General features: G+C 55.3%; 48 protein-coding genes, 2 riboswitches and 1 other annotated feature (1 of these 51 cut by a window edge). Of the genes, 33 read left to right on the top strand and 15 right to left on the bottom strand.

The genetic code is table 11. The features are described from left to right. Positions 1 to 734, bottom strand: partial view of an ABC transporter substrate-binding protein gene (locus JRC49_04145; GenBank protein ID QTE72023.1) — the 5' portion only. The gene continues 178 nt to the left of window position 1, outside the view; 734 of the gene's 912 nt are visible here — the first part of the coding sequence; the start codon lies at positions 732 to 734; its stop codon lies beyond the left edge, outside the window. Positions 735 to 871: 137 nt separating this feature from the next. Next, positions 872 to 1,081, bottom strand: a riboswitch (cobalamin riboswitch). Positions 1,082 to 1,328: 247 nt separating this feature from the next. Between JRC49_04145 and JRC49_04140 the strand changes: the two genes are divergently transcribed. Continuing rightward, positions 1,329 to 1,628: a hypothetical protein gene (locus JRC49_04140; GenBank protein QTE72787.1), complete on the top strand. Its 300-nt coding sequence runs from the start codon at positions 1,329 to 1,331 to the stop codon at positions 1,626 to 1,628. 48 nt (positions 1,629 to 1,676) lie between these two features. Here the strand turns inward: JRC49_04140 and JRC49_04135 are convergent, their stop codons facing one another. Then, positions 1,677 to 2,747, bottom strand: a complete 1,071-nt coding sequence (locus JRC49_04135) for a PLP-dependent aminotransferase family protein (protein ID QTE72022.1) — start codon at positions 2,745 to 2,747, stop codon at positions 1,677 to 1,679. A 102-nt stretch (positions 2,748 to 2,849) separates the two neighbouring features. Between JRC49_04135 and JRC49_04130 the strand changes: the two genes are divergently transcribed. Next, positions 2,850 to 3,455, top strand: coding sequence for an ECF transporter S component (locus JRC49_04130; protein QTE72021.1), 606 nt, complete (start codon positions 2,850 to 2,852; stop codon positions 3,453 to 3,455). A gap of 2 nt (positions 3,456 to 3,457) precedes the next feature. On the opposite strand, the gene JRC49_04125 is transcribed toward JRC49_04130, so the two are convergent. The 6 genes from JRC49_04125 to aroB form a co-directional block, all read right to left on the bottom strand. Then, a complete protein-coding gene (locus JRC49_04125; GenBank protein QTE72020.1) occupies positions 3,458 to 3,856 on the bottom strand; it encodes a PaaI family thioesterase in 399 nt (132 codons plus the stop codon). 53 nt (positions 3,857 to 3,909) lie between these two features. Then, positions 3,910 to 5,118, bottom strand: a complete 1,209-nt coding sequence (locus tag JRC49_04120; GenBank protein QTE72019.1) for a 3-phosphoshikimate 1-carboxyvinyltransferase — start codon at positions 5,116 to 5,118, stop codon at positions 3,910 to 3,912. Continuing rightward, positions 5,115 to 5,546 (bottom strand): type II 3-dehydroquinate dehydratase, encoded by a 432-nt coding sequence (aroQ, locus tag JRC49_04115; GenBank protein ID QTE72018.1) that lies wholly within the window; start codon positions 5,544 to 5,546, stop codon positions 5,115 to 5,117. The genes JRC49_04120 and aroQ overlap by 4 nt, the downstream gene beginning before the upstream one ends. A 62-nt stretch (positions 5,547 to 5,608) precedes the next feature. Continuing rightward, a complete protein-coding gene (locus JRC49_04110) occupies positions 5,609 to 6,850 on the bottom strand; it encodes a hypothetical protein (protein ID QTE72017.1) in 1,242 nt (413 codons plus the stop codon). 81 nt (positions 6,851 to 6,931) lie between these two features. Beyond that, the gene (gene aroC / locus JRC49_04105) at positions 6,932 to 8,026 is read right to left on the bottom strand and encodes a chorismate synthase (protein QTE72016.1); all 1,095 of its coding nucleotides are present in this window, start codon (positions 8,024 to 8,026) and stop codon (positions 6,932 to 6,934) included. Between the two features lie 52 nt (positions 8,027 to 8,078). Further along, positions 8,079 to 9,137 (bottom strand): 3-dehydroquinate synthase, encoded by a 1,059-nt coding sequence (aroB, locus tag JRC49_04100; GenBank protein QTE72015.1) that lies wholly within the window; start codon positions 9,135 to 9,137, stop codon positions 8,079 to 8,081. Between the two features lie 181 nt (positions 9,138 to 9,318). On the opposite strand from aroB, the gene JRC49_04095 reads away from it, so the two are divergent. Further along, positions 9,319 to 10,506: a glycosyltransferase gene (locus tag JRC49_04095; GenBank protein QTE72014.1), complete on the top strand. Its 1,188-nt coding sequence runs from the start codon at positions 9,319 to 9,321 to the stop codon at positions 10,504 to 10,506. A gap of 66 nt (positions 10,507 to 10,572) precedes the next feature. On the opposite strand, the gene JRC49_04090 is transcribed toward JRC49_04095, so the two are convergent. Beyond that, positions 10,573 to 11,655, bottom strand: a complete 1,083-nt coding sequence (locus JRC49_04090; protein QTE72013.1) for a VanZ family protein — start codon at positions 11,653 to 11,655, stop codon at positions 10,573 to 10,575. Continuing rightward, a complete protein-coding gene (locus JRC49_04085) occupies positions 11,655 to 12,602 on the bottom strand; it encodes a zinc dependent phospholipase C family protein (GenBank protein QTE72012.1) in 948 nt (315 codons plus the stop codon). The genes JRC49_04090 and JRC49_04085 overlap by 1 nt, the downstream gene beginning before the upstream one ends. Positions 12,603 to 12,758: 156 nt before the next feature. Here JRC49_04085 and JRC49_04080 point away from each other — a divergent pair, with 156 nt between their 5' ends. The 8 genes from JRC49_04080 to JRC49_04045 all read left to right on the top strand — a co-directional run bounded on the left by JRC49_04080 (position 12,759) and on the right by JRC49_04045 (position 22,955). Next, entirely contained in the window at positions 12,759 to 13,907 is a 1,149-nt protein-coding gene (locus JRC49_04080; GenBank protein QTE72011.1) for a D-alanyl-D-alanine carboxypeptidase family protein, read from the top strand. Between the two features lie 24 nt (positions 13,908 to 13,931). After that, positions 13,932 to 14,909 (top strand): ABC transporter substrate-binding protein, encoded by a 978-nt coding sequence (locus tag JRC49_04075; GenBank protein ID QTE72010.1) that lies wholly within the window; start codon positions 13,932 to 13,934, stop codon positions 14,907 to 14,909. Between the two features lies 1 nt (position 14,910). After that, entirely contained in the window at positions 14,911 to 16,389 is a 1,479-nt protein-coding gene (locus JRC49_04070; GenBank protein ID QTE72009.1) for a histidine kinase, read from the top strand. Further along, positions 16,364 to 17,932, top strand: a complete 1,569-nt coding sequence (locus tag JRC49_04065) for a response regulator (protein QTE72008.1) — start codon at positions 16,364 to 16,366, stop codon at positions 17,930 to 17,932. Before JRC49_04070 ends, JRC49_04065 begins: the two co-directional genes overlap by 26 nt. A 131-nt stretch (positions 17,933 to 18,063) precedes the next feature. Then, positions 18,064 to 19,074 carry a substrate-binding domain-containing protein gene (locus JRC49_04060; protein QTE72007.1) on the top strand — a complete coding sequence of 337 codons (1,011 nt, stop codon included), beginning with the start codon at positions 18,064 to 18,066 and terminating at the stop codon, positions 19,072 to 19,074. A gap of 211 nt (positions 19,075 to 19,285) precedes the next feature. Beyond that, on the top strand, positions 19,286 to 20,800 hold the full coding sequence (locus tag JRC49_04055; GenBank protein ID QTE72786.1) for a sugar ABC transporter ATP-binding protein: 1,515 nt from the start codon (positions 19,286 to 19,288) through the stop codon (positions 20,798 to 20,800). Positions 20,801 to 20,808: 8 nt separating this feature from the next. Then, positions 20,809 to 21,888 (top strand): ABC transporter permease, encoded by a 1,080-nt coding sequence (locus JRC49_04050; GenBank protein ID QTE72785.1) that lies wholly within the window; start codon positions 20,809 to 20,811, stop codon positions 21,886 to 21,888. 20 nt (positions 21,889 to 21,908) lie between these two features. Beyond that, a complete protein-coding gene (locus JRC49_04045; protein ID QTE72784.1) occupies positions 21,909 to 22,955 on the top strand; it encodes a sugar ABC transporter permease YjfF in 1,047 nt (348 codons plus the stop codon). Between the two features lie 67 nt (positions 22,956 to 23,022). On the opposite strand, the gene JRC49_04040 is transcribed toward JRC49_04045, so the two are convergent. The 3 genes from JRC49_04040 to JRC49_04030 form a co-directional block, all read right to left on the bottom strand. Beyond that, complete coding sequence (locus JRC49_04040; GenBank protein ID QTE72006.1) at positions 23,023 to 23,832, bottom strand: hypothetical protein; 810 nt, start codon at positions 23,830 to 23,832, stop codon at positions 23,023 to 23,025. After that, the gene (locus JRC49_04035) at positions 23,832 to 24,815 is read right to left on the bottom strand and encodes a LacI family DNA-binding transcriptional regulator (protein ID QTE72005.1); all 984 of its coding nucleotides are present in this window, start codon (positions 24,813 to 24,815) and stop codon (positions 23,832 to 23,834) included. Before JRC49_04035 ends, JRC49_04040 begins: the two co-directional genes overlap by 1 nt. A 172-nt stretch (positions 24,816 to 24,987) precedes the next feature. Beyond that, positions 24,988 to 25,572 carry an energy-coupled thiamine transporter ThiT gene (locus JRC49_04030; protein ID QTE72004.1) on the bottom strand — a complete coding sequence of 195 codons (585 nt, stop codon included), beginning with the start codon at positions 25,570 to 25,572 and terminating at the stop codon, positions 24,988 to 24,990. 71 nt (positions 25,573 to 25,643) lie between these two features. Then, positions 25,644 to 25,743, bottom strand: a riboswitch (TPP riboswitch). Between the two features lie 243 nt (positions 25,744 to 25,986). Here JRC49_04030 and JRC49_04025 point away from each other — a divergent pair. From JRC49_04025 to JRC49_03990, 8 genes are all read left to right on the top strand, one after another. Further along, positions 25,987 to 26,616: a thiamine diphosphokinase gene (locus JRC49_04025; protein QTE72003.1), complete on the top strand. Its 630-nt coding sequence runs from the start codon at positions 25,987 to 25,989 to the stop codon at positions 26,614 to 26,616. A gap of 62 nt (positions 26,617 to 26,678) precedes the next feature. After that, positions 26,679 to 26,921: a binding site (T-box leader), on the top strand. A 73-nt stretch (positions 26,922 to 26,994) separates the two neighbouring features. Beyond that, a complete protein-coding gene (locus tag JRC49_04020; protein ID QTE72783.1) occupies positions 26,995 to 28,584 on the top strand; it encodes a sodium:solute symporter in 1,590 nt (529 codons plus the stop codon). A 239-nt stretch (positions 28,585 to 28,823) separates the two neighbouring features. Further along, positions 28,824 to 30,083, top strand: coding sequence for a DUF3048 C-terminal domain-containing protein (locus tag JRC49_04015; protein QTE72002.1), 1,260 nt, complete (start codon positions 28,824 to 28,826; stop codon positions 30,081 to 30,083). 136 nt (positions 30,084 to 30,219) lie between these two features. Continuing rightward, entirely contained in the window at positions 30,220 to 31,485 is a 1,266-nt protein-coding gene (locus JRC49_04010; protein ID QTE72001.1) for a DUF3048 C-terminal domain-containing protein, read from the top strand. 167 nt (positions 31,486 to 31,652) lie between these two features. Further along, positions 31,653 to 32,345: a response regulator transcription factor gene (locus tag JRC49_04005; GenBank protein ID QTE72000.1), complete on the top strand. Its 693-nt coding sequence runs from the start codon at positions 31,653 to 31,655 to the stop codon at positions 32,343 to 32,345. A 55-nt stretch (positions 32,346 to 32,400) separates the two neighbouring features. Continuing rightward, the gene (locus JRC49_04000) at positions 32,401 to 33,789 is read left to right on the top strand and encodes a HAMP domain-containing protein (protein QTE71999.1); all 1,389 of its coding nucleotides are present in this window, start codon (positions 32,401 to 32,403) and stop codon (positions 33,787 to 33,789) included. After that, the gene (locus JRC49_03995) at positions 33,789 to 35,339 is read left to right on the top strand and encodes a GerMN domain-containing protein (GenBank protein QTE71998.1); all 1,551 of its coding nucleotides are present in this window, start codon (positions 33,789 to 33,791) and stop codon (positions 35,337 to 35,339) included. Before JRC49_04000 ends, JRC49_03995 begins: the two co-directional genes overlap by 1 nt. Before the next feature lie 222 nt (positions 35,340 to 35,561). Then, complete coding sequence (locus JRC49_03990) at positions 35,562 to 36,857, top strand: trypsin-like peptidase domain-containing protein (GenBank protein QTE71997.1); 1,296 nt, start codon at positions 35,562 to 35,564, stop codon at positions 36,855 to 36,857. Between the two features lie 63 nt (positions 36,858 to 36,920). On the opposite strand, the gene JRC49_03985 is transcribed toward JRC49_03990, so the two are convergent. Then, the gene (locus tag JRC49_03985) at positions 36,921 to 38,138 is read right to left on the bottom strand and encodes a ribose-phosphate pyrophosphokinase (GenBank protein ID QTE71996.1); all 1,218 of its coding nucleotides are present in this window, start codon (positions 38,136 to 38,138) and stop codon (positions 36,921 to 36,923) included. Positions 38,139 to 38,329: 191 nt separating this feature from the next. Between JRC49_03985 and JRC49_03980 the strand changes: the two genes are divergently transcribed. Together JRC49_03980 and JRC49_03975 are read left to right on the top strand one after the other, a co-directional pair. Further along, a complete protein-coding gene (locus JRC49_03980) occupies positions 38,330 to 39,295 on the top strand; it encodes a hypothetical protein (GenBank protein QTE71995.1) in 966 nt (321 codons plus the stop codon). 39 nt (positions 39,296 to 39,334) lie between these two features. Next, positions 39,335 to 40,678: a polysaccharide deacetylase family protein gene (locus tag JRC49_03975; protein QTE71994.1), complete on the top strand. Its 1,344-nt coding sequence runs from the start codon at positions 39,335 to 39,337 to the stop codon at positions 40,676 to 40,678. Between the two features lie 15 nt (positions 40,679 to 40,693). On the opposite strand, the gene JRC49_03970 is transcribed toward JRC49_03975, so the two are convergent. Beyond that, positions 40,694 to 42,601, bottom strand: coding sequence for a GGDEF domain-containing protein (locus tag JRC49_03970; GenBank protein ID QTE71993.1), 1,908 nt, complete (start codon positions 42,599 to 42,601; stop codon positions 40,694 to 40,696). A gap of 222 nt (positions 42,602 to 42,823) precedes the next feature. Between JRC49_03970 and JRC49_03965 the strand changes: the two genes are divergently transcribed. The 12 genes from JRC49_03965 to JRC49_03910 all read left to right on the top strand — a co-directional run bounded on the left by JRC49_03965 (position 42,824) and on the right by JRC49_03910 (position 57,608). Continuing rightward, complete coding sequence (locus tag JRC49_03965; GenBank protein QTE71992.1) at positions 42,824 to 43,708, top strand: hypothetical protein; 885 nt, start codon at positions 42,824 to 42,826, stop codon at positions 43,706 to 43,708. Positions 43,709 to 43,720: 12 nt separating this feature from the next. Next, positions 43,721 to 44,719 (top strand): phosphodiester glycosidase family protein, encoded by a 999-nt coding sequence (locus tag JRC49_03960; GenBank protein QTE71991.1) that lies wholly within the window; start codon positions 43,721 to 43,723, stop codon positions 44,717 to 44,719. 3 nt (positions 44,720 to 44,722) lie between these two features. Beyond that, positions 44,723 to 45,784 (top strand): prolipoprotein diacylglyceryl transferase, encoded by a 1,062-nt coding sequence (locus JRC49_03955; GenBank protein ID QTE71990.1) that lies wholly within the window; start codon positions 44,723 to 44,725, stop codon positions 45,782 to 45,784. 97 nt (positions 45,785 to 45,881) lie between these two features. Then, positions 45,882 to 47,252, top strand: coding sequence for an electron transport complex subunit RsxC (gene rsxC / locus JRC49_03950; protein ID QTE71989.1), 1,371 nt, complete (start codon positions 45,882 to 45,884; stop codon positions 47,250 to 47,252). Beyond that, positions 47,249 to 48,802, top strand: coding sequence for an RnfABCDGE type electron transport complex subunit D (locus JRC49_03945; GenBank protein QTE71988.1), 1,554 nt, complete (start codon positions 47,249 to 47,251; stop codon positions 48,800 to 48,802). Before rsxC ends, JRC49_03945 begins: the two co-directional genes overlap by 4 nt. Before the next feature lies 1 nt (position 48,803). Then, positions 48,804 to 49,514, top strand: a complete 711-nt coding sequence (locus JRC49_03940) for an electron transport complex subunit E (GenBank protein QTE71987.1) — start codon at positions 48,804 to 48,806, stop codon at positions 49,512 to 49,514. Next, complete coding sequence (locus tag JRC49_03935) at positions 49,511 to 50,095, top strand: RnfABCDGE type electron transport complex subunit A (GenBank protein QTE71986.1); 585 nt, start codon at positions 49,511 to 49,513, stop codon at positions 50,093 to 50,095. Before JRC49_03940 ends, JRC49_03935 begins: the two co-directional genes overlap by 4 nt. A 16-nt stretch (positions 50,096 to 50,111) precedes the next feature. Continuing rightward, the gene (locus tag JRC49_03930) at positions 50,112 to 50,906 is read left to right on the top strand and encodes an RnfABCDGE type electron transport complex subunit B (protein QTE71985.1); all 795 of its coding nucleotides are present in this window, start codon (positions 50,112 to 50,114) and stop codon (positions 50,904 to 50,906) included. A gap of 13 nt (positions 50,907 to 50,919) precedes the next feature. Next, positions 50,920 to 54,354: an ammonia-forming cytochrome c nitrite reductase subunit c552 gene (locus JRC49_03925; protein ID QTE71984.1), complete on the top strand. Its 3,435-nt coding sequence runs from the start codon at positions 50,920 to 50,922 to the stop codon at positions 54,352 to 54,354. A 78-nt stretch (positions 54,355 to 54,432) separates the two neighbouring features. Next, positions 54,433 to 55,725, top strand: coding sequence for a cytochrome c biogenesis protein ResB (locus JRC49_03920; GenBank protein ID QTE71983.1), 1,293 nt, complete (start codon positions 54,433 to 54,435; stop codon positions 55,723 to 55,725). Continuing rightward, on the top strand, positions 55,725 to 56,540 hold the full coding sequence (ccsB, locus tag JRC49_03915; GenBank protein ID QTE72782.1) for a c-type cytochrome biogenesis protein CcsB: 816 nt from the start codon (positions 55,725 to 55,727) through the stop codon (positions 56,538 to 56,540). Before JRC49_03920 ends, ccsB begins: the two co-directional genes overlap by 1 nt. Before the next feature lie 15 nt (positions 56,541 to 56,555). Further along, positions 56,556 to 57,608 carry a hypothetical protein gene (locus JRC49_03910; protein ID QTE71982.1) on the top strand — a complete coding sequence of 351 codons (1,053 nt, stop codon included), beginning with the start codon at positions 56,556 to 56,558 and terminating at the stop codon, positions 57,606 to 57,608. Positions 57,609 to 57,671 lie beyond the last annotated feature (63 nt).

The raw sequence follows: 57,671 nt of genomic DNA, 5'->3' as shown, positions 1-57,671 counted from the left end.
CCTTCGGCACCCATACCGTTCATCAGGATGATATAGTCCGGGTTGCGCTCGATGACCTGCTCATCACTGATCATCAGCCAGGGATCCGCCTGGTCGCCGAAGATGTTTTTCAGGCCGCAGATTTCAGCCAGTTCATGAGTGAAGCTGGTGCTGCCGCAGGAGTACAGATACGGAGGCGGAGAGATCTCAAAATAGACGCTCTTTTCATTGCCTTCGGTCTTAGCCCTGATTTCATCGCAGGTGGCCTGGATGTCAGCAATCAGCGCTTCCGCATTTTCATCCTTGCCCATCAGGGTACCGATCATGCGGATGGCAGTGTAGATGCTGGCGATGTCGGAGGTGGTGCTGATGACGACCTTCACGCCGTTATCTTCCAGCTGCTTCACCTGATCCTCGGACTGGCTCATGTCGTTCATCAGGACGACCTGGGGATTCAGGTTCAGGATTTCCTCAATATTGGTTTCCTTGCCGGACTGAACCTTGGGCAGATCCGTGATGGAAGCGGGGTAATCGCAGTACTGTCCGATGCCCACCAGGGCTTCCTCACAGCCGATCGCGCACAGGATTTCACAGTCGGAAGGCTGCAGGGCCACAATCCGGGTGGCAGGCTCCGCCAGGGTGATTTCACGGCCGTACATATCCGTAACTGTGACCGCGGCATCATCAGCCAGAACGGATGTCATGCTGAAAACCATCAGCATGGCAAGGAAAAGGGAAACAAGTTTTTTGGACATTTTCAGTTCCTCCTCAACATTGATCAAATGAATCAGCGGGAGGAAGCAAAAGAAAAGCGTCCCTCCCCGAGGCACGCCAACAAAACCCGCAGACGGATTGTCCGCAAGTTTTATAGCATATCCCACCCCCAGGGGAATGATTTTTTCACGGTGTAAACAAGTCTCCCGGCTTGGCTTCATTCTACTTGCACACCTTCCCGCGGCCTGGGGCCGCAGTGGCTTCATAACGTGCTTTCGTCAGCTTCACGGTTACTGGGATAGCCCGGAACTCTCATCCGTGTTCCTATGACGCGCTTCCTGAGAAGCGGCGCCGCGCATCGCTGCGCAGATACACCGGCTATTCATTTGTCGCATCCATTATATAGTTCCGAAAACCCATCGTCAATTTAATCCTTGCGTTCTTTTCAAAAGAAAAATACAATAAAACAAGAGAGAAAAACATTTGAACGACCCCCACGACACTCTTTTTTGCGTATCAATAGATGAGACCGGAAAAACGGCCGAAAGGAAGGAAACAAGATCATGAAAAAGCTTTTTGCTGTGCTGGCTGCCCTGCTGATGCTGATGAGTATCGCTGCCGCGGAGGACGGCCCTCTGTCCGGCGGCTGGACTCCCTCCGCGGATCCTGCTGTAACGGAGGAACTGCAGGCGGTGTTTGACAAGGGACTTGAAGGACTGGTGGGCGTCAGATATACACCGGTCGCTTATCTGGGATCCCAGGTGGTGGCGGGAACCAACCATGCTTTCCTGTGCCAGGCCACGGTTGTGTATCCGGGTGCGGAACCGTATTATACGATCGTGTACCTGTATGAAGACCTGCAGGGAAATGTGACGATCCTGAATATTGCGGAGCTGGACGTGGGCGCCCTGTGTACCTACGGCGCGGAAGAGTGAAAACGGTTGAAAAGAAAGCGGGAACGGAGTGAAATCCGTTCCCGCTTTTCAGTTTCCGGCGGCTTTGCGCTCGCCGCGGCGAATCCGGTTGATATGCCGTTCAAAGTCTCCGCCGCTGATCAGCTCCGCCAGTACATACTGCTCATAAGTGGGGACAGTGCAGCTGTAAAAGCCGACACGGAGTTCAAAGACCGGGAGCAAGGCTCGGGGGAGTACCATGTATCCCACACGGAAAGACGGAGATACAGTGCGGGAGAAGGTGTTCAGATAGATGACATTCTGGCGGGTGGTGCCTGCAAAAAGCGTCTCCTCCGGCTTGCGAAGCAGGGAAAACTCTGATTCATAGTCATCCTCCACGATGTACCGATCCGGTTCCGACGCCCAGCGCAGGTATTCCCGGCGCTTGGAAGCGGTCGCGGTAACGCCGCTGGGGAAACTCCGGAAGGGAGTGATATGAAGCACGGAGGCTTTTGTGGACTGAAGCGCTTCAGAGAGAATACCGTCTTTTCCCAGCGGGCAGAAGTCTACCTGCACATTCCGGGAGCGGTAAACCTGTTCGATCTTCTGATAGGACGGTGCTTCGATACCAAAGATCCTGTCGCTGCCCAGCAGTTCCACCGCAAGACCGTAAAGGTATTCCGCTCCGGCACCGATGATAATCTGGTCCGGCTGTACGCGGATTCCCCGGTTTCGGGCAAGATAACTGCATAAAGCTTCCCGCAGGATGGGACAGCCGGCATTGGGAGAACGGACCATGATTTCCTCACCGTACTCGGTCAGCACCCGGCGCATGACCCGGGCCAGCGCGGGAAAGGGAAAGGTATCCCGGTCCGGCGCGGGAGGCACGGCAGAAATCCGGTGTTCCTGGCGGACTGAAGGAAGGGTGAATCCGTCTGTTTCCCGGTAAATGACATAGCAGCCGCTGCGGGGACGGGATTCAGCATATCCTTCCTCGCACAGGAGCTCAATGCTGTGCTCTGCGGTGATGGCGCTGACGCCCCGATCCCGGGCGAGGATGCGGCGGGAAGGCAGACGGCTGCCGAAAGGGCGGATGCCTGAAATAATCTCCTCCCGAAGAGACTCATACAGGGTCAGGTAAGCTGGCTTTTTCACACTCATCTGGTCTTATAAAATTCTCCATTTCTGGCACTTTTCATATGGCCAAGCAAAGCATATACTCCTTTGCATCCAAAGTCAAGGGTTCTGAAAGGGGTTCTTATCATGAGCAATACAGCAGGCGAAAAAAACAGCAACGCGCTGATCACCCGGATCGTTTTTGCCGGTGTAATGGCCGCCATTATCTGCGTGATTACCACATTCCGGATTCCCCTGGGCCAGAGCAAGGTCCATTTTGCAAACTCCATGTGCCTGCTGAGCGGCCTGCTGCTTGGACCAGTGTGGGGCGGTACGGCGGCCGGACTGGGTTCCGCAATCTATGACGTGCTGCTGGGAGGATACAGCTTTTTTGACGCACTGATCACCTTTGTCAGCAAGTTTGCCATGGCCTGGGTGACGGGCATCCTTTATCAGAAATGGGTGCTGAAGAAAGAAGAAAAAAGCTGGAAGGAAAATCTCCTTCCGCTCATCATTTCCTGCGTGCTGGGCGCGCTGACCTATGTGGCGCTGTATATGCTGAAGACCTGGCTGTTCAAACTGTATGTGGAACCGGTGCCGGTGGATACAATTCCAGGCATTATGGTGGCCAAACTGATTCCTTCGCTGATTAATGCAGCCTTTGCGGTGGTGACGGCTCCGATCTTCTTCCATGCGGTCCGTCCGGCACTGAAAGCCGGCGGCATCCTGAAGCAGCTGGAAACGATCAAATAATCTCAGAGCTTAAAGCCTGTAAATGTGGCCTGGGCAATATCCTTGCCCAGGTCATCTTTTATGCTGATGACATAGACGCAGGAAGTGCGGCCGTTCTTCAGGCATGCGGCGGTGGAAGTCAGGTGTTTTCCCTTGCTGGCATTGAGGAAATTCAGACTGACCTGCTGGGCAACCGTGGGACGATGGGCATTGTTGGACGCGGCGGCAAAGGTGAAATCTGCCAGGGCAAGAATCGCACCGCCCATGAGGCCGCCTGCGGCGTTCATGTGCCGCTCGGTGATCTCCATGCCGCAGACAGCGCCGTCTTCCGTGAGGGCGTCCAGGGTCATGTTATTGGATGTGGCAAAAAGATCTTTGCTGAAGAAGTCACGAGCCTCCTGTAAGGAGTGGAAAACTGACATAGAATCCTCCGGAATAAATGAAAAATGAAGAATGAAGAATGAAAAAATAATGGTTAATCCATAAGGGTGATATTCAGACCAAGGGAGCGGAGACGGTCCCAGTAGTCGGGGAAGCTCTTGCGGACGGCTTCGGCGCAATGGATTTCCCCGCCGGTGCGGCTGCAGAGCAGGGACAACGCCATGGCAATCCGGTGATCATTATGGCTGTCAAGCGATTCGGCCGGAGCGTGGAAAGTATCCGCCGGAACGGTGATCCGGTTTTCCTCCATATCCAGGAAGATTCCGAATTTGGCCATTTCCTCCGCCATGACAGCGCCACGGTCGCTTTCCTTGAAGCGAAGACGGCGTGTGCCGGTGAAAACAGCACCATGACAAAGGGCGGCAGTGACAAAGAGCACAGGCGCCAGATCCGGACAGTCGGTCAGGTCCAGCTCCGCGGATCCTTTGGCCAGAGCGTTGAAATAATCCCGGTATACCCGGTCTCCCTGCAGGCTGTCCGCCCGGAGACCGGTCACCGTCACATCCCCGCCGGCATAATTGAAGGCTTCAAAGAAAGCGGCGTTGGAGTAGTCACCCTCCACAACTGTATCCTGGGTACGGAAAGCGGCGCTGCCGGCGATATCCAGGGTGAACTCATCCGCCCAGGATACCTGTACACCCGCATCCTGCAAGGCCTGCAGGGTGAGGGACAGATAGGAGCGGCTTTCCACGGGAGGCAGGAGCCGGATCCTGCTGTTACCGGGAAGCAGGGGCAGGGCAAAAAGCAGGCCGGAAATGAACTGGCTGGAGATGCTTCCGGAAACGGTATACTCTCCGGCGGTCAGGCGGCCTTGTACCAGGAGTCCGTCTTTGCTGTGCTCCAGGCGGAGCCCCTGCTCCCTGCACAGGTCTTCATAGACAGAAAGCGGCCGGGACAGAAGCGTTTCGCTGCCTTCCAGCCGCATGGGCTGACCGGAAAGGAGACACAGGGGAATCATAAAACGCAGGGTGCTGCCGGATTCCCGGCAGCAAAGTGTCGCGGAAACAGCCTTCCGGGGATCGCAGCCCCGGACGTGGACGGTATTCCCCTCCCAGGAGAGGGAAGCCCCCAACGCGGTCAGGCAGTCCGCCGTGGCGAGAATATCCTGGCTGGGATCCACGCCCCGCACTGTGCTTTCTCCTTCTGCCAGGGCGGCACAGATCAGCAGGCGGTGAGCCATGGATTTGGAAGGCGGTGCCGCCACAGAGCCCCGGGCTGTGCCGGGTTGAATGATTGCTCTCATTGGTCAACTCCTGTGAGATAATCCATGGCTTCCAGATAGCCATTGAAACCATGGCCTTTGATGGTCTTCGCGCAGGCGGCACGGACATAGCTGATTTTCCGGAATTCATCACGGGTATCCGGATCGGAGATGTGGACTTCCACCGCGGGAAGAGCCACTGCCTTCAGCGCGTCCAGAATGGCGATGCTGGTATGGGTATAGGCACCGGGATTGATCACAATGCCGTCGGCTTTGCCGTACGCCTGCTGGATGGCATCCACCAGATCCCCTTCATGATTGGACTGGTACAGGGTGACATCAATCCCCAGCTGAGCGGCATGTTCCTCAATGAGACGGCAAAGATCCGCATAGGTGGCTTTGCCGTAGATCTCCGGTTCACGGATGCCCAGCATGTTAAGGTTTGGTCCGTTAATAACAAGAATGTTCATGAAAGCACCTGCCTAAACAATTAACAATGAATAATGAACAATGAACAATTATATGTTCCGGATTACTGCTGAAGGATAAGGGAAGCGGTGTCTTCGGGTGTGCCGAAAACGGGAATAATCATATCGGCGGAAGCACGGTAGACGGGTTCCCGTTCCTGATAGAGCTGCTTCATTTTAGCAGCCGTATCCGCCAGCGGACGATCGTCTGTCGGAACCAGGCTGTCCGGAGCCCTGTCCAGCCAGAAAAGACGGCCGTTCTGCCGAAGCAGGGTGACGTTTTCCGGACGGAGCACAGCCCCGCCGCCGGTGGAAATAACCTGTCCGCCCTGAAGGGAGAGCTCGCGGATGATTTCGCTTTCCAGATCACGGAAGGCGGGTTCGCCGTCTTCCCGGAAGATCTCCGGAATGGACTTTCCGGCCTTTTCCACAATGAGCTGGTCAGTATCGGCCAGCGGTTTGCCAGTGGTTTTCGTCAGGATTTTACCGACGGCAGATTTGCCGCTCCCGGGCATACCGATGAGAACCAGGTTTTCCTTCCGGCGAAGGATCCGGTCATAAATCTGATCTGTCAGGTCATCCGGATATGACATATTCAGGAACAGTTCAGAAGCCCGCACGGCCTGGGCGACCAGCATATACAGGCCGCCTTCCGCGGGGATGCCGCGGAAACGGGCATCCAGCACCAGACGGCTGCGCAGGGGATTGTAGATTGCATCCGCCACGCCTTCGAGACGGGTAAAGGATTCCAGTGAAAGGGGCTGCTCCGCCGGCCTGGGAAACATGCCGCAGGGAGTGGTGTTCAGGATGATTTGCGCATCCGTATGATCCCGCAGGACATCCTCATAGGAGAGGCTGCCTTCCCGGGAAGTCCGGCTGACCCGGTATACCACCCGGGCGCCAAGCTTTTCCGCTGCGTAGGATGCGGTACGGGAAGTGCCGCCGGTGCCAAGCACCAGCACTTTTTTTCCGGACAGATCCAGACCAATGCGGCGGATCAGCCGGGTCAGGCCGTACAGATCCGTGTTATAGCCATACAGTTTTCCATCCCGGTTGACGACGGTGTTGACCGCGCCGATGGCACGGGCGGTTTCGTCGATTTCATCCAGGAAGGGGATGACTGCCTGCTTGTAAGGAATTGTCACGTTGATTCCCATAAATCCCCGGGAGGTCATGAAGCCGGGAAGCTCTTCCGGGGTCAGTTCCTTCAGTTCATAGGCATAGCTGCCGATTTCCCCGTGGATCTCCCGGGAAAAACTGTGGGGCAGGTGTTCGCCGATGCAGCCGTAAATCAATTCAGAATGCATAATGCATAATGCACAATGATGAGAATGCTGTCAGGCTTTTGACAGATGCTCAGCATTTATGCTGAAACCTTTCTGCAGTGTTCAGTCGTTTGAAGAGGCCAGCCAGTCGGTGCCGTAGCGGAGAGCCAGCAGGTCGCAGAGGACGAGGGCAGTGACGCTGTCCACAACCACCCGGGCACGGTGAACAATGGCCGGATCATGACGGCCGCTGATGACCAGGGCAGTTTCTTTACCGGTGCCGGGGTTGACGGTTTGCTGCTCCTGCGCAATGGAGGGGGTGGGCTTAACGGCACAGCGGAAGATTACCGGCATGCCGTTGGTGATGCCGCCGTTCACACCGCCGTTATTGTTGGTTGTGGTCACTGGCCTGCCGTCCTTCATCCGGATGGGATCGTTTGCCTGACTGCCGGTCATATCCGCAAAGGCAAACCCGGATCCGAATTCAACGCCCTTGACAGCGGGGACGGAGAAGAGCGCATGGGAAAGGACGCTTTCGACCGTGTCGAACCAGGGTTCACCGACGCCTGCCGGCAGACCGGTAACGGCGGTTTCCAGAATGCCGCCCACGCTGTCACACCGGGCAGCAGCATTTTCAACCGCTTCACGCATGGCCTGGCCTTTTGCTTCATCCAGAACGGCAAAGGACAGGCTGTTCAGCCGGGGCAGATCCACGGACAGATCCGTGAAGGGAGCATCATCAATGCCGGCACAGCGGGCAACATGGGTGCCGATCACAATTCCTTTGCGCCGCAGGGCAGCAATCACAACAGCGCCGGCGGCCACCAGCGCGGCTGTGATCCGGCCGCTGAAATGGCCGCCGCCACGGTAGTCTTCATAGCCATGATACTTGGCATAGGCTGTGAGATCCGCATGCCCGGGCCGGGCCGGGCCGCGCTGATAATCTCCGCTGCGGGTGTCCGCATTGGGAATCAGGATTGCTATCGGGGTACCGGTGGTACGGCCTTCAAAAACGCCGCTGACAATCCGGAAGGGATCGGCTTCCTGCCGGGCAGTGGAAATACGGCCGGCAGGACGGCGAAGAGTCAGCTGGGAAGCGATAAATTCCTCATCCACCGGGATGCCGGGCGCAAGGCCGTCGATGACCGCGCCGATTTCGGCTCCGTGGCTTTCACCGAACAGTGTGACGGTGAGGGAAGTGCCAAAGGTATTCTTCATAACAACTCCCATGTTTTTAATTCATAATCATCTGCGAATGTGACTGGTATGCTTATGAGAGGAAAAAACCGGTGTAGCGCTGACGGAGTTCCTCCGGGGTGAGTTCCTTCTCTGTAAAGGTACCGACGGCGTCCACGAGGATGGAGCGAATCTTTCCCCCGAACTTCTTTTTATCATGGACGACTGCCTGCATAACCTGATCCGGGTCGGAATCGCAGGTTGTTGGAAGTTCAAGCTTAGCCAGCACAGGAAGCAGGCGTTCCCGGACTGCATCCGAGCACATCGGCAGCATGCCGAGAGCCACACATTCACCGTGCAGCATCCCGTTTTTGACGTTGACGCTTTCAATGCCGTGGCCGAGGGTGTGACCGAAATTCAGGACGCGGCGCAGTCCCTGTTCTTTTTCATCTTTTTCCACCACGTCCCTTTTCGTATGAAGCGCGTCAGAAATGATCCGGATCAATGCCGGAGAAGGCTGGCCGGAAGCGAGCAGGGCAAGCTCCGCTTCATAATCGAGGGATTCAAAACGGGCGAAGGCTTCCTGATCGAAACAAAGCGCCATTTTGACTGCTTCAGCCAGACCGTTGGAGATCTGACGCCGGGAGAGGGTGGACAGGGTGGTGGGATCAATCAGGACACGGCGCGGTTGGTAAAACGCGCCGACGACGTTTTTGATACCATCCAGGTCAATGGCGGTCTTCCCTCCGATGGAAGAGTCCACCTGGGACAGGACGGTGGTGGGAATGTTGTAGAAATCGATGCCGCGCATATAACAGGCCGCAGCAAAACCTGACATATCGCCAACCACGCCGCCGCCGACAGCGACCACGCAGTCGCCGCGTCCCATGCCGAAAGCCAGCATGCGGCTGAGCAGCATATGGAAATGATCAAAGTTTTTGCTGGCTTCGCCCTGGGGAATGCAGACAACTTCCGCCGCCAGGCTTGCAGCAGCAACGGAATCCGCATAGGATGCAGGTACGCCGGAATCGGTGACCACCAGCACCTTCCGGTTCAGATTCAGCAGGTCTCCTGCCTGACCCAGGCAGCAGGGCTCCAGCACGATATCATAACTGTTTACGCCAAGCGACAGGGTGATTGTTTCACGGTTCATCGGAATCCCTCCCTGAGGGAAACAATATACCCGGGAGTCAGGGATGTCAATGTTCCGTTGGGATTCCGTCCGTTTTCCTTCTGTTTTTCAGCGGGTCCGGACTGATTTGCTTTTTTCTCCGGAACATGAGATAATATTCAGGCTAAAAACAGACAAACGTCTGTGTTGAAGGTGAAATGCGATGCTGAAGATCGGGCAATTTACAGATACATTTCTGCCGATTGTCGATGGCGTGGGCCGGGTGGTCCAGGCCTATTCAGAGACGCTGTGTAAAATGGGCCATCAGGTGACCGTAGTGGCGCCGATGTATGATACAGGTTTCCAGGGCGGTTTTCCTTTTCAGCTGGTGGAATATGTGGGCAGCAGCGTGCCGGGAATGAAACAGTACAAGGTCGGCGAGGCTGTGCTGGATGCCCACTACCGTCACCGGATCCGGATGATTGACCTGGATCTGATTCACGCGCACAGCCCTTTTACCGCCGGTTCGGAAGCACTTCGTCTCGCATCGGTCAGGAAGCTGCCGCTGGTGGCTACTTTCCATTCCAAGTATTATGATGATTTTCTCAAGGCAACCAGATCAGAATCCATTGCCAAGGTGGGCGTGAAGCTGGTCGTGAATTTCTATAACCGCTGCGATGAAGTCTGGGCTGTGGGTAAAAACACGGCGGACGTACTGCGGGAATACGGCTATGAGGGTGAAATCCAGGTGATGCCCAACGGCGCCACCCTGCGTACGGTTTCACCCGGCGACGTGGAGCAGGTCAACCTCAGGTGGAACCTGGGGACGGATCCACTGATCCTTTTTGTGGGTCAGATGGACTGGAAGAAGAACATCCTGACCGTGCTGGAAGCGTGCGCGGAAATGAAAAAGGCCGGAACTCAATACCGGCTGCTGCTGGCTGGACAGGGGATGGACATGAACGCTATCGGCCAGAAGATTCATGAGCTGAATATCCAGGACCGGGCGGAGCAGATCGGCCATATCACAGACGCAAGCCTGCTGGACGCCCTTTATGCCAGGGCCAACCTGTTTGCGTTCCCTTCGCTGTACGACGCAGCTCCCATGGTAGTACGGGAGGCGGCTGTCATGGGAACCCCCTCTGTGATGGTGCGGAACAGTACCGCTGCGGAGATTATCCGCCACGGGGAGAACGGCCTGCTGTGCGACAATGATCCGAAGGATCTGGCACGGGTGATGACGGAAGCCCTGAAGGAGCCCGAAAAGCTGAGTCTGATCGGTGAAACAGCCCGGGAGACGATTCCGGTACCCTGGGAAAAAGTGCTGGAAACCGCGGTTGAACGCTATGAGCGGCTGATTGCCCTGGGTAAGGAAGGCAAACTGAAGGATAAACGGAAAAGAGTGCTGTGAGAAAGCAATATAGTGAAACCGGGCGGTTCAAGGAGCATATCCATGAACCGCCCGGTTTTTCATATTTTATTCGGCGCCGATGATTTCAATCTGCAGGTTATCCGGACCGGCGAAACGGAGCAGCCGACGGCCGGTGGCGGGATCCCGGCGGTAATCTCCCGGTTGGATTCCGTTTGCTTCCAGCCGTGACCGCACCGCGGCCAGACGGGTTGCGAAGAGCGTCAGGTACTGGGTTTCCGGAACGGGTTCATCCGGTGAACAGATAACCTGGATCTGTGTTTTGCCCATTTCAAAGAGATAGACCACATCTCCGGACTCCCGGCGGTCGATCTGCTGGCGAAGACGGAAACCCAGGCGTTCCACGAAAAAGCTCCGGATAGCCTCTTCATCTGAACCCCTGAGCGTGGTGCGGAACATATGCGTCTTTTTGGTATAGGGGAAGAGCGTGCTGCGGCGGGCATGGCGTTTCCAGGAACGGTAGGCCCGGAGCTCACGCCGCCAGCCGGGATGGGTGACCACATAGCCGACAGCAATATACAGCAGCTGACCGATCAGCCCGCCGATGGTGTTGGAGATGATGTCATCAAAATCATACATGCCGCGCCGGGAAATCAGCTGCAGGTTTTCCACCATAAAACTGAGCAGCAGGCAGAAAGCCACGGGACGGATCCGAACCCGGGCCCGGAACCAGCGGAAGACATAGGGCAGCAGATAGCCAACGGGCAGGAAGATCATCACATTCAGGTAGAACTGGGAGATATCTTCCGGACGGACAATGGAAATCTGGGAAAAGGCGGAAGAAACGCCCTCTGTGAACAGGGTATGGAACCATCCGGAAAAACCGGTGGGAGTGGAGAACGCGTTTTTCAGATCCTCCAGGGGCGCAATATGGACTGTATAGTATGCGGTTGACGCCCGGGAAAAGAAAACAAGCCAGGCAAAGAGCAGAAAATACAGAAACAGCCCGAGGGTCAAAAGCCTTTGCCGAAGACGGAGCAGCCGGTCAGCATTCGGATTGTCACTCAGTCCGCCTTCCAGGTTCAGCCGCAGGCGCCGGCAGATCCGCCGGTCCGCCCAGGGAAGCAGAAAAACCAGGAAGAGCACAAGAACGGTGATGACAACATTCATCTTTAAACTGTTGAAATCCATTACCGTGTCTCCTTTTCAGGGGGCAGCAGGGATTTGACCCGGTAGTTCCGGGGATCATCCGCAGGCAGACCGCTCAGATAGGAATTGTTTCCGATCAGTTCAGAGATACTTTCAACAGAACCCTCGCCGTACCGGACCAGACGGTAGGACGCCTCAATCAGCTGCAGGGCAAACTGCCGGGCTTTTTCCCGCAGCTCCGGGAAGCTTTCCGTAAAAGACTGGTCAGGATCAAAAGGATGCTTCCAGAGACGGTGCTCTGTGTTTTCCGGATCCAGGGAATGGAACTGGGATTCGGAATAGGCAAGGGAGCAAAGCACGTCACGCTTTGTCCGCCGGGCTATGCGCGCGGCCAGGCCCCGCGGGTTTTCCAGCACCCGGTAGCACAGCCGGTAACGGCGGCAGGAACGGTTCAGGGCTGACCAGCAGTTTTTCCAGCCGTAAACATCCTCAAAGACAGCGTCCAGATCCTGACGCAGGGTTTCCGGCAGGCGAAGACGTGGATAGTAATGCTCCGTAACAGGATGCTTTTCATTCTCATAACCGTCACGACGGAACTGCACTACATCCAGCGCATGCTCCAGGCTCATATGGCTGCGGGGGAAAACACGCTCCTCCGCAGTAACATAGATGATATAAGGATGAGCGATGCTGTCCAGCGCGTAATGGCAAAGGAAACCGGACAGATAGGAAAACATTTCCACCGGGGAAGCGGAGCTTTCCGCCCGGCAGAGCAGGGTGGTCAGGAAGAGCCCGGGTTTCCCGGTGTGCATCCGGCGGCCGCGGCCTTCCCGGCGGTGCCAGGGCTTGTACATGAACCAAACGTCGGGACCGAACAGCGCAAAAGTATAAGGTTCGGGAAGCAGATATTCCCGAACTTCCTCCGGCAGGGAGGCCAGAACTTCCCGGCCGAAGGCCGCGTGAACCGCCACATCAGGCATCGTTCTCACCTGTTCTTTCTGGGTGCAAATTACCCATTCAGTATAACAATTTTTGCACAAACCGACAAGGACAATTGCCCGGAACGCATTTGTGATATATAATCAAACTGATGACATCCGGGCAAAGCGCCGGTGAAAAGCCTTCAATCGAAGGAGGAGTTATATATGAAACACGGTTTACGGAACCTTACAGCGCTGCTGATGGCAGTGCTTATGCTGATGTGCCTGTGTCCTGAACAGGCTGCTTTCGCGGAGAGCGCGGTGGAGACGGAGACCCAGGCAGCGGAGCAAACCACCAAGACAAAAATGTCCGCCTCAGAGCTCCAGGCCCAGGGAATTCTCACAGTGGGCGCAAAAGGTGAGGAAGTGACCAAACTTCAGCAGCGGCTGAAGGACCTGGGATACCTGGAAGGCAAAGTGGACGGTCAGTACGGCGGCGGAACCAAACGCGCCGTGATTGCCTTCCAGCGCCGGAACGGACTGACCACAGACGGTGTGGCCGGCACGGATACACAGAACAAGCTGTATGCGGAAGACGCCCTGGCCGCGCCGAATGGCAGCCCGGTGGATACGCTGGCCGGAGACATTCCCATGCTGGTCAACAAGGAACACCCGCTGGCAGACGGAGAGTTTTTTACTCCGGCTGACCTGGTACAGCTGAATAAGGAACTGAGCAGTAAACTGGTTACGATCAAGTATAAAAAGACCCGCGGCGTTAAAGCAGCTGTGGATGCCCTGAAAGAGATGCTGGAGGCGGCGAAGGAAGACGGTATCGGCAAATGGCAGATCAGCGCGGGTTACCGCACATGGGACGACCAGGTCAGCATGCTGAATTCCAAGGTCAAGAGCATCCAGAAGAGCCATAAGGACTGGAGCAGCTCCAAAGCACGCCGCGCAGCCCTGCGGACTGTGGCGGAACCGGGAAGCAGCGAGCATCACCTGGGACTGGCTTTTGATATCAATAAGAAAGGTTCTTCCAAATTCGCAGGCACAAAGCAGAGCGACTGGCTGAACGAGCACTGCTGGGAGTACGGCTTCATTATCCGCTACCAGAAAGAAAAGGAAAAGATCACCGGCTTTGAGGCGGAACCCTGGCATATCCGTTATGTGGGTATAGAACATGCCCTGTATATGAGGGATCATGATCTGTGCCTGGAGGAATACATCCAGGGACTGGAGGACGGAAGCATCCAGAATCCGGCAGCCCGGACAGCGAATGACGCGGATTCCGGAAATAATAATGAAACGATTGATTCGGATCCGGGAGAGTCCTCGGATGAACCTTCGGAAGAGACAGAGGAACCCGCAGCATAAGAAAGATAAAAGCAGGTGAAACGTATGCGTAGAAGAATCGTGCCGATCCTTGTGCTGCTTGTGTTGTTCCTCCTGACCGGCTGTGCAGGGAAACAGGAAACAGGCGGAGACAGCGCGTCTGTTGTGGTTGGCTTTTCCCAGCTGGGAGCGGAAAGCTCCTGGCGTATTGCAAACACTGCCAGCATGGAACAGGCCGCGAAGGCTGCCGGTTACGGGCTGATGATGGAAAACGCGAACCAGAAACAGGAAAAGCAGATCGACGCGATCCGTTCCTTTATTGCATACCGCGTGGACGTGATTGTTTTCTCGCCGATTGTGCAGACCGGCTGGGACAATGTGCTGGCGGAAGCAAAACAGGCAGACATTCCGGTGATTATCATGGACCGGATGATTGATACCCAGGATGACTCATTGTACAGAGCCTATGTGGGTGCGGATTTCTACGCTGAAGGCGTCCGGGCCGGGGAATACCTGATCCGGAAGGCTGACGCGCTGGGCGCTGATCATCTGCGGATCGTGGAAATCTGCGGTACGACAGGGTCCACTCCCATGCAGGACCGGCAGCGGGGCTTCATGGACGTGATCGGGAAGGATGAACGGTTCACCGTTATCGAAAGCGTGGACGGGGATTTCCTCCAGTCCAAGGGTGAGGAGTGCATGCGGGAACTCCTGCAGAAATACGGGACAGACGGCATCGACGTGATATACTCCCACAATGACGCTATGACGCTTGGCGCGCTGAATGTGCTGGAGAAGGAAGAAACCGCCGGATCCAAAGACATGATCATCATCACTGTGGACGGGGAAAAGGACGCGGTGGATGCCCTGAAGGCCGGAAAAATCAACTGTGTGGTACAGTGTACGCCGCACCTGGGACCTTCCGTAATGAAGCTGGTCAGGGATGTGACGGCCGGAAAGGAAATACCCAAAGTATATCATCCGGATGAGGGAGCGTTCAGTGACTTCGACGACCTGACTGATCCGGCGGTGGAGGGTTTCTGATATGAAACGCAGCGGAATGACCAGCATTACCGCGCAAGTCCGCCGATCAGTTTTCTCCATTGCCTTCCTGCTGGCAGTACCGGCAGTGATCGGCCTGGTGGTTATGATGCTTTATTCCTCCCGGACACAGGCCATGATCCGGAGAATGGATGCCATAGCCGGGATGAAGCCTGCACTGGAGAGCACCATTGCCGAGAACCTGTTCTCTGTAGCCGCAGGCCGGAGCACCTTCGAGGACAGCGGCGTACAGGGACTGATCACCGAAACGGACAATACGCTGGATATGCTCCTCGCGGAGACTGAAGGCAGCGGGCAGATGCAGCTGACCATTGCCCGGCGGACAATGGACACGCTGGAACAGTATGTGCTCAGGGTACGGGACGGCATGGAAGCCGGAACGCCCATCAGTACAATTGAAAAGATCGTGGATGAAGTCCGTGACGTCGGGCGTCTGGTATCAGACATGCTGGACGCCTTTACTACGGATGAAATTGCCAATGCTTCGGTTGCCAGCGGACGGCTGAGAATCATTGTGGTTGTTGCAGCGGTGGCAGAGGTGCTGCTGCTCCTGATCGCCTTCCTGCGCACACGGTATGAAACAAACAAGCTGACGGAATCGATTCATTCCTCCATCTATTCATTGGAAGGAACGGTCCGGCGAATCGCAGAAGGGAACTTCGGTGACCGGGTGCAGGGCATGAACGTGGAGGAACTGCGTGACCTTGGCGAAAAGGTTAACCAGATGGCAGACCGCCTGGAAACCCTGATCGCACAGATCCGCCAGAACCAGGACCACCTGGCCCGGGCGGAACTGCGTACGCTGCAGGCACAGATTAATCCTCACTTCCTGTACAATACGCTGGACGCCATTGTCTGGCAGGCTGAATCGGGAAAAGGGGAAGAAGTGGTTCACCTGACCCGGAACCTGAGCGACTTCTTCCGGATTTCACTGTCCGCCGGCGCAGACTGGATTCCGGTGAGCCAGGAACTGAAGCATGTGTCCGCTTACCTGAGTATCCAGAAAACAAGGTACCGGGATATCCTGGACTATGAAGTGGATCAGCCGGAAGGCCTGGAAGAAATCTACATGCTGAAACTGCTGCTGCAGCCGCTGGTTGAGAATGCCCTGTACCATGGGATCAAGAACAAGCGGGGCGGCGGTATGATCCGGGTAAAGGTTCAGATCCAGAACCGGATTATGACATTCACGGTGGCCGATACAGGCAAGGGAATGACGCCGGAACAGCTGGAGGAAGTGGAAACGCTCCTGAAAGAGAACGTGCCAACTGCCCAGCCCGCACCTGAACCGGGACATTCCGGTTTCGGCATGCGGAACGTGGATATGCGCATCCGCCTGTATTATGGCAAAAAGACCGGCCTGCTGATCAGCTCAGGGCCGGAGGGAACAGAGGTATCATTCAGTATTCCGATTCGTACAAGGGAGGAAATCGACCATGATGAAAGTCTTTCTCGTGGATGATGAAATTGCTATCCGGGAGAATCTCCGGAATTCCTTTCCATGGGAAGAGAAAGGCTATCAGCTGGTTGGCGAAGCTCCGGACGGCGAAATGGCATTGCCGATGCTGCGGGACCTGAACGCGGACATCCTCCTGACTGATATCCGGATGCCCTTTATGGATGGAATCAAGCTGTGCGAGGAAGTGCAGCGGACGATGCCGTGGGTGGAACGGATTATTCTTTCCGGCTATGACGATTTTACCTACGCCCGGAAGGCGATTTCCCTGGGCGTAAAGGAATACCTGCTGAAACCGGTGACCGCCGCGGAACTTGAAGCAGCGCTGAACCGGGTCAGCCGGCAGATTGAGGAGAAACGCCGTGACCGGGAAAACCTGACGGCACTGCGGGAACGCCTGTCTTCCGGAAACCAGTTCCTGCGGGACAAGCTGCTGGCCTCCCTGTTTACGGACGAAGGGGACAGCGAGGATGACGCGGCCATGCTCCGGCAGATGCGGGAGCTGGGTGTGAACCTGAAAGCGGGCTGCTATGCTGTGATTGATATCGCCTTCCCGGCGGAAGGAGAGAAACGGATCAGCTGCCGGAACGCACTGACTTCCCTGGCAGAGATGAGCGGCGGCGGGGTTTATGTCTGCGGCGCGCCGAAGGGTGCCCGGGCGCTGGTGCTGGGAGACAATCCGGAGGATACAGAGGAGCGGGCCTATTCCTTCGCCAATTCCGCCATGCACCTGCCGGAACTGGCCCAGGAGAAACGGCTGCTGATTTCTGTGGGGGAAACCGTGACAGATTTCCGGGATATCCGGCAGTCCATGAAAGGTGCAAGGCATGCCCGGCACCTGCAGGGTCCCGAAGCGAACGAAGAACGGAGAATTATCGGCGTCAACGAAAACAACAGCCAGCTGCAGCCCCTGTCCGAAACGGAACTGAGCCCGCTGTATGAGCGGCTGCAGTATGCTTCCGAGGAAGAAGTGGAACCCATCCTGACGGAATATACCCGGTCCCTGGATCCTTCCCTGGCGCTGGGTTATCTGCGGGTTGCAGGACTGCTGGCGGCGCGCAGGATTATCCAGGAAGGGGAGGGCGTGCCCAAGGAAGTGCTGTCGGATGACACGGTGGAGGAAGCCCTGCGCACCGAAGGCGAAGAAGGCTTCCGCCTGCTGGCCGAACTGCTCCGGAAGGCAATTGCCTTCCGCAATCGGAACCGGGCCGGATACGGGGATCCGACCATCAGCCGAGCCCGGGCTTATCTTTCCGAACACTACGCGGATCCGAACTTGATGCTGCAGGATGTAGCCGGAGAAGTGCATCTGTCCCAGAGCCATTTTTCCACGGTATTTGCCCAGGAAACCGGCCTGACCTTTACCCAGTACCTGACGGCGCTCCGAATCGGTAAAGCCAAGGAACTGCTGGAAGCAACGGAGATGAGATCCTCGCAGATTGCGCAGGAGGTGGGATACAACGATTCCCATTATTTCAGCTATCTTTTCAAGAAAACGACGGGAATGACCCCCAGCGAGTTCCGCCGTAGCAACCGGACCGGGGAGTAAAAAAATCAACTTCAGGGAAACGATTTCAAACCGGATCTGCAAACCAACATGGCAGAAACGGAAAAAAACAAACCAAAACAATAATCCTCTGTATTTCAATCACAGGGGATTATTTTTATACTGTAACCAACATGGCAGGGATGCCAAAAATGAAATGGAGGTTTTTTACCATGAAGAAACTGTTGGCTCTGGTTATCGCACTGGTGATGGTGCTGGCCGCTACGTCCGCTTTCGCGGAGGATCTGCTGAAGATCGGTTACGTCCAGGTTGGACATGAGTCTGACTGGCGTATGGCGAACACTCAGAACTACTACGACGTGTTCACCAAGGAAGCCGGATTCGAACTGGAACTGATCGACTGCGACAACGACCACGCTCTGCAGCTGGCCAAGGTTCGTGAGTTTGTTCAGAAGGACTTCGACTACATCGTTATCGACCCGATCCAGACCGCTGGCTGGGACGACGTTCTGAAAGAAGTTCAGGAAGCCGGAATCCCCTGCATCATCGCTGACCGTTCTGTGGACGCTTCCGATGAACTGTACACCACCGCTGTTGGTACCAACATGACCGCTGAAGGCGAAACCGCCGGCAAGTGGCTGGAAGAGTACCTGGCCGGCAAGGCTGCCAAGATCCTGGTGATCGAAGGCTCCACCGGTTCCTCCGCTGCCATCGGCCGTGCCGAAGGCTTCAACAACATCGCTGCCAACCATCCTGAGTGGGAAATCCTGGCCAGCCAGGACGGCGACTTCACCCAGAACGGCGGACAGGCTGTTATGGAAGACTTCATCAAGCGCTTCCCCGAATTCGACGTGGTTGTGTGCCACAACGATAACGAAGCTTACGGCGCTATGGACGCTATGGACGCTGCCGGCATCAAGTATGGCATTGGCGAAAAGATCATCATCTCCTTCGACGCGACTCATGAAGGTCTGCAGAGAACCCTGGACGGCAAAATCCTGTGCAACGTGGAATGCAACCCCATCCAGGCTGTTATCGTTATGAACGTTATCAACAAGCTGCAGGCTGGCGAAGCGGTTGACAAGTTCACCCTCGTGCCCGACGAAGGCTTCTGCGCTCCCGGAATCGAAAGTGCTCTCGTGACCGTTATGTCCGACGAAGTTCTGGCTGCCCGCAAGTATTAATTCCAATCACCTAAGCAGCCGGTTCTGCACAAGGAACAAGGAAACTTACAGCGGAAGGAACCGGAAGGTTTCTTCCGCCTTTCCTATTCTAAAACCGCCATTTCAAAAAACTGAAAGTTGTTTCTCCCGACCGAGGAGAATCTTCTCCGGCGGAGAATACAGAATATAAAAGCGATTTATCCGGATGAATAATAAGAGAGGGAAAGCAGTCATGAGCAATGAAGTGATCCTCAGCATGCGCGGCATCTGCATGACGTTCCCGGGCGTAAAGGCGTTGAGCGACGTTGATTTTACGCTCAGGAGCGGAGAGATACACGCACTGATGGGGGAAAACGGCGCGGGAAAATCCACCCTGATCAAATGCCTGACGGGCGTCAATGATTTTGAAAAGGGTGAAATTTTCATGGGACCGGAAATGCGTCCCATCAGAAACCACTCCACACTGGAGGCACAGAAAAACGGTATTTCCACCGTGTACCAGGAAGTGAACCTCTGTCCCAACCTGAGCGTGGCGGAGAACCTTTTTATCGGCCGCGAGCCGCTGACGAAACTTGGCACCATCAACCATAAAGCCATGACGAACCGGGCCCGGGAACTGATGAAAAAGCTGGACATCCAGGTGGACGTTACCCAGGCACTGGAGAATTATTCCATTGCCCTGCAGCAGATGATCGCCATTGCCCGTGCTGTGGATATGGAGAGCAAGGTGCTGATCCTGGATGAGCCCACTTCCTCCCTGGACGACAACGAAGTGGAAAAGCTGTTCAAAATGATGAGAGCGCTCCGGGATGAGGGCATCGGCATCATCTTCGTTACTCACTTCCTGGAACAGGTTTACGCGGTCTGCGACCGGATTACGGTGCTCCGCAACGGCCAGCTGGTAGGCGAGTATGAGATCTCTGACCTGCCCCGCCTCAAGCTGGTGGCAGCTATGATGGGTAAGGATTTCGACGATCTGCAGTCCATCAAGTCCAAGGAAGATGAAGCTGTGTCCGAGGAAGTGCTGATTGACGCAAAGGGCCTGAGCCATGCACGGAAAATCAAGCCCTTCGACCTGGACATCCACAAGGGTGAGGTCATCGGCCTGACGGGCCTGCTGGGCAGCGGCCGCAGTGAGCTGGCCCGCTGTATTTACGGCGCTGACAAGGCACAGACCGGCACCCTGAAAGTGAAGGGAAAAGAAATAAAAATCAACGCGCCGATCGACGCCATGCGGCTTGGCATGGGCCTGCTGCCTGACGACCGGAAGGCGGAAGGTATTGTGGAAGACCTGTCAGTCCGTGAAAACATTATGCTGGCCATGCAGTCCCTGGCCGGTGTTGTGAAGCGGATCCCGATGGAAAAGCAGATGGAGATTACGAAGAAGTTCATCGATCTGCTTGATATCAAGACCCCCAGCACAGAGACGCTGGTCAAACAGCTGTCCGGCGGCAATCAGCAGAAGGTTATCATTGCCCGCTGGCTTGCGACCAACCCGGACTTCCTGATCCTGGACGAACCCACCCGCGGTATCGACGTCGGTACGAAAACGGAAATCCAGAAGCTGGTGGTGGATCTGGCACGCCAGGGAAAGAGCGTGATCTTCATTTCCTCTGAAATCGAGGAGATGCTCCGTACCTGCAACCGCCTGGCGGTGCTGCGCGACGGAGAAAAGGTCGGAGAACTGACCGAAGACCTGACCCAGGAGTCAGTGATGAAGGTCATTGCCGGAGGTGAGCGGAGTTGAAAAGTGTGATTGACTGGCTGAAAAAGGTATCCAAGAAACCGTTGTTCCTGCCGCTGGTCAGCGTTTTCCTGGTGCTGATCATCAATGTGGTGTATGACGCGATTCAAGGCAACTATATTTTTGAATTCCTGAAGTTTGAACTGAAGGAAGGCGCGCTGTACGGCCGTATCATCGATATTCTCAACCGCGGCAGTGAAGCTGCGATCCTGGCCATCGGTATGACGCTGGTGGTTTCCTCTTCCGCCGGTACGGATATTTCCGTGGGCTCTGTGATGAGCCTGGCCGGCAGCCTGTGCTGTATGCTGCTTGCCGGTTTCGGTGTAACGCATGTGCGTGAGATCGGTGATCTGCAGATGCCGATCTTCGTCGGCGTGATCGCCGGTATTGCCGTGGCGGGCCTGTGCGGTCTGTTCAACGGTTTCCTGGTGGCAAAGATGAAGATACAGCCAATGGTGGCCACGCTGATTTTCTTCACCGCGGGCCGCGCCATCGGCCTGCTGCTCACCAACAACAAGATGGTGTATATCCATCTGGAACAGTTCAAGGTGTTCGGCGGAAAACTGTGGATTTTCCCCACGCCTACAGTGATCGCCGCGGCATGTATCCTGATCATGACGCTGATCCTGAAAACAACCTCCCTGGGTATGTATGTACAGTCCGTGGGTATCAACCCCAAGGCATCCAGGATCGCCGGCATCAACTCTGTGGCGATTATCCTGCTGTGCTACGTGATCTGCGGCCTGTTCTCCGGTGTGGCCGGCATCGTGGCTACCTCCCGGATCTATTCCGCTGACTCCAACAATATCGGCCTGAACCTGGAGCTGGACGCAATCCTGGCAGTGGCCCTGGGCGGCAACAGCCTGGGCGGCGGCCGGTTTAACCTGGCCGGTTCCATTATCGGTGCCTATACCATCCAGGCCATTACAACCACCATGTATGCACTGGGTGTGGCCAAGGCTCAGGCTCCTGTGTATAAGGCGATCATCGTTATCCTGATCGTTGTTGTACAGTCCCCGGCGGTGAAAGCGTACTTTGCGCATCGCAAGGCACAGAAAGAGGGCGGCCTTGCAGTCGCGGGGAGGAGTTGAGCAAAATGGAAAAGAACAACATGAACAAGAAGAAGAACATTAACAGCCATTCCATACTGCTGCTTATCACTGTGGGTTTGTTCATCCTGCTGTACGCAGCCGGATATTTCATGTATGGCTTCGGCGCCAATGCAAAAGGCTTTGAAAAGCTCCAGAATTTCCTGGATATTTTCCGGACCAATGCAGCTTTGATCTGCATTGCCTGCGGCATGACCTGTGTTATGCTGACCGGCGGTATTGATATCTCTGTCGGTTCCCTGGTGGCCATGGATTGTATGATCCTGTCCGTAGGCATGGAAAACAGCGGGATTTCTCCCTCGCTGCTGGTACCCTTTGTGCTGCTGATCGGTGTTGTGTTCGGCGCGGTACAGGGTTATCTGATTGGTTACCTGGGAATCCAGCCCTTCATCGTGACGATGGCAGGCATGTTCTTTGCCCGCGGTATGACAGCCATGATCTGCACTGACCAGGTCAACATTACCGTGGACAACTGGTTCAAGCAGGTGGCGGCTGTTAAGGTGTATATGCCCTTTGAACTGGGCGCTGTGGTCAACAAGCGCGGCGTCAAGATGGTACCCTATGTGAACATTCCGGTAGTCATTGCGCTGGTGGTTGTGGTACTGGTGTTCCTGATGCTGCGTTATACCCGTACGGGCCGCAGCATGTATGCGGTAGGCGGCAACCAGCAGAGCGCCGCACTGATGGGCCTGAACACCAAAAGGACCAAGATGATCACCTACATCCTGTCTTCTTTCCTCTGCTCCATCGGCGGTGTGCTTTACTGCATGAACACCATGTGCGGTACAACGACCCAAGCGCTGGGCCTGGAAATGAAGGCCATTTCTTCCGCGGTTATCGGCGGTACGCTGCTGACCGGCGGTGTAGGCAATGTGTTTGGTTCTTTTGTGGGTGTGCTGATCAACGGTACGATCAACAGCCTGGTCAGCTTCAACGGAGAACTGACCAAACTGGGCGGCACGGTGCCCAACGTGGTGTCCGCTTTCCTGCTGTTCCTGTTTATCATGCTGCAGGCTGTATTTGCCAAGCTGCGTGAACGGAAACAGTAAACCGAAACATAATCAAAAGCCGTATCCGGATTCAGACCGGATACGGCTTTTCTGATGCTGTAATCATTTATTCACCGGCAAAGATGATATCATCCCGGAGCCGGTAGAGGGTGGCGCCGCATTTCTTCCGGCAGAAGAAACCGACCCACTCATCAATGGACAGTTCGCAGTCGTACATGACCTTTCCGTAACGGAGGCCGTTAATCCGCTTACCGCTCCGGTTGCTTTCCAGGGAACGGACCGTGTCGGTTTCGGGATCGTAATCTGACATGAAGATCGCGCTGTGGGCGCCCTTGCCGCCGGAGTAATCGCCGGTCATCTGGAAATAATCGCCCTTCCGGGTCTGCTTCATGAATTCCCGGGCCAATGCGATGTTCTCGTCCTTGGAAAGGGATTTATCATACAGGAACTGAGCGGCGATTTCAAAGGGATTGCCGTCGCAGGCGGGGATATCTTCCCAGCAGTAGCCATAGGCATAGGGCCTGCACTTTTTCTCCGGCAGGTTGTTGGGGATTTTCAGCTCCTTGTCCGGATACTCCGCCATCCGGTAGCGATCCCGGGTCTGACGGAAGAGGTGGACGGTGAAATTCTTACAGACGTAGATATCGCCCTTGTAATGGGCACGCTGAAGCTTTCCGTCAGCTTTTTCGTACAGTTCCCTGCCCAGGGAGATGATATCCTCGATAAAGGCATCCCGGGCAACAGATGATGCCTCTTCCCCGTCCGGAGAAGAGGCGGTCTCATCGGAGAGGATATCCTCGTCCAAAGAAATATCTTCGGTCTCTTCTTCCCCGTATACCGGGAAGGAGAAGAGGCACAGCATCAAGAGAAGGGCAGCCAGCAGGAATAAAAGCTTCCTGCGCGAGGTAAAAGGCATCAGACAGTTTCTCCTTCAATCAACTTACCGGAAACAGTAACCTGTTTCGGCATATGACTGTCCGGGAATTCGATCGCGTCGATCAGCAGGCTGAAAACTTCCTTGGCAATCCGCGGGGTGTCCTGGCAGTAGGTGGTCAGCCGCGGCGTAATCATCTGGCTCATGAGAATGCCGTCATAGCCGACCAGGCTGATATCCTGGGGCACCTTGATTCCCTGGGCTTCCAACAGCCACAGGGCACCGAGACAGCTGTAGTCATCGGGGCAGAGAACGCAGGTGGGTTTATCTTTCTGCTGAAGCAGCTCCTGAATATAAGCGGCGCAGTCTGCGGAATTATGGAAGTGTCCCTCACGGACATATTCCACGGGAACACGAATACCCAATTCTGCACAGATCTTGTAGAATCCTGCAAGGCGTTCACGGCTGACCGCACCTTTTTCACCCTGGATGAAGGCAATTTTGCGATGACCGCGGGCATAGATATGACGGACAATCTGTTCCATACTCCTGCGGTTATCACTGGTGACGCAGTCCACACCTTCGTAGGTATGATCCACGATGACGGTGGGAATACTGCTGGTAGCCAGACGGATGATGCCGGCGGATTCAAAATCAGCCTGAACCACGATGACACCGTCCATGCTCCGCTGCCGGGCGTGCTCGTAGTAGTTGCTTTCAGCGAAACCGCCCCGGCCGATGAAGGTAAGGTCGTAACCGTTGCGTTCAGCTTCCAGGCGAAGCTCGTCGAAAAGCGAACTGAAATATTCATGATTCATCCGGTCTTCATAGATGATGCCGATGTTGTTGGATTTGCTGGTCTTCAGCGTTCTGGCAGCGGCATTCGGATAATATCCCATATCCTTGGCCGTCTGGCAGATGAATGCGGTCCTCTCCCTGCTGTCGCTAGTTAAACCATTCAGAGCACGGGAGACCGTTGCGACGGATACACCGCACACCTCCGCTATATCCTTCAATCTGACCATGATCGAATGAATCCCCCTTCCGCAAATCGGTAATCGTTTGCTGTTTTTTCATCATTTTACAGCAAAATGTAACTGACGTCAACTAAATTTACAATAATTGCGTAACTAAAAATTAGACAAAGGAAAAGACAGCAATGTAACTGCTGTCTTTATAAGGAAATATCAGATATTTTCAGCGGATGTCTTCCCGACGAATAAACCTGGCCAGGGGCTGATAGATCAGCATGGCGATGACCATGGTTACCACAAGCTCTGCCAGCATATACCAGCCGTTATACAGGAAGGAATAAATCCAGGGATTGGTCATGGTCATGTTCATGAAGGATTCCGGCATCCACACACCCCAGATCCAGGCGCCGCTGATCAGGTGGCAGATGAACCGAAGCACGAAGGTAACAACGATGCCAACGGCCAGGCTCTTGCGGGTCTTGCCAAGAACGGTGTCGAAGAGGCCGGAAAAGCCGATGGCGGTGTAGGCAATGATATAGTCCAGCAGGATAACGCCGACGGCCATAATAAAGTTGGCAGCATATCCGACGTTGTCCAGGCCGAGCAGGAGCTGGATTGCACTGTAAACAAAAGCGGTGGGAACGCCCCACTTCCAGCCCCAGCGATGGCTGATCAGTACAACGGGCAGCATGCTGGCGATGGTAACGCCGCCGCCGAAGGGCAGGTCAATCTTCAGAAGGCTCAGTACGGTTCCCAGCGCGATCATAATGGCGCTTTCGGTCAGTTTGCGGGTCAGGTTTTTATTCATGGTCTTCCTCCTTTTCTGATCCGGCGGACATAAGAAAACCCACATGCCTGAAGACATGCGGGAAACGGTTATGTTTTGCATGACCGCTTCCCTACGGTAGGATTACCTACACAGGTTCCAAGGGTCGGGCAATGCCCTCTCAGCCGGAAACCGGCCCCCCCAGCGTGCATGTTCGCATCGGAACAGCGACATTATATCACCGGGGCCTTGTTTGTCAACAGATTGAAGCCGTTTTTGCCGCCTGAAAGCAAGAAACAGACAAACAGAATCCGGAAGAGATTGTCCTTTGGGGAAGGAGATTCCCGGGGAACCGGGGAATAACAGGTATATGCTCCGGAAGGATCAGGTGCCGGAGTCTGTGGAATGAATGGGAAATGCCGGTATTCCGGCATACAGGAAAGGGAGACCTGAACAGTGCAGAGATGTGTGATTGTGGGCGGGGCAGGGATTCGTGAATATCAGCGTATCCGGGAAAGCCTGCGCGGGGATGACTGGTTTGTATACTGTGACGGCGGACTGAAACATGTTCAGGAGCTCGGCCGGGAACCGAACCTGATCGTAGGGGATTTTGATTCCCATGAGCAGCCGGAAACGGATACGGAAACCATTGTCCTGCCCTGTGAGAAGGATGATACGGATACAGTCTACGCGGTGAAGGAAGCCGTCAGGCGAGGCTTCCAGGATTTCCTGCTGATCGGTGTGACCGGTGAAAGATTCGACCACACCTTCGGCAACATCTCGCTGCTGCTTTACCTGGATTCCCTGGGCATTCCGGCCTGTATCCTGGATGATTATTCCGAAATGAGCATCATCTCCCGGGAAACGGAGGAAGTGAAAGAAGACTGTTCCTGGTTCTCCCTGCTGAATATCAGCGGAACCGCGAAAGGAATCACGATCCGGGGAGCAAAGTATCCGCTGACAGACGGAGAAATCACCAGCGAGTATCAGTACGGCATCAGCAATGAGGTGCTCCCGGGAGAAACGGCCCGTGTATCTGTCCGGGAAGGCCGTCTCCTGCTGGTGAAGGTATTCGGGCAGAAGTGATTGTTTGTTTCTTGTTCTTTCAGGATTCTCCCCTTGACGGGGGTCTGCTTTCGTAATACGATTGCGGTGCAATGATGGAGATCCAGTAGGGTACAGATAATCCGCACAGAGAGCTGCCGGGAGGTGCGAGGCAGCCGGAGCTGTTTATCCGAAATACTCTCCGGAGCTGTGATCTGAATCCTGCAAGGGTAGTAGGAAAGCCGGGGGCGCCCGATACAGCGCAAAGGATATGAAAGTATCCGGAGGCCGGCCCTGAACGGGGCGGCAAATACGAGGTGGTACCGCGGAGTTAATTCGCCCTCTGTGTCCGAAGGGACACAGGGGCTTTTTTCATGAAGCGGCGCCGCAGAAAGAAGGAGTAGTATGGCATTTGGTGATCTGGCACTCAAACTCGGTATGCTGTTGGTTTTCTTCGGCGTCATGGTCTATGTCGGTTTCTACTGCAGGAAGCATTCCACCGACGTGAACGGCTTTGTGCTCGGCGGACGGAGCGTAGGCCCCTGGCTGACCGCATTCGCTTACGGCACTTCCTATTTCTCCGCTGTTATTTTTGTCGGCTATGCCGGACAGTTCGGCTGGAAGTTTGGTATTGCCGCCACCTGGGTGGGTATCGGCAACGCCCTGATCGGTTCTCTGATGGCCTGGGTGATCCTCGGACGGCGTACCCGGATTATGACGCAGCATCTGTCCAGTGCCACAATGCCTGACTTCTTCGAGAAGCGGTTCGACGCGACTTCCCTGAAGATTGCTGCTTCCATCATTATCTTTATCTTCATGATTCCCTATACTGCGTCCCTGTACAACGGACTGAGCCGTCTGTTCCGGATGGCCTTCAATATTGACTATTCCGTCTGCGTGATCGTTATGGCGGTGCTGACTGCCATCTACGTGATTGTCGGCGGCTATATGGCAACGGCAGTGAACGACTTTATCCAGGGCATCATCATGCTGGTGGGTATTGTGGCGGTCATCGGGGCTGTGCTGGGCAGCAAGGGCGGCTTCATGGCTTCCCTGGAAGGCCTGTCCGCGGCAAAGGATACCAGCGCGGGTTTCGCGAACGGCACGGTTCCCGGTATCTTCAACTCCTTCTTCGGACCGGATCCGCTGAGCCTGCTGGGCGTTGTGCTGCTGACTTCCCTGGGCACCTGGGGACTTCCCCAGATGGTTGGCAAGTTCTATGCCATCAAGAGCGAAGGCTCCATTCACAAGGGAACCATTATCTCCACTCTCTTCGCTATGGTGGTTGCGGGCGGCTGCTACTTCCTGGGCGGTTTCGGCCGTCTGTTTGCCGCTGAACTCGGCGCCGCGGAAGGCGGCAATCCGGCAGGCGGATTTGACAACGTGATCCCGACGATGCTGCAGACCCTGTCTCCCTTCCTGATCGCGATTGTGATCATCCTGGTGCTCTCCGCATCCATGTCCACGCTGTCTTCCCTGGTGCTGACTTCTTCTTCCACGGTAACCCTGGACCTGCTCAAGGGCCGTGTGATTAAGGATATGGATGAGAAAAAGCAGCTGCTGATCATGCGGGTGCTGATCGTGGTCTTCATCATCATTTCCGCCGCGCTGGCGATTGTCCAGGCGAATTCCAGCGTTGCCTTTATTGCCCAGGCAATGGGCGTCAGCTGGGGCGCCATGGCCGGTGCGTTCCTCGCTCCCTTCCTCTACGGCCTGTACTGGAAGCGGACCACAAAGACCGGCTGCTGGGCTGCCATGCTCTTCTCCTCCGTGTTTATGATCATTGACATGCTGGCCAACCTGAAGGTGCTGAATATCAGCCTCGGTTTCCTGCAGTCCCCGATCAACGCGGGCGCCTTCTGCATGATCGCCGGCCTGATCATCGTTCCGCTGATCAGCCTGATCTCCAAAGCGCCGGACAAGGATACGGTGGATCGTATCTTCTCCTGCTACGAGCGGAAGGTTATTGTTACCGCCAAAGACTCCATTGAAACCGAAGCGGAAGGCTGAAACGAAAGCAGTCTGCAAAGTTTATGAAAAGGAGGCAGCCCCGGCTGCTTCCTTTTTTATCCGACCATGGGATTGCCAGGAGCCGCGACTGTAAGAAATCCCTGATCTTTCCTCCCCAAAGGGGAGCCCTGAGCACCTGAAAAAATGATTATCAAATTGTTACAAATGTTTGACAAAAACAGGGCTCTGTGGTAAAATGCAAACCGTTTTCAAGTATACTTTTGGAGGTGCAAATTCTCATGAAGAAATTGCTGAGTCTGGTAATGGCCATCGCACTGATTCTCAGCATGTCTGCAGCTTCTGCAGATCCGATCAGTGTAGACGGTCTTGCCAAAAGGAATATTAAGATTAATGAAGCGGGCCTGAATCCCTCTGCCGATGAAATGATTGCCCAGATGATCAGCCCCACCACGGGCAGAAAACTGGACGCCATTGAGTATCCCGATGGATTTGTCGGAACAGCTGTGACCGGTGTTTATCAGCCGATCCTGGTCCAGATTTCCAATGCCGGCGGCGGCGTGAATGCGGACTCCAAGGGCCGGCCGACTACTGCGCCGATCAATGCACAGTATGCGGACGTTGTGTACGAAGCCTGTCAGGCGAATTCCTCCAACGGCGGCACCCTGACCCGTTTCAGCATGCTGTTCTCTGATACCGTTCCGGATTATGTTGGCTTTGTACGGAGCACGCGTTCCACGCATCCCAGAATCCGCCAGGAGTGGGACTGCGCTTTCGTGACCTCCGGTTATTCTTCCGCTGACGTTCCGCAGGAATGGAAGAATTTCGGCGTGATGAATCCCCAGAGCGCCACGCCTGACAATCCCGGCCTTGTGTATGTGCAGAACTACCCGAAAGTCTGGGCAAAGTACATGTACCACTGCACCAACATTTACGACGCCAACGACCATGTGTACCAGCTGGCAAACATTGTGCAGAACGTTATCCCCAAGGATCATGTTCCGGCCAACCACACCTTTAAGTTCACGGATGAAGTCCCTGCGGGCGGCGATTCCGGTGAAATCGTCTATATCACCTTCGGCGGCGGAACCAAGACTGACAGCCGTCTGGAGTACGACGAAGAAAACAACGAATACATCCGTTACGTGCCCATGAATGGCCAGGATGACTTCGCCTATCGTGTCCAGAACCTGGTGAACCCGAAACTGAGCTCCAAGAACGTGAACGGTTCCAGAGTGGTTATGGTTGAGCCGGATGACCGTGTATACGGCGATCTGGTCACCTTTACCAATGTTATCGTGCAGGGAATCACCATGAACTGGCGCGGCAGCGAGCGTCCTGATCCTGAACTGACCGGCACCGGCAACGCTGACTATTTCATCGGCGGAAAACACTACACCGGCGTATGGCAGCGGAAGGACTATAACAGCCGTACCGTTTTCTATGGTGAAGACGGCAACGAAATTGAACTGATGCGCGGCAAGACGCTGATTGTTCTGCTGGACTACAACAACAAGGGCAGAAGCTTACAGTATGAATAAATCCGGAATCCACCGGATTTCCGGGAACCACTTTTCGAAGTGGTTCCTTTTTCTTAAGGAAAATACAGTAACATGATGAAAGGTATCACGGAGCCGGTATGACAGTGGGTTCCGGAGACGCCGGGGGAGTAAAAGCATGAAGAAACTGGCAAGCATATTTCTGGCCCTGTTCCTGATCCTGGGGACGACGTCTGCTATGGCGGATCCCAAAGAGATCGACGGCCTGACGCCCAGGAATATCACGATCAATCCTGCAGGGCTGAATCCGTCTGCGGAGGAAATGATTGCCCAGGGAATCAGCCCTACCACCGGCAGAAAGCTGAGCAGTATCAAATGCCCGGACACCTTTGCCGGCGCGGCGGTTGACGGACAATACCGGCCCTTTATGGTTCAGATATCCAACGCCAACAACGGCGTGGGAACGGTAAAGGGCGGACTGTATGCTCCCGCACCGGTAAATGGTTCCTACGCGGATGTGGTGTATGAAGCCTGCCAGCGGCAGGGCGGTGCCGAGACCCGTATGAGCATGATCTTTTCCGACACGATTCCGGACTATGTGGGTTATATCCGCAGTACACGCGCAACGCATCCGAGGATCCGGCAGGAATGGAACGCGTTTTTCTGCACCTCCGGCTATACCAAATCAGACGTTCCGGACGAATGGCGGAAACTGGGTGTCAAAAATCCGATGTCCAAAAACCGGACTGAGAAGGATCCCGGGATTATCTATGTGGGTGACGCCGGGGAAAACAAGCCGTGGAAAAAATACGTCAGGCGCGTGAAGGGAATCAAGGACGTAAACAGTGAAGTGTTCCTGCTGAAGGACCTACTGGACAATGTAGTGCCTAAGGATCATGTTCCGGCTAACCATACCTGGAAGTTCACGGATGACCTGCCTGCAGGCGGCGATCCCGCTTCCATTATTTACGTGACTTTCGGCAGCAAGTACGATTCTGACAGCCGGCTGGAATACGATCCGGATGAAAACGTCTATATCCGGTACGTGGCAGTACAGAATTATGTGGATATGCCTTACCGCGAAACAGCCCTGATCGGCGCCGAAAATGTGGAAGAGAAAAACAGTGACGGCCAGATGGTCAGAAGGGTTGCCTATGAACAGCGAATTCCCGGGAATACAATCACCTTCAGCAATGTGATTGTGCAGGGAATCAAGATGAAATGGAAAGGCGGCGCACGGCCCGATCCGGTGCTGACCGGCACAGGAAACGCTGACTACTTCATGGGCGGGAAACATATTGCCGGCGTATGGGAACGGAAGGACTATGACAGCCGTACGGTCTTCTACGGAGAGGACGGAAATGAGATTGAACTTCAGCGGGGACGTACGCTGATTATCCTGATGGGATACAATAATAAGAAGAGCAAAGTCAGCTACGAATAAGCATTGAAGAGACGGAAATGAAGGCTGTCCGGGCAGATATGTGACCGTCTGATACATGAAGAGTAATTTTTCGTTACAGTTTTTGCACTGGTATGTAACAAACCCTTGATTTTTTCTAATAAGTATTATACAATTCGTACAGTATTGGTTACGAAAGGGTGTTTTCAGTGGGTAAAAGGATCCTCCTGGTGGACGACGAACCTCTGATCCTGAAGGGCCTGAAATATACGCTGGAACAGGAAGGTTACGAGACAGACAGTGCCATGGACGGAGAAGAGGCCTTGTCCAAGTTTGAGACGGGTTCTTTTGATCTGATCCTTCTGGACGTGATGCTTCCGAAGCTGGACGGTATTGCTGTCTGCCAGAGGATTCGTGAACGGAGCGATATCCCGATCATCATGCTGACCGCAAAGGGCGAGGATATGGATAAGATCCTCGGTCTTGAGTACGGCGCGGATGATTATATGACCAAGCCTTTCAATATCCTTGAGGTGAAGGCGCGCATCAAGACGATTCTTCGTCGTGTTTCCGGAAGTGTTCAGCAGCAGGAACACCGGGTGATCCGTGTTCACGATATGGAAGTGAACCTGATCAAGCGCAGCGTGACCCTCGGCGGCAAGGACATTAAGCTGACCGCAAAGGAATTTGATCTGCTGCAGATGTTCGTAACGAACCGGGGCACTGTTTTCAGCAGAGAACAGATGCTTGAAACCGTATGGAAATATGATTATGCCGGCGACGCCCGTACGGTGGATGTACATATCCGCCGTCTGAGGGAAAAGATTGAACGGGATACATCAAAGCCTGAATTCATCTTTACCAAATGGGGAGTTGGTTACTATTTCACGGATCAGGACTAAACTCGCATTCTTGGCCAGCATCAGGTGGAAAATCCTGCTGGCCTTTTTTCTCATTGTGGGTCTTTCTTTTTTTGTGGCCGCGACAAGCCTGAACGGCATGGTCAAGGACTATCTGTTTGAACAGCGCAAACGCGATGATATTGCAAAGACCGGGAAGCTTGCCCAGAAGGCGGCTCCTCTTTTTCAGTCTGTCTCCTCAAACGAACTGAATGACCTGCTGGAGGAAGAAGCGGAGACAATGGACGGCCGCCTGATCCTGATTGACAATGACGGAAAAATCCAGTATGACACCTTCCAGAGCCTGTGTGGACAACGGACCCAGGTGGATGAGGTGATCCGCGTCCTGAGAGGGGAAACGGTCAAGGATTACGGAATCCATACCCCGGGGAAATCGGTGGTGGAAGCCATGAGCGGGGAATCCGCCGAATATGTGGCATACAGCACCTATGAGATGAACGGTTATAAGGGCAGGATCGGCGCCGCAATGTTCGTGAGCAAGATCCAGAGCCTGGTGGATTCCATAGAGCGGGTGGAAATGCAGCTGCTGCGTGTGTTTGCCGTGATTGCAGTGGCTGCGCTGGCATTTGCGCTGCTGCTGAGCCGCCTGCTGACAAACCCGATCACCGCCGTGAGCCGGACCATGAGGAAGATGGGAAAAGGCGACCTGAGCGTGCGTGTGCCGGTACGGGGCAGCGGCGAGCTGAGGGAACTGGCTGAAAACTACAACACCATGGCATCACAGCTGGAAAGCCTGGACAAGACCAGAAACCAGTTTGTGTCAAATGCCAGCCACGAACTGAAAACGCCTCTGGCAACCATGAAGATCCTGCTGGAGTCCATGATTTACGAGCCGGATATGCCTGCAGAGGTTCGGGCGGACTTCATGAAGGATATGAACCATGAGATTGACCGCCTGACCGGCATTGTGACGGATCTGCTGGTGCTGACCCGTATGGATAACGGCGAGGAAATGAAGCGCGGCATTGTGAACATGACCGAGCTGACCAAGGAGACCATTCATCAGCTGACCCCGGCCGCGGAAAAGAACAACCAGACGCTGACCGGCGACGTGCAGGAAGAGCTGTTCCTCTACGGAGACAAGAGCAAACTGAGCCAGATCCTTTACAACCTGATGGACAACGCGATCAAATATACTCCGGAAGAGGGGCGGATATCCGTATCCCTGCGGGAGGAAGACGGCAACATCGTCTGGCGGGTGAAGGATAACGGTATCGGTATTCCGGAAGAAGACCTGGAGCATATCTTTGAACGCTTCTACCGGGTGGATAAGGCCAGGGGCCGGGAGACCGGCGGAACGGGCCTGGGCCTGAGCATTGTAAAACAGATGGTCAGGATGCATGACGGCACCATTACCGTTGAGAGCAATCCGGGGAAGGGCTCTGAATTTACAGTGACATTCCCGCAGGAAGGAGCGGAGTCATGATGAAAAAAGGATTAAGCCTTTTGCTGGCGCTCTGTCTCCTGCTGCTCCTGGACGGATGCGCGGGAAGGAAAATCGAGGATTACCAGACTCCGGCTTCAACCCTTCCACCGGCAGCGGCACGCTATACAGCGCCGGACGGCGACGGGATTGTGATGGAGAACCTGAAATACCAGATTTACCTTCCGGCCAGGGACGGGCTTCGCCTTGTTTCCCGGGAAGTGACGATAGACGCGGAGAACCTGAATGATGCCGTGGAAAAGCTGATGCAGCAGCTACTCAGCTATGAGGGTGACACGGACGCGAAGCCCCTGGGCGGAAGCAAACCGCTGGAGCTGTACGGCACACATCCCATTGAAATCAGCGGCGGCATATGCACGGTGAACCTGACCCGCGCAGCGAAACAGCTGAAGCTGAGCGAGTATTACAAACACTGCCTGGCGATTTCCACGACCCTGTGCGAACTGAATGATATTAACGGGGTGAACATCCTGGTGGAGGATGAAAGCCTTCCGCTGGATACGCCCGGCTACCTGCCCATGGGCACCCTGATGGGGCATGCGGGGGAATCGCTTCCGGTACTGTGGGAACAGATGGAAGCGAAAAAGACCCCGATGACGCCCACGGACAAGGATCCCGGTAAAAATCCCCTGAACGCACTGGCAACGCTGTATTATCCGCTGCCGGACGGCCGGGGCATTGCCTGCACGATCCGTATGGTCAATTTCGCTGGGCAGACTCCCGCACAGCTGACAACCAAACTGATGGATGAAATCAGCTCCGAACGGCGGGCCTTGTCGGGAGGACAGATTTTCCCGAAACTGACGGAACTGCTGCTGCATGATCCTGTGACGAGCGACCTGCCGGACGGCGGACGGCTCCTGACACTGAGCCTGCGGGAAGACGCAGAGTCTGTGCTGGAGGCGGCCAAAACGGACCTGGCCTGCTGCGCGGCGGCGCTGACTTATACCCTGACAACTTTCATTCCTGACATTTCCGCAGTCTGTATCCGGATCGGCGACAAGGCGAAAACGGAACTGAAAACAAATCGGTTTGATCCGGTCATCGCATTGAGCGGTATGGTGAAGCGCAGCGCGGTGGAACAGTTCCTGACAAGCAGCGTAACGGTGTATTTTGCCCGGAACGGGATCCTTTGTGAATGTGAACGACCTGTGGCTCCCCGGTCTGTGGACAGCCTCCGGACGCAGCTGTGTGCCCTGATGGAAGGACCTGACGCATCGGAACGGGAAGAAGGAATCAAAGAGACCCTGCCCGGAACAGTCCGGGAAGACGATATCCTGGGAATATCCGCAGAGGGTGACACGCTGCTGGTGAACCTGAGCGAAAACTTCCGGACGGCGATCCTGGAACAGGGAGAGGAAAAAGAAGCCCTGGCCTGCTACAGTATGGTGAATACGCTGTGCAAAAATACCGGAACGAAACGGGTGCGCTTCTTCTTTGAAGGAGCACAGGTGGAATATATAGCCGGGACGATCTACTGGGCGGGAGAGTTTATGTATAATATTGGCTTGGCTGAAAAGGGTCTTGGATGATAGAAACGGACTGGGATATGATCCCAGTCCGTTTTAATGAATACTTAAAACTTAAGACTTAAAAATGAATAATAATATAGTGCTTTAGCTAGAGAATCGGGTTTGTGGTTTTTTGGCTTTTATTTGGTTGAAGAGAAAAATGAATAAGTTCATATTGCGTTCATATTCCGGACAAAAAGGGGGGATAGAATATAGCCGAAAACCGGAAAGGAGGTTTTTGAGATGAGAAAGATTATGAATAAGAAGGTCCTGGGCGTGATCGCCCTGGCGCTTGTTTGTGTATTTGCGGGTACTGTGATCGGTGCTTCACAGCCTTCCGCCAATGCGGAAGAAAAGGTTGTGCTGACTTCTCCCTTTACGGAGGCAATTGCCAAGGTACGGGACAGCGTGGTCGGCGTTAACAACTATCAGATTGTCAACAACAATTACGGCGGATATGACAACTTCGGCGGATACTTCCCCTGGAGCTATTTCGGCGGAGGATACGGGAACGGCTATGGCAACGGCTATGGAAACGGCTACGGATACAACCAGCCTGATTCCTCTGAGGAAATCAAGTACGGCAGCGGCTCCGGCGTGGTCATCGAAAAGGAATATGTGCTGACCAACTACCATGTGGTGGAAGGTGCCCACAGCCTGAAGATTTCCATCGGCGATGATGATAAGAACCTGTACGACGCGACCGTGGTGGCCAGCGATTCCGACAAGGATGTGGCTGTGCTGAAGGTGCCCGGACTGCCGCTGGAACCGGTTGAACTGGGTGACAGCGATGAACTGGTGATCGGCGACTGGGTAGTCAATATCGGCAACCCCATCGGATTTACCGGTACCGCCACAGCGGGTATCGTCTCCGGCCTGAACCGGGAGATCGAATCCGACAACAGCAAGCCTGACAAATACGGCAAGAACACCCCTGTTGTGAACAGCATGATCCAGACGGACGCTGCCATCAACAGCGGTAACAGCGGCGGCGGTATGTTCAACACTGCCGGACAACTGGTTGGTATTCCGACCCTGAAGTATACCGGCACCCGCTACAGCTCCAATGCCTCTGTTGAAAGTATCGGTATGTGCATCCCGATCAATGAGGCCAAGGATGTGATTGAAGCGGCACTGACCGGCAAGGGCAACGTGGAAGAAGGCCAGCAGGCCGCAACAGACAGCGAAGGCACTACCGGCGGACTGACCGGTAAGCCCCGGATGGGTGTGACCGTCAGCACAGTGAAGGATACCAACGGCCAGCTGCCGAGAGGCGCTTATGTGGTCAGCGTGGACGAAGGCAGCCCGGCAGAAGCCGCAGGCCTGAAGATGGGCGATATCATGGTCGAAGTGAATGGCCAGGTGATTACTACCGTGACTGAAGAAATTGAGATCATCTCCCAGCTGAAGGAAGGCGACGAGGTTGCCGTGAGAGTCTGGCGGCCTGAAAATGTGTCTGAAGACGGACGGATTTCCACCGAAGGCGACTATATCGACCTGACAGTCAAACTGGCAGTTGTGGACGAAATCGCCCAGTAACCATCAAAAACAGAACCCGGCTCCGGAAGATTCCGGAGCCGGGTTTTTATGTTATTCAATCAATTATACAAGGCGCATGCCCGCGGCCATCTGCTCATTATTGTAACGCTTGAGCAGGGCGTGAATCCGGTCGTAGGGATTCAGGAGCTTGCTGAGGCTGCGGTCGTGGTTCAGGGTGGCGATGATGAAGGAGATATATTTGCTCATATCAGCTTCAATAAACCACTCGGTTTCCGCCAGCTCGGGCTTGCGGTAGGTCAGGTTGGTGGAAATGACCCGATCGATGAAACCGTTGCGATAGGCTTCTTCAAAGGCATCAATACCGTTGGTGAAGAGGGCAAAGGTACAGCCCGCGAAGATGCGGTTGGCCTTGCGCTTTTTCAGCTCTTTCGCCAGGTCGATGATGCTTTCGCCGCTGGACAGCATATCGTCCGCGACGAAGACGTCTTTGCCTTCCACGCTGTCACCCAGGTATTCATGAGCGACAATGGGGTTGCGGCCGTTCACGATGCGGGTGTAATCACGACGCTTGTAGAAAAGACCCATATCCAGCCCCAGAACGGAGGCATAGAAGATGTTGCGGTCGATGGCGCCTTCATCCGGGGAGACGATCATCATGTGTTCCTTATCGATCCGCAGGGTCTTGTCCCGCTTGAGCAGGGCCTTGAAGATCTGATAGCTGGGCATGATGCTCTCAAAACCGGTGGTGGGGATGGCGTTCTGAACCCGGGGATCATGCGCGTCAAAGGTGATGATGTTGCTGACACCCATGTTCTCCAGTTCCTGAAGGGCCATGGCACAGTCCAGACTCTCACGGGCTGAACGGCGGTGCTGCCGGCCTTCATACAGCATAGGCATGATGACCGTGACACGCTTGGCCTTGCCGCCCATGGCGGCGATGATCCGCTTCAGGTTGGCGAAATGCTCGTCCGGACTCATGGGAACGCGGCGGCCGAACATCTCATATTCGACATTGTAGGCACCGGGGTCACAGAGAATGTACATATCGTAACCGCGGATGCTCTCTTTGATCATGCCCTTGGCTTCACCATTGCCGAAGCGGGGACAGTTGACATCAATCAGGAAGTCCTGCCGTTCCGCACCGGGGGTGGTGCTCATGTCGCCGGGCATAGATTCTTCGGTATGATCCTGCCACTTTTTCAGCCAGCTGTTCACTTTAATGCCGATCTCTTCGGTACCGGGCATGGCGATCAGCCCCAGAGGACCAACGGGATAAGTCAGAAATGAGTCTTTGTTCCAGGTACTGACAAAATCTGTCATGACGATCCTCCCTCATGCGATCAGGAAAACTCGAACAGAATTATTATACTATCATTTTTTTGTTATGAGAAGTGAGAATCTGGTTTTTTCTGATGCTATTTTGGCCATGTATACGATTACATGGGAATCTTGCACACGTATGGTGATTTTACTATAATAGGAAATCATACGGGAAAGGTTGGAACGGCAGGATGGTATTAAAAAGAATAGCGTTGCTTCTTCTTGTGCTCCTGATGCTGATTCCCCAGGCTTTGGCTGAGGAGACAGAAAAAGTTACTTACAGGGATATCACTGTAGACAAGAATACAGAGTATGTGGACCTGGGTGACCGCAAGGTGCTCCAGTGGGATAAACTCTATGACTTCCTGCTGCAACTGCCAAACCTGAAAAAGGTTGACATGTATAATGTGATTGTGAACCTGCAGGTGTATAATAAACTGAATGAACTTTTCCCGGATGTTGAATTTGGTGTTTCATTCAGGTACGGCGCTCACAGGGTACGGACGGATGATACCGCTTTTTCCACGCTGTGGGCAGAAGGTGCCAGGAAATATAACTATGATGAAATCGCGATGATGACCTGGTGCACCAACCTGTACGCGCTGGATATCGGACATCAGCCGGTGAAGAGGCTGGATTTCCTGTATGAACTGCCGGAACTCAGGGTGCTGATTGTTGCATTGTGCGACCTGACGGACATTACGCCCATCGCAAGCCTGAAACACCTGGAATACCTGGAAATCTTCCACAACAAGATTACGGACATTTCCTGCCTGAAGGACCTGAAATACCTGATGGACCTGGACCTGGTGCAGAATTATGTGGAGGATCTGACGCCGCTGACGGAAATGAAGAGCCTGAAGCGACTGTGGATTTACCGGAATATCAAGAACGACCTGGAATCTCCGGATATGGAAACGGTCAAAATGCTGCAGGAAGCGCTGCCGGACTGCCAGATTGAGGCACGGGGGACATCCCGGTCCAAGGGATGGGTACGGCATCCGCACCAGGAAGTCATTCAGCGGATCTTCCACTCCAAGGTTTATGAACCGTTTGCGGATTCTGATCCGGAAAACATGCCTGAACCGTGGCGTACGGAATACCTGGAGAAGAGCGGAGAAACGGCTCAGGCAGAAGCCTCTGAAACCGCGGAATAAGCATACAGGAATATGGGAAGGAATATGATGAAACAAACAATGAGAGCTGTGCTTGCTATGCTGGCAGTGATCTGCCTGCTTGCAGGTACAGCCGGCTCCGCCCTGTCGGAAACCCTGCAGGAATGCCACAAGGTAACGAATAAGGCTGAGCTCACCACGCAGAAAAACAAGTCACAGGTCAAACTGTGGCACGTGGAAACGGCGCATCCTGCGGTGACCGAGGAAATCAACGGCATTGCTTCGGCCTGGGCGGATGAGCTGAGTCCTGACCTGCCGAAGGCCGGAAACAACGGCAAGAAAAACAGCCGGCTGGATGTGGAAATCCGGTACAGCCGGACAGGCCTCCACTGGATGAGCTTCCTGGTGCAGGCGAGAACCACTTATCATCAGCAGCTGAAAGCCCAGAAGTTTACCACCCGGACCTATAATATGGAGACCGGGGAACAGATCCGGCTGACGGATATTTTTGATGATACGGACGAGATCTGGACTATGCTGGGAGAAAAGGTCCGGCAGGCCCTGACGGACTACTGGCCGGACGAGGAACCGGATGAGGCAGCCCTGAACCGCCTTTGCGAACAGGAAGCCCTGGAAGAAGCGGACTTTACCCTTCACGGAATGTCCCTGGTGCTGCATTACCCGGCAGAGATCCTGTATCCGGATCATTTCACCCTGATGGACGTGACACTGTTCTACCCGGAAATCCGGGACATGATGACCGAGACGGGCAGAACTGAAACCAACAATGAAGCCTATTATAAAACCTGCGCGCTGACTTTTGACGACGGCCCCAGCGCCAAGAATACGCCCGGCGTACTGGACGCACTGATGGAAACCGGTGCGCGGGGAACCTTTTTCGTAATCGGAAACCGGATCAAGGAGAACCGCTGGCTGGTTCAGCGGGAGCATGACAACGGCAACGCGATCGGCGCGCACAACTGGCATCACGGAAATGTAACCAAATCCTCCGGATCGGCCTTGCGCGCCATGCCGCAAAAAGTCAATACCGCAATGATTAAATCCATCGGTATTCCGGTGCGCTATGACCGGGTGCCGGGCGGGCGTTATCCGAGGATGGTTGAGGTGAAGGTGGGCTGGGCCTATATCCAGTGGAGCCTGGACACCTATGACTGGCGCGGACTGAGCACCTCGGCTGTGCTGAACAAGGTGAAGAAAAAACTGCATGACGGGGACATCATCCTCTGCCATGATATAAAAAACAATACTCCGGAATCGACACGACAGATCGTACGATACCTGGAGGAAGAAGGCTATATGCCGCTCACCATTGATGAGCTTTTTGCAAAAGATGGAGTGACACTGGAAAAGTATAAGGTATACTACCGCTGCGACCAGGGAGACACGTCCATCCGGAAGGACTGACGCGAAAAGAGATATTTATTCCGGATGATCCGGGAACGGCTGCTCCGCTTTGCGGGCAGCTTTTTTCTTTTGCTTGTTCCGGTACATCAGGGAATCCGCACCCCGGATGCATTCATCCAGGGGTTTGCGTTCCTCTTTGGTGGTGCGGACGACGCCGATGGAAAGACTCAGGACAAAGGGAATGCCGGAGGTGCGGTTGTATTCATCCGCGGCGGCGTCAATTTCCTCGCAAAGGGAGGGATTGCAGCCGCTGTCGATGATGATGAACTCATCGCCGCCATAACGCATAATGAAGGCGTTTTCGGAACAAATCCGCTGGAGGATCCGGGCGGAGGCTTTCAGCGCGGCATCGCCGGATTCATGACCGAAACGGTCGTTGATGGCCTTCATATCATTCATATCAATGAAGAGCACCTGGACGGAGCCTTCGGAAGCGATCAGGTCATCATAACGCTGCTGTCCGAAGCGGGACAGGCCGAAACGGTTGTAAAGGCCGGTGAGCGCGTCATGGACATACAGCTCATCCAGGGTATCATTCAGGTTGTGAAGCAGGCTCTTTTTCCGCACGTTTTCAATGGCAATTTCCAGAAAGTTCAGGATGCTTTCGTGCAGGTTATGTTTCGCCGCGCCACAGATGCCGTTCATGACGATATAGCCGATGGAATAGGTGTTGTAGTGCAGCGGATAGAAGATCAGGAAGGGTTCGTTCTCCATCAGGTGCTCCGGCAGGAGGCTGCTGGTAGGGAAGCGGACGATTTCGTTATCCGCGCTGCTGTCAAACAGTACCATGGTGGAATCAAAATGCTCCGCATAACGCGGCCACATGTTTTTATCATAATTGTCGAAGTAATATTCGTTGATGCACAGGTACACATTGTCACAGCCGAAAATGGCATGGCTTCTGTTGAAAATGCGCATGAGGTCCTGCAGATCCTGGGCTTCGAACAGCTCTTCAGCCATCAGGTCCTGCTTGATATAGAAGGAACGGAGGAAACGGGTCTGCTGGAAATAGAGATCCCGGATAACGCCCCGGCGCGGCGCGTTATGACAGCCGCAGGATTCGGAACAGATCAGGTCATACCCGAAGGAAATGCGGGTACGGGTTTCCGCTCCCCGGATCATGCCGAGCAGCACGTCCGCCGCAAAATAGTCCAGCTTGCTGTGGTCCGTATGGACGGTGGAAAGGCGGGGACTGGAGAGCTCCGCGGAGGGAAGGTTGTCAAAACCGCAGACCAGTACGTCCCTGGGAATCCGGAGACCGTTTTCCTGCAGCGTTTCCATCAGGCCGAGGGCCATTTCATCGTTTGCACAGATGAAGGCATCCGGCAGGGGATGCTTTTCACGGATCCAGCGTTTTGCCAGGTCCACGGCATCGCTGGGACGCCAGGTACATTCGACAATTTCGATCTGTTCCTTCGGAATGCCGTTATCCCGGCAGGCGGCCATGAAACCGCTCAGACGGTCCGGCCCCTCGGAACCGCAGTGGAGGTTGCCGGTCAGGTAGACCAGGCGGCGGGCACCGTGTTCACGGATGACATGCTCGGTCATATCATACTGTGCCTGGATATTGTCAAAGAAAACAAGGGAACACCCCTTCAGCTCCTGTCCGATGGCAACTGCAGGGATGCCGCTTTCTTCTATTTGTTTTTCGAGAGATTCACGGGCGGAACGCAGGACAATCTGGTTGCTCTGGATGAGCAGGCCGTCAAAGCAGGACAAATTAGGCAGCTGAAAAATCGTGTATTCACTTCGGTCCTTGTCATTTCCCTGATCTTTGCCGAAGCAGTCGAATACACGGATCTGCACATCTGGATGATCCACGGTATACTGTGTCAACCCGTGGAGGGTGCTTTCCACCAGCTCGTAATTCCAGTCGGCTGTGAGAAAAGCAATCCGAAACTTTTTCTTCTGATCCGCAGCCATATAGATTCCCTGCAACTTGTTACATATTTACAATACATCAGTACAGCTATAAAAATATACACTAAAACTTGCCAAAATGTCAATGTTTTACAGGGCGAAACGTTTTGCAGTTACAGGGGGAAAGGGTCGGAAATCCACTATGCAAAACAGATGGAAAATGCTATACTATATAAGATGTCCATGATTCATGGATTGCTTTTTATTCAGAAAGGTGAAACGGCAATGAAGAAACGGAAGAATACCGGTTTAACCGGGAAAAAATGGCTGGCAGTGCTCCTGACGGCGGTTCTTCTGCTGGCTTCGTGCGCCCTGGCTGAAGACGGACTGGAAGGCTATTCCAAAGAAAAAGGGTATACCTATCTGCGGCTCGGACGTTATCCGCAGACTGCAGAGGGCGGCATTGAGCCGATCCTGTGGCGGGTTCTGACAAAGGATGACGAGAAAGCCTACCTGCTCAGTGAATATATTCTCTTTGCCCGGGCACTGCACAACAACCGGAATGAATACGCAAAATTCAAGGGTGATTTCGCCCAGACCGAGCTGTGCCAGTACCTGAACACGACGTTTACAGAAGCTGCTTTTACTGAGGAAGAGCTGTCCATGCTGCTTCCCTGTGAAAACTTCGGCAAGGTGTTCCTGATTACCCGGGAGGATATGAAGAACAAGGAGATCGGACTGGGTGCCTGGACATCCAAGAAGGATCCGACCCTGAAGCAGATTGAGGAGAATCCGGCTGTACGGGCCTGGGGTACCGAATGGGCGATCAAAAACAACGGATACGATCCGGCAGAATATCCGGATCCGAAGGCAAAGGTGCGGAACGCTACGGACACAGCCAACATCACGCTGGGTGAAAAACGGCTGTATGTGTTCCAGGCCAAATACGGATCCTGCAGCCCGTACTGGGGACGTTCCGCCTCCACCACTGACAAGAAACAGGCTGTCTGCACCAAGGACGGCGGCCAGGTCGGCCGGATTGAGGTCGGCCGGGACAATGAGGGCGTGCGTCCTGCCCTGTATCTCGCAGAGGGAAGCTACAGCATTATATCCGGATCCGGCACGATGGAAGATCCCTACGAGATCGTTCCTGCCTCTACTCAAGAATAAGGAGAAAACGAGATGAAGCGTAATACTGTCCGATGGATTGCCGCAGTCCTGCTGCTGCTTGCGCTGGCAGCCGGGCTTTCCTGTCCGTCCATTGTGGAAGCTGAGGCAGCAACGAAGCTGCCGATGGATTTCACCAAGGGCGGCGTCAAGACTGACAAAGACAAGTGGACCTATGACGGAAAAACGCCTGTTGCCTACAGCGATTCCACGATTGAGGTCACGTCTGAAAAAAGCTCCGTGACCGCCAAGGTGAAGGGCAAGAACGTCAAGCATGAAGTCTGGGTGATCCGGATCAAGATCCAGGATGCTTCCCAGCTGCGTACCGCGGTGAGCAAGGATACCTACAACGGCCGCGGACAGGCGAAGGGCGAAGACATCGCAAAGAGCAAGAATGCCGTTGTTGCGATGAACGGAGACTTCTTCAAATATGAAAACGACGTGGGATACGTTGTGCGCCAGGCTGAATTTATCCGGGACGCGACGGATACCAGCCGGAAAAAGAAGGGCCAGCCGATCTGCTTTGATATGCTGGTGGTGGATAATGAGGGAGACTTCTATATTGTTCCCCAGGCCCGGACAAAGGAGATTGAGGCGTTCATCGAGAATACGCTGACCCCTGAAGGAAGAACCGTGATGGACACGTTCAACCTGGGACCCGCGCTCGTAATCGACGGAGAGGTGCAGGATATCGCTTCCTCCCAGGCGGCACAGCAGGGAGACTACCAGTGGAATTATCCCCAGCAGCGTATCGCCCTGGTGCAGACCGGACACCTGGAATACGCCATTGTGGAAGTGTTCGGCCAGACGGACTCCACTGCCGGCCTGACACTGGAAGAGTTTGCGAATCTTATCGCGGAAAAGGTACCGAATGCCAAGATCGCCTATAACTTTGACGGCGGCGGATCCACAAACCTGATCCTGAACAACAAAAAGATCTGCAAGACCCCCGGCCTGCGGGAGATTACCGATATCATTTACTTTGCATCTGCTGAAGGCTACGTTGAGGAATAACAGATGGAACCGATTAAATTGGGTTTTCTGACCATCTATCCCTTCGGTCTGCTGATGATTCTCCCGGCTTTGGGCGCGCTGCTGCTGGCAGCCCGGAGCATGGGGAAGGCAGGACTGAAAAAAGAAACCGCCGGCTGGTTTGCCCTGCTGGCGGTTCCGCTTTGCTTTGCGCTGGCACGGCTGGGCTTCTGCCTGTTCGTGATTGACCAGATGCTGGGGAGCGAAGACTTTGGCATGATCTTCCGGGTGAACGAAGGCGGCTTCCTGCTGTGGGGCGCGCTCTGCGGCGGCCTGCTGGCGGCCTGGATCACCGGAAAAATCACGAAACAGCCCTCCTCGAAAATCGCTGACTCTGCCGTTGTGGGGGCCTGCCTGCTGATTGCGGCGGGGCGGATCATCTGCGGCCTGATTTTCAAGGACCAGGGAATCGGCTTTCCGCTTTCAGACTGGTTCAACACGGACTGGCTGGATCCGGAAGAGGCGGAATATGCCAACCGCTTCAGCCTGTTCGCGCTGGAAGATTACAGCTTCTTTGAACGGCTTCCTTTCGCCATCCAGAACTTCTATGACGAATGGTGCTGGGCGATTTTTGTGCCGGAAGCCATCTGGGCGTGTGTGACAGCGTGGATTATCTCCCGGTGCCGGGCGAAGGACGGCGGGAAAACAATCCTGTTCATCATCCTGTATTCCTGCGGACAGATCGTGCTGGAGGCCATGCTGCGGGGCGAGGTGCTGCATCTGCCGTGGCTGGGTTTCGTGCGGGCCAATCAGGTCATTTGCGCGGTCGCCCTGGTTGCGGTGATCTGCATCTGCCTGAAGAAGCTGGACAAGACGGAACGCGGCAAAGCTGCGCTGGTCTGCTTTGCCCAGGTGATCCCGGCTGTCCTGATTGTGGTGGCGATGGAATTCGCTGCTTTCGAGAAAAAGATCACCCTGATTCAATCCTGGCCCGCAGACGTCTGCCACCTGCTTGCGGGGCTGGCCTGCCTCTGGATGGGAATGGCTGCAGGGCATGTGTGGCAACGGGTCTACGCTTTACAAGCTCCGTCGGATCTGGTAAAATAAACCATCCGAAAAACTACATTCCATGGTGCCCACTACGACGCCGGCAAGGTAACTCACGACCATGCCCGCTCGTTTGCGGTTAATACAAAAACACATTATGAAAGGAGTCGGCATTGCAGTGAAAAACACATTTCGCGGCGGCGTACATCCCGCAGGTCACAAGGACCTGAGCCGGGAAAGCCGTCTGCGTCTCTTCAATCCGAAGGGAGAGATGGTTTTCCCGCTTTCCATGCACATTGGAAAACCCGCGAAACCGGTGGTGAAAAAGAATGATGAGGTGAAGGTGGGGCAGTTGCTCGCGGAAGCGGACGGCTTTGTTTCCGCACCGATTCATTCCAGCTGTTCGGGTAAGGTAAAGGCAATTGAAAAGCGCCGGGTACTGGGCGGCGGCATGGCAGAATGCATTGTCATCGACAATGACGGACTGTTCACGCCCGCGGAAGATTATACCCAGCGGACGGACGCTTCCCAGCTGTCCAACAGCGACATCATCCAGCGGGTACAGAAGGCCGGCATCGTCGGCCTGGGCGGCGCAGGTTTCCCGACGGCTGTGAAACTCCAGCCGAAGAATGCTGATGCGATCGAATACGTGATCGCCAACGGTGCTGAATGCGAGCCGTACCTGACCTGCAATGATCAGCTGATGCGGATTCATTCCAATGAGATCGCGGAGGGCCTGGAGCTGGTGCTTCGGCTTTTCCCGAACGCTGAAGGCGTGATCTGCATCGAGGATAACAAACCCGAAGCCATTGAGGCAATGAGCCGTGCTGTATCGGACAAGCCGAAGATCAGCGTGCGGACCATGATTACCAAGTACCCCCAGGGCGGTGAGCGCAGCCTGATCCAGGCTGTGGCCGGTGTGGATTTCCCCACCAGCAAGCTGCCCGCTGACGTGGGCTGCGTGGTGCAGAACGTGGGAACGCTGTACGCGATTCAGCGCGCTGTGCTCTACGGAGAACCGCTGTTCAGCCAGTGCTTCACCATTACCGGTGAGGCGGTTGCAGAACCCGGAAACTATATGGTCCGGGTGGGCACCAGCTATGCCGAACTGCTGGAAGCTGCAGGCGGTGTGAAGGAAGGCATGGAGATCCGCAAGGCTCTCTCCGGCGGACCCATGATGGGTATTGCCATCGGTTCACTGGATATCCCGATCCAGAAGCAGAACAACGGCCTGACGCTGCTGGCGGAAGACCCGGTGGAAGCGGCGGAAGCCGTGATGACCAGCTGCCTGCGCTGCGGACGCTGCACAACGGTGTGCCCGATGGGCCTGACACCCCAGCTGATGTGCGATGCGGCGGTGGCCGGCGACCTGGAACGGTATGAGAAGAAGCTGTACGGCATGGACTGCATCCAGTGCGGCAGCTGCAGCTTTGCCTGCCCGGCCAAACGGCCCCTGACGCCTACGTTCAAGCAGGCGAAGGCAGAAATCCTTGAGAAGAGAAAACGGGAAGGAGGCGCTCAGAAGTGAATATGCTGAATCTTTCCGCGGCTCCTCACGCAAGAGATAAATGGACTACTCCGTTCATCATGCGGATGGTCACCCTGAGCCTGCTGCCTGCCACGATTGTGGGTATCCTGGTATACGGCTGGAATGCCTTCGGCGTTGTGGCACTGGCAATTGTTTCCGCTGTGGCGTCTGAATGGCTTTTCTGCAAAGCCTGCAAAAAGCCCAGCACTATCTGGGACGGCAGCGCGGTGGTTACCGGTCTTCTGCTGGCCCTGTCCCTGGGACCGCAGACGCCCCTGTATATCCCGGTGATCGGTTCCGTGTTCGCCATCGTAGTCTGCAAGTGCTGCTTCGGCGGACTGGGCAAGAACTTCATCAACCCCGCGCTGGCTGCGCGCTGCTTCCTGCTGATTTCCTTCGCCAACGCGATGGCGATCAAACCGGTTGTGGACACGGTAGCTTCCGCGACTCCTGTCGGCGCTATGAAGGCCGGCGAGGTGGTGGACATCACCAAGATGTTCCTGGGCACGGCGGACGGCGTAATCGGCAGCTCCATCCTGGCGCTGCTGGTGGGCGGCCTGCTGCTCTGGAGCCTGGATATTATCCATGGCCAGATCTGCTTCTCCGTGCTGATCGGCTTCACCGTGTTCCTGGGACTGTTCGGAGGCAAGGGCTTTGATCCCGCTTACCTGCTGGCGCACCTGTGCGGCGGCGGTGTGGTGATGGGCGCCTTCTTCATGGCCACGGACTATGTGACCAGCCCTGTGAGCCGCCTGGGCCAGTTCATTTACGGCTGCCTGATCGGCGTGCTGGGCGGACTGTTCCGCCTGAAGGGCAACACGGCTGACTCCTTCAGCTACGCGATCATCATCGGCAACGTATGTTCTCCCCTGATTGATACATATATCGTCCAGAAGCCTTTCGCCTACAGGAAGATCGGCAAGACCCGGAAGACCAGCAAGGAACCCTTCCGGATTCCGAAGCCTGTGATCGCCCTGACACTGATCGCGGCGATCGCCGGCGTGGCGCTGAGCGGTGTGTACTCCATGACCAAGGACACCATTGAAGACCAGAAGCTGCAGGCGGAGCGGGCTTCCTACAGGGAAGTGTGCCCCGAAGCAGAGACCTTTGAAGACTCCGAAGCCGCGAAGGCAAAGCTGGAAGAGCTGGCCGGCGGGAACTGGGGAACGAACTTCGGTTCCACCCGGATCAACGAGGCGATTGTGGGCAAGGATGCCGCCGGTAATGTGGTGGGCTATGCCCTGAGCGTTTCCTCCAAGGGCTTCGGCGGCGACGTGACCATGGCGCTGGGCCTGACCCCGGACGGCGAGGTGAAGAAAATCTCCTTCACCGAGCTGAATGAAACCGCGGGCCTGGGTATGCGGGCCAATGAGGAATCCTTCAAGGATCAGTTCCCGGGCAAGAGCGGCAGCGTAAGCCTGGTGAAGGGTGACGCCGGAGAGAATGAGATCAGTGCCCTGACCGGCGCGACCATCACCTCCACGGCTGTGACCAATGCCCTGAATGCCGGCCTGGACTTCTATGATACTGTGCTGAAAGGAGGCAACTGAGATGAAAAAGTATATCGAACGCCTCTGGAACGGCCTGATTAAAGAAAACCCGGTCCTTGTACTGATGCTGGGCATGTGCCCGGCGCTGGCGGTTTCCACCCAGGCGTCCAACGGCATTGGCATGGGCCTGAGCACGCTGGCCGTGCTGGTACTGAGCAACTTCGTGATCAGCTGCCTGCGGAAGGTGATTCCGGATCAGGTCCGGCTTCCTGCCTACATCGTTATCGTCGCCAGCCTGGTGACGGTGACCGAACTGCTGATTGAAGCGTATCTGCCCAGCCTCTATGAGGCACTGGGTATCTACATTCCGCTGATCGTGGTGAACTGCATCATCCTCGGCCGTGCGGAAGCCTACGCGAACAAACATACCCCGCTGCTGTCCGTGATGGACGGTATCGGCATGGGCCTTGGTTTTACCATTGCCCTGACCCTGGCGGGCATGATCCGTGAACTTCTCGGTGCGGGAACGGTCTTCGGATTCCGCCTGCTGCCGGAAAGCTTCGGTATGACGATCTTCATCCAGCCTCCGGGAGCCTTCCTGGTGTTCGCGCTGATCATTGCGGTGATGAATGCCATCGGCATCAAGACCCGTCAGCGCAAGCTGGTTGAAAGCGGCTGCGACGGCAACTGCGCACTGTGCAGCTCCGTATGCGAATCCCGGGATGCCGATCCGAAAGCTGAAGAAGAACAGAAGGGAGGCGCGGACGCATGAATAACACGAGTCTGATTATGATCATCGTGACCAGCGCGCTGGTGCACAATGTGGTGCTGAACCAGTTCCTGGGCATCTGTTCCTTCCTGGGCGTGAGCAAACAGATGAAGGCCTCCATCAGCCTGGGCGGCGCGGTCATCTTCGTTATCACCATCGCCTCCGCTGTGGCAAGCCTGCTGTACGACTACGTCCTCAAGCCCCTGGGCATGGACTTCATGAAGACCATCATCTTCATCCTGGTCATTGCTGCCCTGGTGCAGATTGTGGAAATGTTCCTGAAGAAGAAGTCCCCGGCGGTGTACAAGGCCCTGGGTATCTATCTTCCCCTGATTACCACCAACTGCGCGGTGCTGGGCGTTGCCCTGACCAACGTGCAGGACGGCTACAACTTCATCCAGTGCGTGACCAGCGGCTTCGGCACGGCTGTGGGCTATACCATCGCCATCGTGCTGCTGGCGGGCATCCGGTCCCGGATCAATGAAAAGGACCTGCCCGCTCCGCTGCGGGGCGCGCCCATTGTCATGATCGCTGCCGCGCTGATGTCCATCGCATTTATGGGCTTCGGCGGCCTGGTACTGTGAGAGGAGGGGCGGACAGATGAACATTATTCTGATCACGACCCTGGTTATCGCGGTCATCGGTATCTGCGTCGGCGCGGGCCTGGTTTTCACCGGCAAGAAGTTTGCGGTGGAAGTGGACGAACGGGAAGTGGCCGTGCGGGAACAGCTCCCCGGCAACAACTGCGGCGCCTGTGGTTATGCAGGCTGTGACGCGCTGGCCGGCGCCATTGCCCGGGGCGAAGCTCCGGTAAACGCCTGCCCGGTAGGCGGCGCGCCTGTGGCCCAGGCAATCGGCGACATCATGGGCACCACTGCCGGTGCAATGGAACGCAAGGTTGCGTTCGTGGCCTGCAAAGGCACCTGCGATGTGACAAAGAACCAGGGCAACTATATCGGCATCAAGGACTGCCGGACCGCTGTGCTTTCCGGCATGAATATCACGGACTGTATCTACGGCTGCCTGGGCTTCGGCTCCTGCGCCGAGGTATGTCCGGAACAGGCCATCTCCATTCAGAACGGTGTTGCCGTTGTGAACCGGAACCGCTGCGTCAGCTGCGGTCTGTGTGCCAAGACCTGCCCGAGGGGCCTGATCTCCCTGATTCCGGAAAGCCGGATTATCCGCGTTCAGTGCTCCAACCGGGATAAGGGTCCGGTTGTCCGGAAAATGTGCTCCGCCGGCTGCATCGGCTGCGGTCTGTGCGTAAAGCAGTGTGAATCCGAAGCCATCGTGTTTGACGGCACACTGGCCCGGATTGATCCGGAAAAGTGCACCCTCTGCGGCAAGTGCGCGGAGAAGTGCCCCGCCAAGGTCATCATGACCACTCCGAATTAATGGAGGGAAGAAAATGGACTATTTTGCTAAGAAACAATGGATCCGGATCGCAATCTGCGCGGTGCTGGTGGCGGCGATCGTCCTGGCGATGACCGGTGTGTTCAGCGGAACCGAATCCCTGAAGTATGACCCGTCCGCCAAGAAACTGGCTGCCGGTGAGTCTGAAGCGGAAGCAGCCATGCAGGGCTTTGGCGGCGACGTTACGGCGCATCTTGTCCTGGAGGGCAACACGGTCAAGGAACTGACCATCGATACGCCGAACGAGACCGAAGGTCTGGGCAAGCGCACGTCTGACGCGGAATTCACGGACCAGTTCATCGGCAAGGACGGTCCCTTCACCTTCGGTGAAAACGGCGTTGAAGCCCTGTCCGGCGCTACCGTGACTTCCACGGCTGCCCTGAAGGCGATCAACAAGGCCATCACCGGTGAGGAAGCGGCCGAAGAACCCGCCGCGGAAGAACGGGCCAAGGAACCTGAAGCGGCTGCGGCGGATGAGAATGCCATCACCGCAACGGAGCAGGGCTTCGGCGGCGACGTGACAGTGCACGTCACCCTGGACGGAGACAAGATCCAGACGCTGACCATCGATACGCCCAATGAAACCGACGGCCTGGGCCAGCGGGCTTCTGAAGCGGCATTCACCGACCAGTTCGTCGGCAAGAGCGGACCCTTCACCTACGGCGAAGACGGAATCGAAGCGCTGACCGGCGCGACGATCACCTCCAATGCCGCCCTGAAGGCGATCAACAGTGTGATGCCCGCGGCAGAACAGAAGGAAGAAGCAGCACCGGCAGAAGAACCTGCTGAAGCGATCGGAACGGCTGCCGCAACAGATGCTGCCGCTGTGACCGCAACGGAGCAGGGCTTCGGCGGCGACGTGACAGTGCACGTCACCCTGGACGGAGACAAGATCCAGGCGCTGACCATCGATACGCCCAATGAAACCGACGGCTTGGGCAAGAAGGCTTCCGAAGAGAAGTTTACCGATCAGTTTATCGGCAAGAGCGGCCTCTTCACCTACGGCGAAGACGGAATCGAAGCGCTGACCGGCGCGACGATCACCTCCAATGCCGCCCTGAAGGCGATCAACAGTGTGGTGCCCGCGGCTGAACAGAAGGAAGAAGCCGCCGCGACGGAAGAACCGGCTGCGGAAGCAACGGCTGAACCTGTTGCTGAAGCAACAGCGGAACCTGCACCGGAAGCAACCGAAGCACCCGCGGAAAAGGCTGAGACGAAGCAGGAAGCCGCTTCTGACGGACAGGCTTACGCGGTTTACCGTGCAACGAAGGAGAATGCCTTCAGCAAGGTAACGGTTACCGCTTCCGCCAAGAACGGCGCCCTGACAGACGTGAAGATCACTTCCGAAGGCGAAGAGGGCAAGGACCTGCTGACGGATGAAATCCGCAGCGAGTGGGCCAAGGCCATCCTGGAAAGCGGCAGTGCGGCGCCGGATGCCATCACAGGCGCGACCCTGAAATTCTCCGCCGGTTCCGTGCAGGAAGCCATGGAAGAAATCCTGGCCCGGATGAACGGGGAAACTGCTGCGGCTCCTGCTGAAGAGCCTGCGGCTGAAGAACCCAAGGCTGAGGAACCTGCCGCAGAAGAAGCCGTTTCCGAAACAAAGGAAGAGCCTGCTGCAGCCGCCCCTGAAAAGGTGGTCCCACTTTATGCTGCCTACCGTGCGGAAGCTGAGAACAACTTCAGTAAGGTAACAGTCATTGCTTCAGCGAAGAACGGACAGCTGACGGCTGTAAAAATCCTCTCCGAGGGAGAAGGAAACAACGACCTGCTGACGGATGCCATCCGCGAGGAGTGGGCCAAGGCGATCCTGGAGAGCGGCAGCGCGGCTCCGGATGCCATCACCGGCGCAACTCTGCAGTTCTCTGCCGGTTCCGTGCAGAAAGCCATGGAGGAGATCCTGGCAAAGATGGCGGGCGGCGGGACAGCTGCGGATAAACCTGCGGCAGAGACGCCTGTGGAAGAACCCAAGGAAGAGAATAATACATCCGCGATAAGCGGCAGCGATATGCTGTCGCTTATCGCTGTTTCTATGGGTAAAGAACAGGAAAACAGTTATGTAACAGATTATCTGGAACAGGATCCGTATCTGGTGAACATTTATGAAGGATATGGGTTTGCAAAGGATTATGGCAGCGCCCGCGGACATTCCTACACCCTGACGGATGTGGCAAAGACACAGCGGCCGCATCCAAAGGCCAACTGCCTGACCTGCAAGACGCCGGATATGCACAAGATGATTGAGGAACTGGGCGTCGGCGTCTATTCCATGGCTTTTGACGAGGTCATGGCTCAGATGACACAGCCGATCTCCTGTTATACCTGTCATGGAGCGGATGACGGCAACGGCGGCAAGATGGTTGTCACCCACCAGTATGTGAACGAGGCGCTGGGCGCGAACATCAGTGAAATCAAGGCGGCGTCGCTGTCCTGCGGACAGTGCCATATTGAATACTATTTCACGCCGGAAGACAGCGAAGCCATGATGCCTTACCACAGCAAGGCAGAAATGACGCCTGAGGCGATCCTGGCCTATTATGATGCAATGGGCTTCTTCGACTGGGAACAGCCGGGAACCGGAACAAAGATGCTCAAGGCGCAGCATCCGGAACTGGAAACCTGGGCTTACGGCAAACATGCCGCCATGCTCAGCTGCGCCGACTGCCATATGCCGACAGTCACAATGGAAAACGGCATGCAGTATCACGATCATCACCTGGTGAGCCCGCTGCAGAACGAAGTTCTGCTGGCAAAATGTGCTGCCTGTCATGGGAGCACTGAAAACACCATTGCCCTGGTGCAGGATATTCAGGCTAAAGTTACAGCGCGTGAGACAGAAGTGGGCAACATGCTTTCCGGCCTGAAGGATAAGCTGACGGAGACGGTCTCCGCCGGACAGATGGGCGAAGATGACTTGAATGCGGTTCGAAAACTGCATCGTGAAGCGCAGTGGTTCTTTGATTTCTGCTATGTGGAGAACTCGGAGGGTGCACATAACTCCGCACTGGCTTACCGCTGTCTGGACACAGCTGAAACGAAGATCGGCGAAGCCATGAATCTGATTGCTTCTGCGGGAATGACAGACGTAAGTGCCCAGACGCCTTCCGAGGAAGCACCCGCAGAAGAAGCGGCTGCTCTGAAAACGCCCCCGATGTATGCAGGCTATCGTGTGGAAAAGGAAAACGCGTTCAGCAAGATTACTGTTATCGCTTCCGCCAGGAACGGGATGCTGACCAGCATGAAGATCCTTTCGGAAGGTGAAGAGGGAAAAGATCTTCTGACGGATGAAATCAAAGAGGAATGGGCGAAGGCTGTTCTGGAGAGTCAAAGCGCGGCACCGGACGCCGTTACCGGCGCAACGCTTGCGTATTCCGCAGCTTCTGTACAGGAAGCTGTAACAGAAGTCCTGGACAAGGCGTCCGGCAGATAAAAAAGGAACCGGCTGAATCATTACGGAGACCGCGGACGTAATGCATCCGCGGTCTCCCTTGTATAAGGAAAAGAGATCATGAAAAAGATCGGTAAATTCCTTTCTTCCATGCCATTTGCGATTACGCTGCTGGTGCTGCTGGCCGCGGCCTGCGCGTTCAGTTCCACTGTTTCACAGGGACAGGCATATGAATACTATGCAGTGCAGTATGGAGAGAGAACTGCCGGACTGATCCTGGCACTGCATCTGGATGACGCGTTTCACAGCTGGTGGTTTATCGGATTGAGCGCGTTTTTGTGCCTGAATCTGCTCTGCTGCAACCTGATCAGGCTGCCCGGACTGCTGAAACGGGTTCGCGCCTTTGCAAAACCGGACGGCACCACTGCATCAAATGCCACGGCTGAGGCGGAAGGCACAGGGGATCCGCGTCGCCTGTTTGCGGCATTGCATATGCCGTCGGTTCATGAAGGTGAGAACGGTCAGCTTTATGCGACCGGGAACCGGGCCGGTTTCTGGGGCGCGTGGGTCTGCCATCTGGGCATCCTTTTGCTGATTCTTGGGTTTGCACTGGGACAGATCACCATGAAACAATATACAGTCTATGCCCTGCCCGGACAAACAAAAGGGATGGACGATTCCGGATTGCAGGTGACGGTGGATGATCTTCAGATCCTGCGCGCGGAGAGCGGCGCAGTGCAGCAGTACACAGCTGCGCTGACTGTATCGGATCCTGTGAATCATACGGAAGAAAAAGGAACAACCGGTGTAAATGCGCCGGCAAATCTGTACGGTTATAAATTCTTCCAGAATTCTGTGGGCTGGGGCGCTGATGTACGGGTGCTGAAAAACGGACAGGAACTGCAGAAGGAAGGCCTTTGCGTCGGCGAGTTCTTCGCAATCGCGGACAAACCGGAACTGGTGATCTATTTTCCGGCATTTTATCCTGATTATTCAGGAGAACCGAAACAGAGTGATCCGTCTTTGCCGGTGAAAGATCCGGCATATCTGTACCAGGTCTATTACCAGGGTCAGATTCTCGGTATGAATATACTGAAAGCCGGGGAAGAACTGACAATTGACGAGTATACGGTACTGTTTGAAAATCCAAGGAACTACACGCTGCTGGCAGTCAAACGCGATGTGTTTACCTGGCTGGTGCTGCTGGGCGGCCTGGTTACACTGGCCGGACTGGTGATGGCTTTCTGGCTGCAGCCGAGGACTGTCTGTGCGGTGAAAGAAGGGGAAAACTGGCATGTCTTTGGCCGGTGTCAAAAGGGCGGAGTCCTTTTCCGGGAGGAATTCCTGAAGGCGGCTGCGGAGACTGGGTTTACCCCTTGCAAATCCTCAGATAATGAAGGAGATGATGCATGATGCTTCAGGTGGAAAACACGCTGTTCACAATTGTTGTGATTGGTTATTTTATCCTTACGGCCCTGAACTTCGCGTTTGTGATCCTGAAGAAGGACGCGCTGGCCAAAATTGCATTCGGGATTCAGGCGGGTATTTTCCTGCTGCATACCGCTGCGCTTGTACTGCGAGGAATCGGTGCGGGACACTGGCCGATGACGAACCAGTATGAGTTTGCAACCAGCTTTGCCTGGGCGCTGTGCCTGGTCAGCCTGGTTTTTATCCGGAAGTACTGTTTTCCGGTGCTGGGGGCTTTTTCTTCGCCGCTGATCCTGCTGATGATTGGCTATGCAGCCATGCAAAGCAGGGAAGTGAAGGAACTGATGCCTTCACTGCGTTCCAGCTGGCTGGCTTTTCATGTTTCCACGGCGATCATTGCATATGGATCTTTCGGGGTTGCCTTTGTTCTTTCCCTGATCTTCCTTTTCCGGGGAAGAATCAAGGGAGAAGGGTTCTGGGGACAGCACATTCCGCAGCCGAAAAAGCTGGATATGATCAGCTACCGGAGCGTATGCCTGGGAATGCTGTTTCTGACACTTACGATTCTGACCGGAGCAATCTGGGCTGAACAGGCCTGGGGCAGTTACTGGTCCTGGGATCCGAAGGAAACCTGGTCACTGGTGACCTGGATTATTTACGCGATTTACCTTCACCTGCGGATACGCAGAGGCTGGAGAGGGAAGGCCGCAGCCTGGTTTGCCGTGATCGGCTTTATCTGTGTGATATTTACCTATATCGGTGTGAATACGTTCCTGCCGGGTATTCATAGTTATGCATAATAAGGAGGAAAACCTGTGAGTTTCCAGACTATTGAGATCACGGCGGAGATGCCGGAGATCCGCCTGATGGGGCGGATGGACAAAACACACAAGCCGCTGGCGCTGGACTGGACCGGGAGCGGGATGGAATTCCGCTTCCGCGGAACGGACGCCTGGGCAAAGCTGGAGGCGCCGGTTGCTTCCCCGATCATGTGGATGATTGTGCTGGCGGACGGGCAGCCGATTACCCGCTTTCCGGTGGAACCAGGGATCCGGATGTATCCGCTGCTGCTGGGCCTGGAGGCGGAACAGGAACGGACGGTTACCCTGATGAAGGAAACCCAGTGCATGCCGGATCAGCCGGCGGCAACTGTGCTGCTTCACAGCCTGCGCATCGACGGGGAGCTGCTGGAACTGCCGGCGAAGGAACACAGGATCGAATTCATCGGCGACAGCCTGACCAGCGGCGAAGGCGCGCTGGCGGCCCGGGACAACATGGAATGGGTGACGCCCTGGTTTACGGCCCGGGGGAACTATTCCTGGTACGCCTGCGAGGCGCTGAACGCGGAACGGAGCATCCTGTCCCAGAGCGGCTGGGGCGTATGCTGGGATTATCAGCATACGGAAAAGAACAACATGACCGACGCCTATGAATATACCGCCGGCGTGCTGCAGGGGCCGGATGCGGAGGCACGGGGATGCCGGAAACCCTGGGATTTCAGCTCCTGGCAGCCGGATATTGTCTGTATCCGCCTGATGACCAACGACAACAACGGTATGAACGAACGGCAGTCCTTTGAGGCGGACAGGGAAACGGCGATCCAGGGTGCTGTGAACCTGATCCGGAAGGTGAGGAAATATAACCCGGAAGCTCAAATTGTCTGGATTCTGCCCGGCACCGAATGCCATCCGGAACTGGCGGCGGAAGCTGTCCGCCGGGTGCAGGCGGAAGGCATGAAGGAAGTGTATTCCTTTGTGATGCCGGATTACGGCGAGGAAGAAACAGGCGCAAGATGGCACCCCAACGCGGAGTACAACCGGAAAGTCGGGACAATGCTGGGAGAATTCCTGAAAGAAATTCAGAATTAATTGTCCCGATAAAAGCATTTTCTGTTCGGTATTTTTACTGTACCTTCGTTGACTCACAGGGAA

Source organism: Clostridiales bacterium FE2011 (genome assembly GCA_017569305.1).
GTDB lineage: Bacteria > Bacillota > Clostridia > Christensenellales > Aristaeellaceae > Aristaeella.
This window is presented reverse-complemented; position numbering and strand designations above follow the sequence as displayed.

Bases quoted from the DNA above. Each gene is read 5' to 3' on its own strand.
- JRC49_04135 (QTE72022.1), bottom strand. From the start codon at position 2,747: ATGAGTGTGAAAAAGCCAGCTTACCTGACCCTGTATGAGTCTCTTCGG.
- JRC49_04130 (QTE72021.1), top strand. From the start codon at position 2,850: ATGAGCAATACAGCAGGCGAAAAAAACAGCAACGCGCTGATCACCCGG.
- JRC49_04125 (QTE72020.1), bottom strand. From the start codon at position 3,856: ATGTCAGTTTTCCACTCCTTACAGGAGGCTCGTGACTTCTTCAGCAAA.
- JRC49_04120 (QTE72019.1), bottom strand. From the start codon at position 5,118: ATGAGAGCAATCATTCAACCCGGCACAGCCCGGGGCTCTGTGGCGGCA.
- aroQ (QTE72018.1), bottom strand. From the start codon at position 5,546: ATGAACATTCTTGTTATTAACGGACCAAACCTTAACATGCTGGGCATC.
- JRC49_04110 (QTE72017.1), bottom strand. From the start codon at position 6,850: ATGCATTCTGAATTGATTTACGGCTGCATCGGCGAACACCTGCCCCAC.
- aroC (QTE72016.1), bottom strand. From the start codon at position 8,026: ATGAAGAATACCTTTGGCACTTCCCTCACCGTCACACTGTTCGGTGAA.
- aroB (QTE72015.1), bottom strand. From the start codon at position 9,137: ATGAACCGTGAAACAATCACCCTGTCGCTTGGCGTAAACAGTTATGAT.
- JRC49_04095 (QTE72014.1), top strand. From the start codon at position 9,319: ATGCTGAAGATCGGGCAATTTACAGATACATTTCTGCCGATTGTCGAT.
- JRC49_04090 (QTE72013.1), bottom strand. From the start codon at position 11,655: ATGGATTTCAACAGTTTAAAGATGAATGTTGTCATCACCGTTCTTGTG.
- JRC49_04080 (QTE72011.1), top strand. From the start codon at position 12,759: ATGAAACACGGTTTACGGAACCTTACAGCGCTGCTGATGGCAGTGCTT.
- JRC49_04075 (QTE72010.1), top strand. From the start codon at position 13,932: ATGCGTAGAAGAATCGTGCCGATCCTTGTGCTGCTTGTGTTGTTCCTC.
- JRC49_04070 (QTE72009.1), top strand. From the start codon at position 14,911: ATGAAACGCAGCGGAATGACCAGCATTACCGCGCAAGTCCGCCGATCA.
- JRC49_04065 (QTE72008.1), top strand. From the start codon at position 16,364: ATGATGAAAGTCTTTCTCGTGGATGATGAAATTGCTATCCGGGAGAAT.
- JRC49_04060 (QTE72007.1), top strand. From the start codon at position 18,064: ATGGCAGGGATGCCAAAAATGAAATGGAGGTTTTTTACCATGAAGAAA.
- JRC49_04055 (QTE72786.1), top strand. From the start codon at position 19,286: ATGAGCAATGAAGTGATCCTCAGCATGCGCGGCATCTGCATGACGTTC.
- JRC49_04045 (QTE72784.1), top strand. From the start codon at position 21,909: ATGAACAAGAAGAAGAACATTAACAGCCATTCCATACTGCTGCTTATC.
- JRC49_04040 (QTE72006.1), bottom strand. From the start codon at position 23,832: ATGCCTTTTACCTCGCGCAGGAAGCTTTTATTCCTGCTGGCTGCCCTT.
- JRC49_04035 (QTE72005.1), bottom strand. From the start codon at position 24,815: ATGGTCAGATTGAAGGATATAGCGGAGGTGTGCGGTGTATCCGTCGCA.
- JRC49_04030 (QTE72004.1), bottom strand. From the start codon at position 25,572: ATGAATAAAAACCTGACCCGCAAACTGACCGAAAGCGCCATTATGATC.
- JRC49_04015 (QTE72002.1), top strand. From the start codon at position 28,824: ATGAAGAAATTGCTGAGTCTGGTAATGGCCATCGCACTGATTCTCAGC.
- JRC49_04010 (QTE72001.1), top strand. From the start codon at position 30,220: ATGAAGAAACTGGCAAGCATATTTCTGGCCCTGTTCCTGATCCTGGGG.
- JRC49_03995 (QTE71998.1), top strand. From the start codon at position 33,789: ATGAAAAAAGGATTAAGCCTTTTGCTGGCGCTCTGTCTCCTGCTGCTC.
- JRC49_03990 (QTE71997.1), top strand. From the start codon at position 35,562: ATGAGAAAGATTATGAATAAGAAGGTCCTGGGCGTGATCGCCCTGGCG.
- JRC49_03985 (QTE71996.1), bottom strand. From the start codon at position 38,138: ATGACAGATTTTGTCAGTACCTGGAACAAAGACTCATTTCTGACTTAT.
- JRC49_03980 (QTE71995.1), top strand. From the start codon at position 38,330: ATGGTATTAAAAAGAATAGCGTTGCTTCTTCTTGTGCTCCTGATGCTG.
- JRC49_03975 (QTE71994.1), top strand. From the start codon at position 39,335: ATGAGAGCTGTGCTTGCTATGCTGGCAGTGATCTGCCTGCTTGCAGGT.
- JRC49_03970 (QTE71993.1), bottom strand. From the start codon at position 42,601: ATGGCTGCGGATCAGAAGAAAAAGTTTCGGATTGCTTTTCTCACAGCC.
- JRC49_03965 (QTE71992.1), top strand. From the start codon at position 42,824: ATGAAGAAACGGAAGAATACCGGTTTAACCGGGAAAAAATGGCTGGCA.
- JRC49_03960 (QTE71991.1), top strand. From the start codon at position 43,721: ATGAAGCGTAATACTGTCCGATGGATTGCCGCAGTCCTGCTGCTGCTT.
- JRC49_03955 (QTE71990.1), top strand. From the start codon at position 44,723: ATGGAACCGATTAAATTGGGTTTTCTGACCATCTATCCCTTCGGTCTG.
- rsxC (QTE71989.1), top strand. From the start codon at position 45,882: ATGAAAGGAGTCGGCATTGCAGTGAAAAACACATTTCGCGGCGGCGTA.
- JRC49_03940 (QTE71987.1), top strand. From the start codon at position 48,804: ATGAAAAAGTATATCGAACGCCTCTGGAACGGCCTGATTAAAGAAAAC.
- JRC49_03935 (QTE71986.1), top strand. From the start codon at position 49,511: ATGAATAACACGAGTCTGATTATGATCATCGTGACCAGCGCGCTGGTG.
- JRC49_03930 (QTE71985.1), top strand. From the start codon at position 50,112: ATGAACATTATTCTGATCACGACCCTGGTTATCGCGGTCATCGGTATC.
- JRC49_03925 (QTE71984.1), top strand. From the start codon at position 50,920: ATGGACTATTTTGCTAAGAAACAATGGATCCGGATCGCAATCTGCGCG.
- JRC49_03920 (QTE71983.1), top strand. From the start codon at position 54,433: ATGAAAAAGATCGGTAAATTCCTTTCTTCCATGCCATTTGCGATTACG.
- ccsB (QTE72782.1), top strand. From the start codon at position 55,725: ATGCTTCAGGTGGAAAACACGCTGTTCACAATTGTTGTGATTGGTTAT.